The organism is Nonomuraea wenchangensis (assembly GCF_900111685.1).
GTDB lineage: Bacteria > Actinomycetota > Actinomycetes > Streptosporangiales > Streptosporangiaceae > Nonomuraea > Nonomuraea wenchangensis.
Map to the genome: position 1 here is coordinate 112,864 of NZ_FOHX01000018.1, position 54,409 is coordinate 167,272.

Sequence of the window (54,409 nt, forward strand, 5' to 3'; positions counted from 1 at the left end):
GGCTATGCGGCCGGCGGCCGACTGGGTGGCGGACAGGGTGGCGCGCAGGCGGTCGCAGTCGTCCACGGTACGCAGGTACAGCACGCTGCCGCGGTCGTGGCCGGGGACGGTGAGGCGGCGTGGGGTGGCGCCGGTGGCCAGCAGGAGCTTGTCGTAGCGGAGGCGTTCGCCGTCGGAGAGCGTCGCCTGGTGCGCGGCCGGGTCGATGCCCGTGACCGTCACTCCGGTGCGCAGGTCCACGGCGTGGTCGCGGTACCAGTCCGCGTCGTGCACGAAGATCTTCTGCCGTTCGTCGGCGCCCTGCAGGTAGCCCTTCGACAGTGGGGGCCGCTCATAGGGCAGGTGCGGCTCGCGTCCGGCGAGGACGATCGCGCCGTCGAAGCCCTCCTTGCGCAGGGCCTCGGCGGCCTTGGCCGCGGCCAGTCCGCCTCCGGCGATCACAAAAGTGGTCGGCATCGCGCTCTCCTGTCTTGTTCGTTCGGCAACGCTTCGGTGTAAGGAGGGAGGTTCGGACGTACCCGCCTCAGTGGATCCCGGACAGCGCGAAGAACTCCTGCCGGGAGCGCGCGTCCTCGCGCAGCAGCCCCTGCAGGGCGGAGGTGACCGTGCGGGATCCGCGCACGCGTACGCCGCGCATCGACATGCACAGGTGCTCGGCCTCGATCACCACGCCGACCCCCTTGGGCTCCAGGTGCTGCTGCAACCAGCCGGCCACCTGCTTCGTCAGCCGTTCCTGCACCTGCAGGTCGCGGGCGAACAGCTCGACGACGCGGGCCAGCTTCGACAGTCCCAGGATGCGGTCGCCGGGCAGGTAACCCACGTGCGCCACGCCCTGGAACGGCAGCAGATGGTGCTCGCACAACGACTGCACCGGGATGTCGCGGGCCAGTACGAGCTCGTCGTACCCCTCCTCGTTGGGGAAGGTCGTCAGGTTGAACTCGCGCGGCGCCAGCAGCTCGGCGTACGCGTGCGCGACCCGCCTGGGCGTGTCGGCCAGGTGCTCGGACTCGGCGTCCCGGCCCAGCGCGGTCAGCAGGTCGGCCACCGCCCGTTGCGCGGCCTCGACGTCCACACCGCCGCCGCTGCGGACCACCCGCAGGCGCCGCTGCTGCTGGTCGGAAGCGGCGGCCGGAACCGCGAGGATCTCGCTCATGCCGCCCGCCCGCGATCGTCGTATGCGTCCCGCATCACGCCATCCCCTTCTTCTATCAACAACTTTCGTTAACATTAGAAGGAGACCGGCGATTTAGTCAACAGAAATGGGTTTTAGAATGGGCGAGGTCAACGGCGCATGGCAAGCACGCGTCTCCGCCATCGCGGCGCTGGACGAGCCGACCCGGCGCCGCCTGTACGAGTTCGTGGTGCGGCAGCCCGCTCCGGTGAGCCGCGACCAGGCCGCCGACGCCGTGCAGGCGCCGCGCAACACCGTCTCCTTCCACCTCGACAAACTGGTGGCCGAAGGGCTGCTCGAAGCCGTCTACCAGCGCCGCACCGGCCGCAGCGGCCCCGGCGCCGGCCGTCCCTCCAAGCTCTACCGCCGCGCGCCCGGCCAGATCGCCGTCTCCCTGCCGGACCGGCACTACGAGATGGCCGCCCACCTGCTCGCCGACGCCCTCCAGGAGGCCCAGACCTCGGGAGAGCCGCCGCGCGACGTGCTCGACCGCCGCGCCCGCGAGCTGGGCCACGACCTCGGCCGCGACGCTCCCGGGCGTGGCACCCGTACCGGGCTCGTGCAGGCATTGGAGGCCCTCGGCTACGAGCCGCGCGCGACCGGCGACACCATCACCCTGATCAACTGCCCCTTCCACAGCCTGGCCCGGCAGCACACCGCGATGGTCTGCGGCATGAACCTGTGCCTGCTGACCGGCCTGCTCGAAGGACTGGCCGCGACGGACGTCACCGCCCGCCTGGAGCCCGCCCCCGAGCACTGCTGCGTCCGCCTCCACCCGACCGGCTGAACCGACCGGACAAGCGCGTGGCCCGTGCGGGCACGAACAACCAGTGCACGGCATGGAGGGCCGTCTGGCAGCCGCTGGAACGCTGAAAGCGCCGGCCTCTCAGCCTCCCTTCTGACGGTCGTCGCCTGACCCCTTCTGGCGCATTCCGCTGCCCGCACACAGGGTCGGCTGAAGGCCGGTCCCCTAGTCCGGTAGCCGGTAGCGGTGACGGGCGTTGGCGGCGAACAGTTTGTGCTGATCTTCGTCGCTCAGCCCACCGGTGATCTGGCCGTAGGCGCCCATGAGGTCGGCGTAGGTGCCGGCGATGCTGTCAACGGGGAAGTTGCTGCCGAAGAAGCAGCGATCCACTCCGAAAAGGTCCAGACACGTCTCGACGAAGGGGCGTAGGCGGGCGGGATCGGTGGTCTTGAGCGCCATGCCGAGCCCTGAGATCTTGCAGTCGACGTTGCCGGACGTGGCGAGGAGGGCGATGGCCTCGCGCCACTGGTGAAACTCTTCGGGCTCGGCTCCGCCGGGCCATCCGGCATGTTCGAGGACGAAGGTCGTATCGGGGGAGTCCTTGATGGCCGGCAGGTAGGAGGGGAGGTCGGCGGGGCGGGTGATGATCTCGAAGATCCAGTCGTGGTCGGCCAGCAGCCGGAAGAGACGCCGGGTCGTGCCGGCGGCGGGGTCGAGGCCGGAGAAGACGCGGAGGCCCCGGAACGCGGGGCTCTCGGCCTGTGCCTCCAGACTCGCCTCGATGTCGGGGAAGGGCAGCGCCGGATCTGTCGTGCCGATGACAGCGGAAGGGAACCCGGTCTCACGGCGAAGAGCCTCAAGCCATCGCGCCTCGGCGAGCACGGAACGCGGTGACGAGACCGCGGATACGTGCACGTGGGCGGCGCAGGTCGGGAAATCGCCGGGAAGGATGTCCCGGTAGATGGGCCGGGACCGGAGCGCCTCGTACCAGTCGTTGACGCTGGGCTGCCAGTAATGCACGTGCGCGTCCACGAAGTCCGCGTCAGTGAGCCTTCGCCCTCCTCGACCATGCAGGTCGGAGGCTCCGGTGTGGCGCTCGCTCGGGATACTCATGCTGATCTCCGGCGGGAGTCCGCAGTCTTGATCATCCGTCATGTCGTCGGTCGACGCTGTCACATTCGGGTCATCGGATTCAACCCGGCCGGCCGGCTTGTCGATGTCGAACAGCCGCGCGAACGGCGGCTAGTGTGCCGAAATGACACGAAGCGAGCGACTCGCGGACCAACTGGACCGGCACTGGAACAAGAACCTGCGGCCGCGGCTGCACGGTCTCGCCGATGAGGAGTACTTCTGGGAGCCGGTGCGCGACTGCTGGAGCATCCGCCCACGCGGCACGTCGGCCGCACCAATGTCGGCGGGTTCGGGAGAGTGGACGATGGACTTCGCGTCCCCTGACCCGGTGCCGGCGCCGGTGACCACGATCGCCTGGCGGCTGGCGCACATCATCGTCTCCTGCCTCGGCTATCGGGTCGGATGGCACTTCGGCGGCCAGGACGTCGACTCCCGGACATTCCCCTACGCGGGAACCGCCGACGAGGCGCTGAAACAGCTCGATGACATGTATGGGAGATGGAACGCGGGGGTCCGCGAGCTCTCGGACGCCGACCTGGAGAATCCGCCCGCGGTGGGTCCCGAGCGATTTCCCATGGAGGGCATCGTCCTGCACGTCAGCAGGGAGCTGATCCATCACGGCGCCGAGATCTCCCTGCTGCGCGACCTCTACCGCTGGCAGGACGGAGCAGCACCGCGCCGAACATGACGGCCACGGGATCATCCGGGTCGTCGCCCGCTTTTCGGGCTTCCGCAAACAGGACTAGTAAAGGTGCAGGTAATTAGTTGTCAATCCTGCCACCGGTAAAAGTCTGCGCAATAGGGTATGCGTTCCCGGCCCCTATGCGAACCCCTAATGTCCGGTGCCTGAGCTACAGAATTCCGGCATTGCCCTTTTCGTGAATATCACATTTGGTTACCGTTCCGGTGTTCCCGCAGAAGTCAGCGCGAGGAGGCCGCGCTTTCACCGGCACCTGGACGGCCGCCCGTGGCCTGGCGCTGGCCGCGTTCGCCGTGACCGCCCCACCCGACGACGCCAGGAAGGCTGCTTGACCATGACCGGAGCCAGGACCAGGTTCGGCGTTGTGATCATCGCCGAGCACGCCACCAGGAAGGAGTGGATCGGCCGCTGCCGTCGCGCCGAGGCGCTGGGCTTCGACGTGATCGCGGTGCCCGACCACCTCAACCTCCTGTCGCCCATCCCCACCGCCGTGCTCGCCGCCGAGGCCACCGAGCGCCCGGCGATCGGCACGTACGTGCTCAACGCCAGCTTCCACCGTCCCGCCATGCTCACCCGGGACGTCACCACCCTCACCGGGCTCCTCGGCGACCGCTTCGAGCTGGGGCTCGGCACCGGCTACGTCGAGACCGAGTTCGCCGCCGCCGGGCTGCCCTTCGCCCCGGCCACCCGGGTCGCCCGCCTCGCCGGGCTGGTCCGTACGGTGGACGGCCTGCCCGCCCGGCCGCCGCTCCTGATCGGCGGGCACGGTGACCGCGTGCTCCGCCTGGCCGCCCGGCACGCCGACGTCGCCGGGTTCACCGGCGCCCGCCACCGCCCCGAGTACGGCCGCAGCGCGCTCGTCACCGCCGGGGCGCTGATGGAGCGGGTTGCGTACCTGCGGGCCGCGGCCGGCGAACGGGCCGCCCGGTTGGAGCTCAACGTGCTGTCGAAGGCCACGGTGCTGACCCGCGACCGGCGCGCGGGCGTGGAGGGCCTGCGCCGCTACGCCCCCGATCTCACCACCGAGGAGCTGCTGGAGGTGCCGACCCTGTACGTCGGCACGCCGGCGCAGATCGCCGAGCAGGTGCGCGCGGACGGGGAACGCTTCGGCTTCACGTACGTCACCGTCATGGACTCCGCCATGGACGCCTTCGGCAAGGTCATCGAGCGGCTGCGCTGACCGCCGCCACCCATCCATCGATATACATATAAGCCAGTGATATAAGTTCCTTATGGAACTTGATCCCCCCTCCCCACGGGCGGACGAGATGGAGCTCGCGGTCGGCCTGGCCCGGGTCAGGACGATGATGCGCCTGCTCGACGTCCCCCGAGACCTGTCGATCACGGCCCTGTCCACGCTGGCGAACCTGGAACGCCTCGGCCCGCGCCGGCTCACCGAGCTGGCCGCGATCGAGGGCGTCACCCAGCCCGCCATGACCCAGCTCGTCTCCCGGCTCGAACGCGAGGCCATGGCCGAGCGCCTGCCCGACCCCGACGACGGCCGCGTCGTGCTGGTCGCCGTCACCCAGCACGGCCGCGCCGAGCTGGCCAGGCGACGGGCCGTACAGGCCAAGCGGCTGGCCGAGCTGCTCGCCGAGCTGCCCGAGGCCGACCGTGCCGCCATCGCCGCCGCGCTGCCCGCCCTCGAACGGCTGACCGACCTCGCCTACGGGGGTGAGGCATGAGCGGGGGCACCGCCCAGAGCCCGTTCCGCCAGCCGAGGGCCGTCTGGGCGGTGGCGTTCGCCTGCGTGGTCTCCTTCATGGGGATCGGCCTGGTGGACCCGATCCTGCCCGCCATCTCCTCCGACCTGCACGCCTCGCCGAGCCAGGTGACGCTGCTGTTCACCAGCTATCTGGTCGTGACGGCCGTCGCCATGCTGGTCACCGGCTGGGTGTCCAGCCGCATCGGCGCCAAGTGGACGCTCATCGCCGGTCTCGTGCTGATCGTCGTGTTCAGCGCGCTCGCCGGCTCCTCCGACAGCATCGGCGGCATCATCGGCTTCCGGGCGGGCTGGGGCCTCGGCAACGCGCTGTTCGTGGCGACCTCGCTGGCCGTCATCGTGGCCGCCGCCAGCGGCGGCTTCTCCGGCGCGATCATCCTGTACGAGGCCGCGCTCGGTCTCGGCATCGCCGTCGGCCCCCTGCTCGGCGGCGCGCTCGGGCACATCAGCTGGCGCGGCCCCTTCTACGGCGTGTCCGTGCTGATGGCCGTCGCGCTGCTCGCGACCGTCGTGCTGGTGCGCCCGCAGCCCAAGCCGGCCCGCAAGACCTCGCTGCTCGACCCGCTCAAGGCCCTGCGCCACCGCGGCCTGCTGATCATGAGCCTGACCGCGCTCTGCTACAACTGGGGCTTCTTCACCGTGCTCGGCTACGCCCCCTTCCCCATGGAGCTGGACGCCATCCAGCTCGGCCTGGTCTTCACCGGCTGGGGCCTGATGGTGGCGATCTTCTCGGTCGCCGGCGCGCCCTGGCTGCAGCGCAAGCTCGGCCTGGCCCGTACGCTCTACGGCAACCTCGCTCTGTTCGCGGTCGTCGTCTTCGTCATCGCCGCCTTCGTGGACAACCGGCCCGTACTGATCGCCGCGGTCGTCGTGGCGGGCGTCTTCATCGGCGTGAACAACACGCTCACCACCCAGGCCGTGATGATGGTCGCGCCGGTGGAACGGCCCGTGGCCTCGGCGGCGTACGGGTTCGTGCGTTTCATCGGCGGCGGCCTGGCCCCGTTCGCGGCGGGCAAACTGGCCGAGCACTACAACGTGCACGTGCCCTTCCTGGTCGGCGCCGTCGCCATCCTGGTCGGCATCGCGATCCTGGCCACCGGCCACCGCGACCTGATGCGGGCCGAACGCAACCAGGCCGAGGTGGACGCCCACGCCCGGCAGGGCGAGCCGGACGCCGAGCTGGTCGAGGCCGCCGAGGCGGGCACCGGCACGCCGAGCTGAGCGCCACTCAGGGGTCCAGGCCGGGGCCGGTTACCAGGCCGCCTGGATCTCTGGCCGGGACCCCAAGGGCTGGGGGGTTCCGGGCCCGATCAGGGGGGTGATCCGGCCGTCGTCGACTCTGCTCAGTGGCTCGAAGTTCCCCCCGAGCAGCAGATGCCGGCCTGTGGCGTCGTAACGGATCAGGTTCCAGCGCGCCATGCTGTCGCCGTCGTGGCTCCTGTCCACCAGGGTACGGATCTTGCGTCCGTCCGGGACGGAGTACTCGTCGATGGTGTAGTGGGGCGGTCGGGTGTGGCCGATCAGCATGCTGCGTCCGTCCGGGCTGATCGTCGAGGTGGTGACCTCCGTACCCGCGGCTATGACCTGGCCGGCCGCGAGCGCGGTGCCGGGGGCGGTCGTGTCCAGGATCCGGGCCTCGGTCTTGACGACGAGACCGAGCGTGCGGCGATCGGCCGTCCAGGAAAGGCTCTCGATCTGTTCTGCGGCGTTCGTCGTCCATCTCCGGGTCGTTCCCGTGGGCAGGTCGACGACCGTGAGCTGGGCCCCGGGGCAGAAGCGCAGTGTCTTCCCCTGGCCGCACACCTTGCCGTCGAGGCTGTAGGCGAGCCGGGTGCCGTCGCTGGTGACGGCGAGGGAGCTCGCCGCCGTACCGGTCACTTCGGGGATCACGTCACGAACCAGCTCGGCTTGCTTGCCTTGATCATCGATGCGAGCGCGGTAGAACCTCGTGCTGCTCACCTGCGTCTCGCGGGACTGCACGCTCTGGGCGACGTAGAAGGTCGCGCCGTCGCCGGCGCCCGCGAGCAGATAGCCGCCGGGCTCCCGGAAGCTCCCCTGCGGGGTCGGGGGCAGCCCGAGCCGGCTCGTGACCTTCCCGGTACGGGCGTCGTGGACCGTCACGCCGTCGTTGCCGGCGATCAGCAGGAAACGCGGACCGGCGAGGGTGCTCGTCGCGGGCCCGGCCGGAGTCGTACCCGCTGTCCCGGCCACGACGGCGGCGACCGTGCCGATGACCACGACGGCGAGCGCCGCCGCGAACGGGACCGCCAGGGCGAACCGGCGCTTGCGAACGATCGTTCGCGGCGCCACAGGTTCGGCGGGACGCAGGGTCTCCGGGCGGATCTGCTCGGCGTCGGCCGTCAGGGCGTCACGGAGCTGGTCTTCGAGCCATGACGTCATCGCTTTCCCTCCAGTTTCACGGTGAGCGCCTTCAGGGCTCGAAAGACGGTCGATTTCACGGTGCCGCGGCTGATCCCCATGGTTTCGGCGATCTCCGCCTCGGACAGGCCGAGGTAGTAGCGCAGCACCACGGCTTCTCGTTGGCGGCGGGGTAAGGCGCGTACGGCCGCCGACACCTCCCGGCGCGTCTCCCCGAGCAGCGTGGCCGCCTCCGCCGACCGGGACGGCGTCTGCCGGTCGCCGGTGAACCGGCTCATGACGGACCGCCGCCGATGGATCATGCGGCAACCGTTCACCACGCTCGCCCGCAGATAGGGCAGGACCCGATCATGGTCGGACAGCCGGCTCCAGCGGCGGTGCAGTGCCGTGAAGGCGTCCTGGACGACGTCCTCGGCCGTTTCCTGATCGCCCACCAGGAGGTACGCCAACCGGACCAGGCCCAGCCGTTCGGTCAGGAACAGCTCGGCCAGGACGGCCTCATCCGTGGCCGCGGCAGGCGGCACTCCCTGCGGCGGTGGCGCCGGTTCCTCCACCGCTCGTTGACTCGCGAATCGCATACCTCTTCCATGCCTGCCCGCTGTCCAGGTTGCCTGGTGAGACGGAAGTCACACGTGCGGTCGCCTCGTCACTGCGCAGGACGGGTGAGGCCGGTGGCGACGATGTCGATGAGCCGGTCGAGGATCTCCGGGTACAGGTCCGGACGGGCCAGCCGGTCGCGGTGCAGCGGCATCATGAGGACGGCCTGCAGCACGCCGACGATCACCTCCGGGTCGTGGCCGACGAGGTCGTCACCGTGCTCGGTCAGGAAGGCCGCCAGGGCGGTGACCGGGTTGTCCGGGGCGGAGGTCACCCGTTCCGGATCCAGCTTCCTGACCACGGCCTCCATCTCCTCGGGGTGGGTCATCAGCCTGCCGTAGAGAGGGTTGCCGTCCAGTTCGGCCAGCGTGGCGTGCAGGAAGGCGCGCAGCCCGGCGCGGGTGTCGGGCTCCTTGCGTAGCGCCCCGTCGATCACCCGGCTCTTGACCTCGGCCATCTGGGCGAGCATCAGCTCCAGGTAGAGCGCCTCCTTGGAGTCGAAGAAGACGTAGAAGGTGCTCTTGGCGATCCCGGTCCCCGCGACCAGGTCCTCCAGGGAGGTCTTGCGCAGTCCCTGCGTGGTGAACAGCCGCAGGCCGTTGTCCAGGAGCAGCCGCGTGATGCGCGTCTTCTCCGCGGCCGAGAAGGCGGGAGGCATGAGGTGCACCTTCCGATGGTCGAAACAGATCGATCGAATGTTTTCACGTTGCACCGCGGGACCGGACCAGCTGCAGGACGTGCCGTTCCCGAGCCGGCTCGAACCACTGGGCCGGGGGACGGAGTGTCAGGGCGAGGGGCGGGATCGCCCGCCACGAGCGGCGCGCTCTCGTCGGCTCCGGCCGGCCAGGGCCAGGCGTACACGGCGCGGCTGGAGACGTAACCGTAGTGCCCGACCCGGCCGGCCAGCAGCCGGGCGCTGTCGCGGACCACGCTCGGCGCCCACGCCCAGGTGTCGATCACGGCGTCCCACGAGCGCTCGCCCAGGACCCGTCGTACCGTGCCCGGGTCGGTGCGATCGGCGGCCAGCGCTTCGACGCCCGGCGCGGGCGGGCGCGACAGGCCGCGGTTGAGCGTGGTGACGGTGTCGCCGCCGCAGCGCGACCTCCACCAGGGCACGCCCGATGTGGTGGGTGCCGCCCCTGACCAGTACGTGCATCGTCACCCTCTCAGCGCGCCAGCTGGAACTTGCGCTCGATCATCCGGCGCACCGGCCCCCACGACGACAGCCGCAGCGGAAGCTGGGTCAGCTCCAGCACCAGCGGGTTGCGCGGGGCGTAGACGCCCTTGACCCGGCGGCCGAGCTGCTGCTTCTTCTCCGCCTCCGGTCGCAGCTCGGCCTCCCATTCCGCCAGTGCGGCCAGGACGTCGTCGCCGTGACGCTCCAGTGCGGCGCCGAGCCGGTCGGCGCCGCCGACGGCCAGCGAGGAGCCGTAGCCGGCGAACAGCGTCACGCACCACGCGGCGTCGCCGAGCAGCACGACCCTGCCGGTGCTCCACCGGTCGACCACCATCTGGCTGATGGCGTCGAAGTAGACCGAGTCGGCCGTCTTCAGGCCCTCCAGAGCCTGGGGGACCAGCCAGCCCATGTCGCCGTAGAGCTCGCCCAGCTCCTCCAGCGACGCCTCCGCCCGGCCGCCGTCCGTGCGGTAGCCGAAGAAGGCGGCCGTGCGGCCGTCGCCGACGCTCATCATCGCGAACGTGCGCCCGCCCGAGCTGATCGAGCCGGTCGTCTCCGCGGGCAGACCTTCCGGCCGCTGCTTCAGCATGTAGACCGCGACCCGGTGCCCCAGGTCGAGCCGGTAGTCCTCCTCCGGACCGAACACCAGGGCCCGCGTCGCCGAGTGCAGCCCGTCGGCGCCGATGAGCAGGTCGGCGCGCTCGGTGCCACCGTCGCTGAGCGTGACGTGCACCGTGTCCGCGTCCTGCTCGACAGCCGTGATCGTGGTGCCGAACCGGATCGTCGTGTGATCGGCGACGGCCTCGTACAGCACCGCTTCGATGTCGCCGCGCAGGATGTTGAACGACTTCCTGCCCATGGTGGCCGCGATGGTCTCGCCGCTGAGCGCGAAGCGGCGCTCGCCGCTGGGCTTGCGGTAGACCAGCTCGCGCGTCACGAACGCGCGCCGCTTCAGCTCGGCCAGGACGCCCATCCGCTCGGCCCCGTCGTAGCCGATGCCGCCGAACGTCACCCCGTAGCCGCCGCCGCGCCGCTGCGGGGACCGCTCGACCACTAAGGTCTCCCAGCCCGCCTGGTGCAGGCGTAGCGCTGCGGCGAGTCCGGCGATCCCCGCTCCGATGATGATGGCACGCATGTCCACGTCCCCTTCCCCTTGTCTGTGAAAACAGATCATACATTTGTTTTCAACGACCGGCGTGCCGGCGGTGACCAGTTCCCCTGGCCGTCGGCGCCGGCGGCGACCCCGCCGCCGGCGCCTGCACCAGGTCCGTGCGCGTGAGGACCATCTGGCCTTCCTGCGAGCGCCCTTCCTGAAGGCCGTGGCCACGGCAGGCGGCACTCCCTGTGGCGGTGGCGCCGGTGCTGGACCGGGCCTATTCGGCCCAGGCACCCTCCAGCAGGGTGCCGAAGCCGGCGGGCTCTCGCCCGATCAGCTCGGCGAGCGTCGGGCCGACGGCGGTGAACTCGCCGTTCCGCGCCGCCGCGAAGATGCTCACCATCAGGTCGGCGATCGGGGCCGGGGCGCCGTGCGCCAGGAACTGCTCGCGGAAGGCGTCGTCGGGGACGACGGTGCGGGTGAAGGGCCGTCCGGTGGCCCGGGACGCGATCTCGGCGACGGTGCCGAAGTCGAGCGCCGCCGCGCCGGTGAGCGGCGGGGTGGGCCCCTCGAAGCGGCCCTCCTCGGCGAGGATCGCGGCGGTGGCTTCGGCGAGGTCGTCGTGCCCGGTCCAGGCGACGGGGCCGTCGGCGGGCAGGGCGATGTCGCCGGTGTGGCGAGCGGGCTCCAGGAACTGCAGGGCGCTGGCCGCGTAGAAGCCGTTGCGCAGCGCGGTCCAGGGCAGACCGGTGGCGCGCAGCAGGTCCTCGGTACGGGCGTGGTCCCGGCATGCCTGGAAGCGGGAGTCGTGGGCGGCGCCCATCTGGCTGGTGTAGAGGATGCGGCCGACGCCTGCCTTCACGGCGGCCTCGATGGCGGTGCGATGGCCGGTGACGCACTCCTCGCCGATGCGGTCGAGGGAGACGAGGAGCACCTGTTCGGCCCCCTCGAAGGCAAGCACGAGTGAGTCGGGGTCGTCGAAGTCGCCCTGCCGGACACGGACGCCGCGGTCGGCGAGGTCCTGGGCCTTGCGGGGATCGCGGACGCTGACGCCGACGCGGTCGGCGGGTACGCGCTCCAGCAGGCGTTCGACAGTGCGGCGGCCGAGCTTCCCGGTGGCTCCGGTCACGATGATCACGGTGTTCTCCTCACGGTGTTTCCAGTGGAATCACCGTGACGTTAACACTGGAATATCAGTGGAACCAAATCCTCGATATCGTTGGTTCATGGCTACCCGCGACACCACCGACAGCCCCCGTCGCCGCATCGTCGAAGCGGCCGTCGAGCTCCTGGAGAGCGGCGGCCCTGACGCGGTGAGCACCCGCGCGGTCGCCGCCGCCGCCGGCATGCAACCCCCGGCGATCTACCGCCTCTTCGGCGACAAGGAAGGGCTCCTGGAGGCCGTCGCCGAGCACGGCTACGCCCAGTTCCTGGAGAGCAAACGCGCACTGCTCGACCCCGAACCGCAGGACGCGGTGGAGGACCTGCGCCGCGGCTGGGACACGGTCGTGGAGTTCGGCATCTCCCGCCCCGAACTGTTCGCGGTGATGAACAGGGCCACCAGCCGGGGCGCGGACCTGGCACACCGCGCCGGCCTGGAGATCCTCCACGGCCGGGTGCGCCGGCTGGCGGCCGGGGGATGGCTACGGGTCGACGAGGACCTGGCCGCCCAGATCATCCAGGCCACCGGCCGAGGCGCGGTCATCACCTGGCACTCCACCCCGCCGGAACGCCGCAACCCGGCGCTGCTGACCGTCCTGCGCGAGGCCATGATCGCCGCCATCACCCGCATCGAACCGACGGTCCCCGCCACGGAGACCGGCCCCGCCGCGGCGGCCCGCGCGCTACGCGCCGCCCTCCCCGACGAGGCCGACGTCCTGAGCGACGCCGAGCAGCACCTGCTGCGCGAATGGCTCACCCGCCTGGCAGCGGACGGCCGCGCGCCGCGTCGAGGTTGACGTACCGCGCAGCCGAGCCCGGCCCTGCGCGCCCGGTCGAGGCCGGGGCTCCTGCCGCTCACCACCGACGCCGGCAGGAGAGGGCCGCGCCGTGAACGTTTCATGGAACGCCGCCGCGCGCCCGTAACCGGTTCATGCCTGGTGGGAGCGTCCCGGCGGGCCGGCGCGGGCCGTCACAGGCGGGGGCGGGCGCTTGACGGATGCCGCCGCGAGGTATTTGCTCCGCCAGACACCACCACCACCCCAGCAGCCCTCACGTAAGGAGCGCCGCATTGGGCGGCGAAATGTTAGCGCTAACAACATGTCAGGAGGTCCCCTTGACCCCAATCGATTCGCCCCCCGCCCGTACGGCGGGCCCACGCGCCTGGAGACGCCGCTGCGCCGCCGCGCTCTCGGCACTGGCGCTCGTCGTGGCCGCCATGGCTACGGGGACGGGGACTGCCGCCGCCGAGTCCAACGGCGGGACGCGGGTCATGCCGCTCGGCGACTCGATCACCGAGGGCACGCAGGTGCCGGGCGGGTACCGGATCGGGCTGTGGCAGCGCCTGCTCGGCGGCCGGTACACGGTTGACTTCGTCGGCTCGCAGTTCAACGGGCCCGCCGGCCTGGGCGACCACGACCACGAGGGCCATCCGGGCTGGCGGATCGACCAGATCGACGCGAACATCGCCGGCTGGCTGCGCTCGTACACGCCGCGCACGGTGCTGCTGCACCTCGGCACCAACGACGTCCTGCAGAACTACAACGTGGCCGGTGCGCCGCAACGGCTGTCCACGCTGATCGACCACGTCACCGCGGGCGCGCCGAACGCGGACGTCTTCGTCGCGACGATCATTCCGCTGTCCAACGCCGGCCAGGAGTCGGCCGCCCGCACCTTCAACGCGGCGATCCCCGGCATCGTCCAGAGCAAGGTGAGCGCCGGCAAGCGCGTCCACCTGGTCGACATGCACAGCAAGCTCACCACCGCCGACCTGATCGACGGCATCCATCCCACCGCCGGCGGCTACGACAAGATGGCCGCCGCCTGGTACGCCGCGCTGCAGTCGGTGTCCGGCAGCATCGGCGAGCCCGGCGCCCCCGGCTCCACGGCCGGCGCGATCAGGGGCGTGGGCTCGGGCCGCTGCCTCGACGTGTCCGGCGCCGCGCAGACGAACGGCACGCCCGTGCAGATCTACGACTGCAACGGCCAGGCCAACCAGCGCTGGGAGGCCACCGGTGCGGCCGAGCTGCGGGTCTACGGCGGCAAGTGCCTGGACGTGTCCGGCCGCGGCACCGCCGACGGCACCCAGGTGGTGATCTGGGACTGCAACGGCCAGAACAACCAGCAGTGGCGCTTCAACGCCGACGGCAGCATCACCGCGATCGGCGCGAACAAGTGCCTGGACGTGCCCAACTACTCCACCGCCAACGGCGTCAGGCTCCAGATCTGGTCCTGCAACGGCGCCGCCAACCAGCGCTGGACCCGCACCTGACCGCTTGACGCAATCGGACCGTGGTCCATATAGTTCTCGCAACTAAGCGGACCACGGTCCGATACTGTCGAGAAAGAGGTGCTCCCGTGCCGAAGCTCCTGCACATCTCCGCCTCGCCGCGCGGCGAGGACTCCGATTCGCTGCGCATCGCCCGCACGTTCACGGACGCCTACCGCGACGCCCACGGGGGCGACGAGATCGAGCACTGGGACCTGTGGGAAGGCTCCCTGCCGGACTTCGCCGCCGGCGCGCGCGCCAAGATGACCGTCTTCGGCGGCGGCCAGCCGCAGGGCGAGGAGGCCGCGGCGTGGGCCGCCGCCCGGCGCGTGTTCGAGCGCTTCGCCTCCGCCGAGCGGCTGCTGTTCAGCGTCCCGATGTGGAACGGGTCGGTGCCGTACGTGCTCAAGCAGCTCATCGACGTCGTCAGCCAGCCCGGCTGGATCTTCGGCGTCGACCCGGAGAAGGGCTACAGCCACCTGCTGGAGGGGCGCGGCACCCGCGTCGCCGTCGTCTACACCAGCGCCGTGTGGGGGCCGGGGCTCGGCCCGGAGTTCGGCAGCGACTTTCAGTCCACGTACTTCACCGACTGGCTGCGCTGGACCGGCCTCACCGACATCAGCGAGATCCGCTTCCACCCCACGCTCACCGGCGACCGCGACGAGACGCTCCGGCAGGCCGAGGCGCACGCCCGAGAGCTGGCCAAGAGCTTCTGATGGCTCTCGGCGAGCAGGGGCTGCGGCTGATCCGCCGCTACGGCGCCGCCGAGCACTGGCTGGCGATCCTGGTGACCACGCGCGCCGACGGCGAGCCGTCCGTGAGCGTGGTCAACGCGGGCGTGCTGCCGCACCCGGTCAGCGGAGAGACGGTGGTCGCGTTCGTGGCGCGCGGCGGCACGGCCAAGCTCGCGAACCTGCGCGCCCTGCCACGGGCCACGCTCGCGTTCCGGTCGGGCTGGGAGTGGGCGGCGGTCCGCGGGCCGGTCGAGCTGGCCGGCCCGGACGACCCGCTGCCCGGCCTCGGCCCTGCCGCGCTGCCCGCGCTGCTGCGCGACATCTATCATGCGGCCGGGGGCGAGCATCCTGACCTCGGCGCGTACGACCGGGCGATGGCCGCCGAGCGCCGGGCCGCCGTCCTGCTGCGCCCGGAGCGCTTCACCACCAACCCGCCGGGCACCGAGCACGAGGAGCACACATGACGGACAACCTCGACCCCGCCGCGCCGCCGGTCGCGGCGGGCACCATCCAGGTCTGGTCCGACCTGCTGTGCCCGTTCGCCTACGTCGGGCTGATCTGGCTGCGCCGGGCCCGCGCACGGCTCGGGCTCGACGGCCGGGTCAGGGTCGAGCACCGAAGTTTTCCCCTCGAACTATTCAACGGCCCGCACCCTCGGCGCGGCACCGACACCGAGGCCGTCGGGCTCGGGCAGATCGAGCCCGACGCGAACTTCCGCGTCTGGACCGCCCCCGACGACCTCTACCCCCACACCGTGCTCCTGGCCGCCGAGGCCGTGCACGCCGCGAGCGCGCAGAGCCTCGAGGCGGGGGAGGAGCTGGACCTCGCGCTGCGCCAGGCGTTCTGGACGCACTCCCGATCGATCAGCCACCGCCAGGTCATCCTGGACGTCGCCGCCGGGGTGCCGGGCGGGGGCGTGGACGTGGCCGCGCTGCGCGGCGCCCTCGATGACGGCCGCCACCGCGCCGACGTCGTGCGGGACTTCGCGATCTCCGGCACCGACGCGATCACCGGCAGCCCCACGCTGCGCTTCGCCGACGGGACGAGCACGCACAATCCCGGCATCAGCGTCTCCTGGCAGGGGCCGTGGGCGGCCGGCTTCCCCGTCGTGGACTCCTTCGACCCCGGTGCCTACGACGACCTGCTTAAGCGCGCGGCTCGGTGAGCGGCGGGCTGGTGCTCAAACGGGTGGTGGTGGGGGTGCTGCACGCCCCCGGGCACACGCCCGGCGGCGTGTCGCCGGGCGTTGACGGGCACCTGCTCACCGCTGTTCCCTGGCGGCCCGGGCCTCGCCGGGCCGCCGTTGCCGGACCTCCCGACGATCATCCGGTCCGTACGCCGGCTGCTGGACCTGCCGGGGACGGCCCGCGTCCACCCCGGCCACGGCCCTGACACGACGGGACGCGGCGGAACGCCCTCACCTGGAATCGTGGGCCACCCGCGGCTGGTGAGAGACCGACTCCACCAGGCAGGTGACGGCGGCGGCGGCGCGGCCGGCGCCGTACTCGGCCCGCAGGACCCCCGCCACCTCCGCGCTCACGGCCGCCAGGAGGGCGTGGGACAGCGGCTCGGCGTCGGCGTCCGGACGGGCCTCGGCCAGCAGGATGGCGACGTGGCGGTGCCAGAACCGGTAGGCGCCGATGCGGAACCTGGCGCCGGGGCTGGCGGTCTCGGACATCCTGACCAGGTCCAGGTGCCCGAGCACGTACTCCAGGTAGCCGGCGAAGAAGGCGGCCAGCCGGTCGCGGGCGGGCGCGCCCGGCCCCAGCGGCGGCGGGCCGGACAGGATGTGTTGCTGCAGGTCGCGTTCGCGCTCGTCGAGCAGCGCCGCCGCAAGACCCGACTTGTCGCCGAAGCGGCGGAAGAGCGTGCCCTTGCCCACCCCGGCCGCCGCGGCGACCGCGTCCATGGAGACCGACTCCACGCCCTTCTCGGCGAACAGCCTGGCCGCGGCGGCCAGCACCTTACGCCGGTTGCGAGCCGCGTCCGCGCGCTCCTTGGGCGGCCGCGCGCCCAGCATCTCCAGCTCCTCCATGTAAGCGGACTGTAGTCCAATGCCTGCGGGATCCGCAGGCACGAGACGGTCACCGCCCTTGAGGCCGGGAGGAGTCTAGGAGGCGTTCTCAGCGGGGGCGTCCGCGTCGCCGCACAGTGCCTGCCGCTTCAAGGCCGACAGCGCGTCGTCGATGGGGTGGCGCTGCGGCCGGCCCGAGGAGTCCATGGTGTTCCACCGTGCGAGGTTCATCGCGACGGAGATCCGGCGCTCGCCGTCGGCGCGGATCCAGGTCTCCGTCTGGGCGCCCCAGACCGTCCCGTCGTTGCCCCAGAAGGTGCCGCAGCCCGGAATCTCGAGAACGTGCAGGCCGAGGCCGTAGGAGATCTGCTGCCCGGACTGGCTGATGACCGGGCCGGTACGCTGCATCTGGGCCAGCGATGACGGCTTGACGATCCGGCCGTCGAGCAGCATGCCGAAGAAGCGGTTGAGATCCTCCACGGTCGACACCAGCGAGGCCCCCACCCCGGTCCAGGACATGTCATAGACGCTGTAGTCGCGCGGCGGGTCGATCAGGCCGAAGAACGCCTCGTACATGCGGGAATGCGGTCCCTCGATCCGCGGTCCGGTCGGGAACATGGTGTGCCGCAGGCCGGCGCGTTCGATGACGTTGCGGGTGATGTACTTCTCGGCGGTGGTGCCGGTCACCTTCTCCAGGAGTTCACCGAGGATCAGGTAGTTGGTGTTGGCGTACACGCCTGGCGAGGCTCCGGGCGTGCCGACGGCGGGCGCCTTGAGTCCCATCTCGATCAGCTCGCGCGGGGTGAACCGCCTGAACCGGTTGTCGTCCAGACTCTTGGGCGACATGTCCGGCAGGGAAGGAAACGGCTCGAGGGAAGGGAACGCATAACCGAGGTACTCCGGTATGCCGCTGGTGTGGTTGAGCAGCATCCGTACCGTGATCTGCTCGCCGCGTACGCCAGGCACCAGGCGCGGCAGATAGCGGCCGATGGGCGCGTCGAGCTCGACTCGACCCTTCTCGACCTGCTGCAGGACCGCGGCGGCGACGAATGTCTTGGCGAGGCTGCCGACGCGATGCAGCATGCCGGGCGCGACGGGACGGCCGGTCTTCAGGTCGGCGACCCCGGAGGCGCCGCGCCACGACCGGCCGTGTGAGCGCACCTCGGCGAACAGCCCGGGCATGCCCGCGCGGTGGACGTCGTCCAGGGCGGACTTCAGCCGCGCGGGATCGACGCCGGTCACCGAGCTTGAGGCGCCGGCCGGCACGACCGCCGTCTCGCTGGAGGCGGGCGCCGCGGTCACCGTGCCCGCGCCGACCCCCAGCACGGCCGCGCTTGCCCATGCCATCAGTTGCATCTTCATGCCGTTCGCCCCTTCGTTGTCGATGAATGCGAGCGTGCTTCCCGCGGCCCGGACGCGGGCCTGGCCCGTGGGGAACCATCGTGGCCCGCGGCCCGGTCAGAGGTCGTCCTGCCTCGGAAGACACCTCCGCCCGGCACCCGGGATGCAGGACTCTGCAGGCACTACATCGTGAGAAGTAGCGGTCGCTACCGTGTCGATCACGGTCGTACGGGTTCGGGCCCGGAAGGGTGGCCAGCGGCAGGCGACGTCGTCGGCGATCTCCTGCGGCGTCACGGGCAGGTGCTCTGATCAGGGCGGGGCAGGGTGGTGAGCAGGCCGACGAGGGCGTCGAAGGCCCAGCCCCGCCAGCGCGCCTGACTCCAGCCGCGGCTGTGGACCAGCAGGTTGTACGTCTCGGGGGACAGGATCGTCAGCGCGACGTCGGCCGCGAGCTCGCTGGTGAGCCCGTCGCGCAGGGGCGTCTTACGGGCCAGCGCCTCGGCGAAGACGCGTAGCACGGTGAGGCGCTGCCGGACGTTCGTGGTCCAGACCTCGGCGAGGTCGGCATCGGCGGTGGCGGCGCTGCGTACGACGTCCAGGAGGGGAGCGGCCCGCGAGTAGATCCTGCCCGCGCCGGCCACCTGGCGGCGGAGCTGCCCGAGCGGGTCCGGGTCGGCGATCGCGTCCCGCGCCCAGGGGCGTTCAAGGGTGGGCACCGGCTCGTCGTCGCCCGCGACGGCCAGGTCGAGTGCCGCGGCGAGGATGGCCCGCTTGGTGCTGAAGGCGTAGTAGACGGTCTGTTCGCCCACGCCCGCCTCGGCCGCGATGGCATTGATGCTCGTGCTCGTGTAGCCGTTCGTGGTGAACAGCTCGGTGGCCGCCGCGAGGATGCGGGCGCGGGTCGACCTGGCCCGTGCCGTCCTGCCGTCCTCCTTGCCGGGAGTACGGCCGCTGTCGTTTCGTCGTGGTGGTGCTGCGCTCACGACTTGACTATAGCGCCACTACGAAAACATTCTTGTAGTGTGACTACGAAAACAGCACAAGGGAGGGGATCGTCGATGAGCGTCGTCCTGATCCTCGGCGGATACGGCGCGGTCGGTCGCGAGGCCGCCCTGGCTCTGTCGGGACGTCCCGGCATGGAGGTGATCGTCGGCGGGCGTCATCCCGACCGGGCAAGGCCCATTCCCGGTGTGACGTCGGTTCGCGTGGACGCCGCCGACCCCGCTGACCTGGCCACGTCACTGGAGGGAGTCACGACGGTGCTCATGTGCGCCGAGGTCGGCAACGACCGCGTCGCCCGCGCCTGCCTGGAGCGCGGCATCGGCTATGTCGACGTGTCGGCCTCCCACGACGTGCTGGCCGCGGTCGAGGAGCTGGACGACCTCGCCACGGCGCACGGTGCGACCGCCGCCCTGAGCGTCGGCCTTGTTCCCGGCGTCACCAACCTGCTGGCACGCGTGGTCGCCGAGCGGTCGCCGGACAGCGGCCTGGACATCGGCGTGCTGCTCGGCTCGGGGGAGCAGCACGGCTCGGCGGCGATCGCCTGGACACTGGACGGGCTGGGCGTGCTCGAAGGCTCGTGGACGACGGCCTTCCCGGAGCCGTACGGTGCTCGTACCGTCCATCGCTTCCCCTTCTCCGACCAGTACACCCTGCCCCGGACGATCGCTGTGCCGTCCGCCCGCACGGGCCTGTGCCTGGACTCCCGCCTCTTCACCACGCTGCTGGCCGCCGCCCGGCGGCCAGCGATCGCAGGGCTGCTGCGCCGTCCCCGGATACGAGAGCTGCTGCTCAGGGCGCTGGCGAAGATCCACCTCGGAAGCGACGGTTTCGCCGTGACGGTCAGCGCCGGCACGGCTCAGGCGTCCCTCAGCGGGCACTCACAGAGTCGTGCGACCGGTCGCGCGGCCGCGCTGCTCGTCCGCCACCTGCCGGGGTTGCCGACCGGCGTGCGCCACATCGAGCAACTGGTGGACCCGACCGCCTTCCTGACCGAGCTGGCCGCCGACGGGTTCGTCCTCGACATCGATCGCTGAGCCGCGCGGGAGGCGGTCCCGTCGCTCGCCGGCCGGGCCCCGAGCAAGGACTTACGACGCCAAGAGATCGAGATGGAAACCCGCCACGAAGAGATACAGCGCGATGACGTGGAACGCGCGGTCGGGATGCGCTGTGTCGAACGCCACCACCGCATGGCGACGGCCAGGAAATCGAAGCCGGCAACGAACGCCAGAAACATGAACAATTCCAGCCGGGCCAGGCCGGGTAGCGGCACACCAAAAGTCTCGAGAAGGCCAGCGCCCATCAGAACGACGCAGCAGAAGAGGACCGGGATTCCAACCACCTAAACAATTCTGAACATCACGTTGTCCAGTCGGCCCTCAAGGCGTTCGCCGATCATTGCGTCGTATCCTCCGACCTTGGCATCCACCAGGGCTCGGGCGAGCTCCAGCACTTTCTCGTCGGAGGTGATATAAGGCTTCCCCTGGCTGTGTCTGATGTCGAGGTCGATTCGCCGCAGGACATCCTCGTGAAACTGACGGGCGTCATGTCGGCTGATCACCCTCGACGGAATCCAGAAACGGAGATTCTTAGCCCGTACCAGTCGGCAAGGCGCAGGTTGCTCGAATGACGCCCGTGCGGTCGCGGTGATCAGGCGGACTGGCCGCGGGCGATGTAGAGGCTCATATCGGTGAAGTCGAGGGTGATGGTGCAGGGCTTGTGGAAGCTGTGGAAGAAGGAGACCGGCACGTCGAACCCGTTGGGGGCGAGCGGCGCGTTGGGGGGCGTGAAGCAGTAGATGCCGTTGGCGGCGACGTCGCCGAGGCGCATCTCCTTCGGGTAGCAGGGGTAGGCGACGGTCGGGTGGCTGCCGGCGAAGGTCTCGACCGGGCGGTCACGGTCGATGCGGACCTGCAACTGCTTGGCCGTTTCCGCATTGACGATCCCGGCGACCTCGCTCTCTCCGCCGAAGAGCACGCCCACCGCCCCGGTGCCGGAGCCGGCACCGCCGGCGATGCTACCCCTGGTGTGCAGCGCGTGCTCGCGGGCCAGCCACATCGGCAAGGGCTTGGTGCCTGCCCGTGCGGCGGCCGCGCGCGCCTTCCTGGCCGTTTCGGGGGTCCGGCGGCGCAGGATCAGCTGCCGGCCCGCGTAGTCGAAGGTGGTCAGTAAGTGGTAGAAGACCCACATGCCGATCATGCCGTCGCTGTCGGTGTCGACATCTTCGCCCGAATCCGTCGTCGACCAGCTCACAGGGACGTTACGCAGCTCGATGCCGCCCAGCTTGATCGACTCCAGCGCCCCGTAGTGCACCCACACGGTGCCGTTCAGGAAATCGATTTTCTCACTGACGACAGGGCTCAGCCCGGCCTCCTTGGCCACCGACCCCGTCACCTGCAGATTGGGAGCGCCGGTGTAGAACGTGAAGGTCTTCGCCGGCCCGCCGTTGACCGAGACTCCCTCCACCAGCGGTATCGGATCCATCTGCTTCCACTTCAGCTGCGCCGAGTCGCCGTGGACCTGATACGCCTCGCCAGAGAATGACGCGAACCATTTGGCGTAGCTGTCCTCTTCGGCGACTCGCCAATGGGGTGCGGAGAGGGAGAGCTTGTCCTGCCGGATGTAGCAGTCGGCCAGCAGCCGGTTGGCATCCCTGTCGTCGGGCGCCAACGTGACAGCCAGCTTGAGATATCTCTCCGCATCGGTGAACTGGTTGGACAGTAGCCCGACATAGCCACGCCGGCGGGCCGCGTGCAGGTTCTTGGAGTCTGTTTTCAGGATCTCCTCGTACGCGCGGCCGGCCTGCTCGAACTTGCCGGCCTTGAACAGCGCGTCAGCTTCATCGCTACCGGCTAACGCCGTGGCGGTCCCGCTCAGCGACGGCGCGGCCATGGCAGTCTCTGCCAGCAGCGGCGCGGCCGTGGCGGCGCCGGCCAGCACGGCGGCGCCCCGCAGCAGCGAACGCCGGTCCCATTGTCTGTCATCAGCCATGGCCTTCTCCCTTTCGTGGTCGCCTTCACCGGACCTTCCTGTCCGGTGGGCCGGCCACGGCCGGGCTTCGCCGTACGCTCGGCACCTCGGCCGCCGACCCCCACACCCACTGTCGGCCGGCCGTGTCCCCGCCCCGTCCGCGCAGTGTCATGACCGTGTCACGGCCGCAACCGACGTCGACAAGCCGCGGCATGCGGCAGACAACGCGCGCGCATCCGGCCGGAGGGACTCCCACGGCCGTGCTCGGGTGGCGTGGTCAATCGGATCGCTCGCGCCCAGCCGCCGATGTGATCATGGGGCGGTGGTCACCACATCTTGGGACGAGGCGTTCGCGTACCGGTATGAGGAGTGGTCGGCTCACATGGTCGCCGCCATCGCCTTCTACGTCGGCCTCGCCCGTGAGGCGAACGGCCCGGTGGTGGAACTCGGCGTCGGGAACGGACGCGTAGCCATCCCCGTCCCCAAGGCGACCGGCCAGCGGGTCATCGGGATCGACGTCTCACCGGCCATGCTCGAACAAGCCTGTACCCGTGCGGCCCAAGAGGGCGTCGAGCTGGACCTCAGAGCGGCGGTCGCGGGATCGCGGCAGGGTATGACAGCAACGAGGCTCTCCGGCAGAGGCATCGGATCTTGGTGGACTGCTGCACCCGTCGATCATCGCGTTGAGCGCCTGAACCCACCGCACGTCCGGGAGGGGGACAGGATGGTGCGGTCTCCACCCTCGACCGGCTGAACCCGATCACCTGCGCGACCGCGGACTTGAGGTTGTCGTAGCGGATCTTCCCGGCCGGCACCCCTCTCAGGACGCGGAACGCGTGCTCGTGGCCCTCGAAGAACGCCTCCTACCCGCCTGACAGGGAGACCCGGTGGACCGCCTTGCCGGAGAACGACAGCCGCAGGCAGAACAGGAAGCACTTGACATCCTCCCCGGCCGGCCTCCGCCCGGATCTGCGGCTTACGCTCGGCGACGTAGGCTACTCGTCCATCAGCCGGTGCCAGATCCTCGTGACGGTGTGCCGCTGCTTGTGCGGCGCGTCCGGGTCCGCTTTCAGGATCTCATCGATCGCCGGCTTGAACGGGTCCAGCTTCGACGCCCTGGGCGGCAGTTGCTTCCGCGGCTCGGGCCACGCAGAGGCCAGGGCCTTGACGATCGTCCGCCGACCGACCCGGTACTTCTTCTCGATCGCACAGCCCGACATCCCGGTGCGGGTATCGCGGCGGATCGCGGCGTACAGATCGACCTTCGACGAGGGCATGAGGACGCTCCTTCATCACGAAGCGCATCCAGCGTCTCACCGTAAGCCACGCCATGCGGTCAACTCTCACGAACAAAACCACCCTTTTCGGAGGAGTCGGCACAGGTGCGGCCGCGGGCTTCGGCCCGGTGTTCTCCGCGCTGAACAACGCACCCGGCAGGCATCGCCGGTGTAAGCGGCGGCAGCCGGCCCCGCACCTGCCGCCTGGAACACAGTCGTACACGGCCGGGGAAAACGCGTTTGCCAAGGTGGCAACGAATCTTGGTCCCTGGGAAGCTGCGCGCCTAGGGTCGGCACGATCAAGGAAGTGCAGGTCGAGGAGGGGGCACGATGACCGTCGTGCATCGGATCGTGGAAGCGGGCGCGGGGCGCGTCCACCTGGTGGAGCAGGGCAGCGGGCCGCTGGTGCTGCTGGTGCACGGGTTCCCCGAGTCGTGGTACTCCTGGCGGCGGCAGCTGCCCGCGCTGGCGCGGGCGGGCTACCGGGTGGTCGCTCTCGACGTACGGGGATACGGGCGCTCGTCCAAGCCGCGCGACCCCGCCGCCTACCGGATGCTCGACCTGGTCGCCGACAACGTCGCGGTCGTGCGGGCGCTCGGCGAGTCCTCGGCGGTGATCATCGGCCACGACTGGGGGGCGACGATCGCCGCGCACTCCGCGCTGCTGGCACCGGAGACGTTCCGTGCGGTCGGCATCTTGAGCGTGCCCTACGCGCCGCCTGGCGGTCCCCGGCCGAGCGAGGCGTTCGCTCGGATGGGCGGGGAGGAGGAGTTCTACGTCTCCTACTTCCAGGAGCCCGGCCAGGCCGAGTCCGAGATCGAGCCCGACGTGAGGGGCTGGCTCGCCGGGTTCTACCGCGCTCTGTCCGGCGACACCATGGCCGGGCCTGGCGCTCCCGACCCGCATTTCGTCACCCGGGAGGGCGGCACCCTGCGCGAGCGGTTCCCCGCCGGGGCCCTGCCGTCCTGGTTGACGGAGGAGGATCTGGACTTCTACGCCGCGGAGTTCGAGCGGACCGGGCTGACCGGAGCGCTCAACCGCTACCGCAACATGGACCGCGACTGGGAAGACCTGGCCCCCTACGCCGGGGCCCCGATCACGCAGCCGTCGCTGTTCGTCGGCGGCGAGCGGGACGCCTCCACCATGTGGCTGTCCGACGCCATCGACGCCTACCCCCGTACCCTCCCGAATCTGACCGGCAGCCATCTCCTGGACTGCGGCCACTGGATCCAGCAGGAACGCCCCGACGACGTCAACGGCCTCCTCCTGGAGTTCCTCGACAACCTCTGACAGAGCAGGGCATCTCCGACGCTCCCTTACGCCTGGCGAGCCGGACCCGGGCGGGGCCGCTCGGGCGATCAGCCGGACGAGCCCGCGGCGGACGACGGCGCGACGGACTCGCGGTGGCGTACGGGCATCGGCACCCGGTGCACCTCGCCCACCCCGCCGGCGGCCGAGCGGTCGCGCTCGATCTCGGTGAACAGCACGTCCACGGCCTTGCGGCCCAGCTCGTAGTGGGGCAGCGCCACGGTGGTCAGCTGGGGCCGCACCCATGAGGCGATCGGGTGATCGTCGAAGGAGACGATGGAGACGTCCGCGGGCACCTTGAGCCCGAAGTCGTCGAGCGCCTGGTAGGCGCCCATGGCGATCCGGTCGTTGAAGCAGATCAGGGCACGCGGCTGGACGGTCCGCAGCAGGTCCCGCGTCGCCTCGAGGCCGTAGTCGGGCTGCCAGTCCGGGCAGGTGCGGGCGCCGGCCACCTGGACTCCCGCCTCGCCGAGCGCCTCGCGGATGCCGATGAGCCGTTCCACCGCCGCGAGGCTCTCCGTGGGCACGTCGCGCAGGCGCGGCCCGGCGCCGATGAGGTAGATGCCGTCGCGATGACCGGCGTCGAGCAGGACGCGGGCCGCGCGGCGGCCGGCCTCGACCTCGTCGGGCAGGATGGCGGGCAGGGGAGCGGGCTGCTTGGGCAAGGCGTTGAGCAGCACGGCGGGCGCGGCGGTGATGGTCTTGGGCACCTTGATGGTGCGGGTGAACATCGAGGCCAGGATGAGCCCGTCCACTTGACGGTCGTGCATGGCCTGCAGCAGGAGGCGTTCGAGCTCGGCGTCGCCCTCGGTCTCGCCGATGAACAGCATGAAGCCGCGGTCGCGGGCGCCCTCCAGCGCGCCCTTGATCATGTCGCCGGCCAGCCGTGAGGTGGCTACGGTGTCGGAGACGAAGCCGATGGTCCGGCTGCTGCCCGTGCGCAGGCCCCTGGAGACGATGTTCGGCCGGTACTGCAACTCCTCGGCGGTTTTCAGCACCCGCTGCTCGACGTCCTGAGAGATCCGCAGCTCGCGGCCACGGCCGGACAGCACGAGCGAGGCGGTCGTGCGGGAGACGCCCGCGGCCTTGGCCACATCGGCCAGTGTGACCCGTCGTGGGCTCACCTAGTCTCCGATCGTCGCGAGTGTGTTACGGGGGGTTGACATCGTACGACGCGCGTGGTGAGACTATCGGGCGCTAACCCGATTTAGCAACGAGTCGGGACATCTGCCGCGCGCCGATCGTCCCCAGCAGCAGAGGAGATCCACATGGCTCGTCGAGTCCGCCCCGGCCGGTCCGGGGCCGCGCTGATGATCGCCCTGGGGACGCTGGCCGCCGCCTGCGCGGCCCCCGGCAGCAACAGTCCGCAACCTCAGGCCACCGGCGCGTCCCCGATGTCCGCGGCGCCCGCCTGCGGCTCGGCGCCGATCACGATGAACGGCTACTTCGAGACCGGCTTCCCGCTGCCCAAGGCGCTGACCGCCGAGTTCACCAAGCAGCATCCCAACGTGACGTGGAACATCCGCGAGGACCAGTTCGCGGTCATCACGCAGAACGCCCCCCGCGTGCTGGCCGACAACCCGCCCGACCTGATGCGCCTGCCCCAGGTCTCCGAGCTGGTCAAGGACAACCTGCTGAAGAACCTCGACTCCTACGCCGCGGCGTTCGGCTGGGACAAGTGGCCGGCCTCGCAGCTGGAGCAACTGCGCCTCGGCCAGGGCGGCCGCCCGCGAGGCGAGGGCTCCCTGTACGCCCTGGGGCTCAACATGAGCATGACCGGCCTGTTCTACAACACGAAGCTCGCCGCGCAGATCGGCATGTCCACGCCGCCCACCACGCTGGCGGAGCTCGACCAGGCGCTGGAGAAGGCCAAGAAGGCGGGCATCACGCCCATCCTGCAGTTCAACGGCGGAGCCACCGGCGGCCTGGCCTTCCCGCTGCAGAACCTCATGGCCTCCTACGGCCCCACCGCCCCCATCAACGACTGGATCTTCCAGAAGCCGGGGGCCACCATCGACACCCCGTCCAACCTGCAGGCGGTCCAGCACCTGGAGAAGTGGATCAAGGCGGGCTACTTCCAGAAGGACGTCAACGCGGTCGACTACGCGACCATGATGAGCCGCTTCATCGACGGCCAGGGCCTGTTCATGTTCAACGGCGACTGGGAGTCGGGCAACCTCGACAAGCAGATGGCGGGCGGCGTCGGCTTCTCCCTGATGCCGCCGGCCCAGCAGGGGGGCAAGGTCGCCGCCATGTCGGCGCCCCTCACCTTCGGCATCGCCGCGAACGCCAAGAACGCCGACTGCGCCGCCTTCTTCCTCAACTGGGTGGCCACCGACAAGCGGGCCAGGGAGATCGGCGTCGAGATCGGCGGATCGCGCCCGGTGGGTCCGGCGGACGCGTACATGCCTGACGTCAGCTCCGACACGGTCACCGCGAGCACCCTGGCGGCCGGGGCGGACATCGCCAAGGACGACGGCGCGATGGACTTCATCGCCAACGCCACCGGTGCCATCTACGCCAAGAGCTGGACCCCCAACCTGCAGAAGCTGGTGGCCGGCCAGCAGACGCCGGAAGGGCTGCTGAAGGCGGTCCAGTCCGACTACGCCGGCCAGCTCGAAGGGAACTGAGGCAGGTGACGGCCCACCCCGCCGGTGGCCGGTCCGCGCACCGGCGGCCGGCCAGGAGCAGGCCGCGCCGCGCGCGCGGCCTGGCCGGCTGGCTGTTCGTCCTCCCGGCGCTCGCCTTCTACGCGGTGTTCGTCCTGCGCCCGGTCACGTTGACGTTCCAGTACTCGCTGTACGACTGGAACGGCATCGGCGCCTCCACCTGGGTGGGGCTGGCCAACTACGGCAAGGTCTTCACCGAGCCCGACCTGTTCGACTCGCTGGTCAACGCCTTCCAGCTGATCGTCTTCTTCAGCGCCGTGCCGGTCGTGCTCGGGCTGGCCATCGCGGCGACGATCAGACGCATCGCGGCCAGCAGGCTCGCCCTCGTGGCGCGTACGGTGCTCTTCCTGCCCCAGGTCATCCCCCTGGTGGCGGCCGGCATCGCGTGGAGCTGGCTGCTGGCCTCCACCGGCGTGGTCAACCAGCTGCTCACGCTCGTCGGCCTCGGCGGGGTGACCCGCGCCTGGCTGGGCGACTTCGCCACCGCCCTGCCGGCGGTCGGGATGATCGGCGCGTGGGTGCTGCTGGGCCTGTGCACGCTGCTGCTCCTGGCCGGCATGAGCAAGATCGACCCGGCGTTGTACGAGGCGGCCCGGCTCGACGGCGCCGGCCCGTGGCGGGAGTTCGTCTCCATCACCGTCCCGAGCCTGCGCCAGGAGATCGCGGTCTGTGTCACCGTCACCGTCATCGCGGCCCTGGCCAGCTTCGACATCATCTACATCGCCACCCAGGGCGGCCCCGGCAACACCACCATGGTGCCCGGCCTGCAGATCTTCTACCTGGCCTTCTCCGAACGCGAGGTGGGCACGGCCTCGGCTCTGGCCATGGTCCTCATGCTCCTCGTGATCGCCTGCGCCCTGCCCATCCAGTGGTTCGCGAAGGACGGCAACAAATGATCACCGCCCGGCGGGAGGCCTGGACCGGCCGGCTGCTGCTCATCCTCATGATGGCGGTCACGCTCCTGCCGTTCGTCAGCCTGTTCGTCACCGCCCTGCACCCCTCGGGCACCTATCCGGCCGGGCTGGCCTGGCCGGGCGACCCGCAGTGGGGCAACTTCCTGCGCGCCTTCGAGGCCGCGAACATGGGGGCGCTGCTGTGGTCGAGCGTCCTCATCGTGCTGGGCGTGGTGCCGCTCTCGATCCTGCTCGGCACGATGGCCGGCTTCGCACTCGGCCACCTGCGCCTCGTCGGCGGCCGCGTGGTCTTCCTGCTGTTCGTGCTCGGCCTGACCCTCCCCTTCGAGGGCATCATCACGCCGCTGTACTACCAGATCCGCGACATGGGGCTGCTGAACACGCGCTGGGCCATCATCCTGCCGCTCATCGGCCTGTTCATGCCGTTCAGTGTCTTCTGGATGCGCGCCCACTTCGTCAACATGCCCGGCGAGCTGTCCGAGAGCGCGCGCATGGACGGCGCCAACGTGTGGCAGCTGTTCCGGCGCATCCACGTTCCCCTGGCCATGCCGGCGATCTCGTCCCTGGGCATCCTGCTGTTCCTGTGGACGTGGAACCAGTTCCTGCTGGCCATCGTCCTGGTGGACGATCCCGCGAAACGTACGATGTCCGGCGCCCTGGGCGCCTTCCAGGGCCAGTGGGGCACCGACATCCCGCTGCTGTGCGCGGGATCGCTGCTCATCCTGACCCCAACCCTGGTGATCTTCCTCATCTTCCAGCGCCACTTCGTCAAGGCCCTGCTCCAGGGCTCACTGAAGGGCTGACGGCGGTTTCCCCGCCGTCTCCACCCCGTCCCACGAGCGAAAGCAGAGGTCGTCCATGCTCCTCCGAAGAAGATCACGGGTGGCGCGGGAAGCGGTGACCGGGTCCCCTCCGCCCCGGCGGGACGACCGGCAGGACCTGACGTGAGCGGTGACCGGCCGGCGCGCTGGACCCACCGGCACCTCGGCCTGCTCGCCGCGGACGACGCGACCACGGCGCCCGTCATCGACTTCGCGGCCCTGCCCCGGATCCTGCCCGGCCACGACGTCTGGGACCTGTGGCCGATCCAGGAACAGGACGGCTCGACGAGCGTGGCAGGCGGCCGCGAGCTGTGGATGACCCTGTCGGCTCCCGCCCTCGGCCACCCCGAGGAGCGCCACGACCGGGCCCGGATCCGCCTGCTCGGCAGGCGGGGGGACGAGTGGGCGGACCTGGGGAACGCCTTCCCTGACGGCGCCTCGCCCGGCAGCCGCGAGTGGTCCGGATCGGCGATCCGCCGCCCCGACGGGACCGTGTCGGTGTACTACACGGCCGCCGGCCGGCGCGGCGAAGCGCGTCCGACCTACCGGCAGAGCGTCGTCGAGGCCCGTTCCGCCGTGCTCCTCGACGGAGACCGGGTCCTGCTGCGTCACGACGTCCCGCACCGCGAGGTCCTGCGCTCCGACGGGCGGACCTATCTGCCGGCCGACGAGGAGGACGGGGCGCCGGGGCGCATCAGGGCCTTTCGCGATCCGGGCTGGTTCCGCGACCCGGCCGACGGCAGCGACCATCTGCTCGTCGCCGCGTCCACCGCCTGGAGGGACACCTTCACCGGCGCCATCGCCCTCGCCGGCCCGCGGGACGGCGCCTGGTCCCTGCTCCCGCCCCTGCTCGTCGCCGAAGGCGTCAACCACGAGCTCGAACGCCCCCACGTCATCGTCCACGAGTCCCGCTACTACCTCTTCTTCTGCACCCACCGCCACTCCTTCCATCCGGCCGGCCGGGCGCCCACCGGCCTGTACGGCTTCGCCGCGCCCGCCCTGACGGGACCGTACGAGCCGCTCAACGGCTCCGGGCTCGTGATCGCGAACCCCGCCGGCGAGCCGGACCAGGCCTACGCCTGGTTGGTGCTGCCGGATCTCCACGTCATCAGCTTCGCCAACTACCGCTCGCCTCAGGGCCTCGATCTCCGGCACGCGCGGAGCGCGCAGGCGCGGACCGGCTTCGGCGGCACCATCGCCCCGACACTGAAGTTGACCCTGGACGGCCTGAACACCCGCATCGCCCCGGTCCCATTTGCTTCAAATTCGAAGCGGGCTTAGAGTGGCGACCAGTTGCTTCGAGTTCGAAGCAGCCTCTCTTCGTCGAAAGCGAGCCCCGCCATGAAGGCAGTGCGTTTCCACGAGTACGGCGGCCCCGAGGTCCTGCGTCAGGAGGAGGTGGAGCAGCCCGTCCCCGGCGCCGGCCAGGTGCGCATCCGGGTCGCCGCGACGTCGTTCAACGCGGTGGACGGCAACATCCGCGGAGGTTTCATGCAAGGCCCCATCCCGGTGACGCTGCCGCACACCCCCGGCCTCGACGTATCGGGCACGGTGGACGCGCTGGGCGAGAGCGTGCGGGACATCGAGGTCGGCGACCAGGTCGTCGGCTTCCTGCCGATGACGGGGACCGGCGCGTCCGCCGAGTACGTCCTAGCGCCGGCCGAGATCCTGGCGCCGGCGCCCAAGAGCATCCCGCTGCCCGACGCCGCCGCGCTGCCGGTGGTGGGCCTCACGGCGTGGCAGGCGCTGTTCGACCACGCCCGGCTCACCAAGGGACAGCGCGTGCTGGTCAACGGCGCGGGCGGCGCGGTCGGCGGCTACGCCGTGCAGCTCGCCGCGCGGGCCGGCGCGTACGTGATCGCCACGGCCGGCCCGCGCAGCGGCGAGCGGGTCAGGGCCCACGCCGACGAGGTCATCGACCACACCACCACCGACGTCGGCGCGGCGGTGAGCGAGCCGGTCGACGTCGTGCTCAACCTCGCCCCGATCGACCCGGAGCGGCTGGCGGCGCTGCTCGCCCTGATCCGGCCCGGGGGAGTGCTGGTGAACACGACCGTGTGGATGCCCGCGCCCTCCGACGAGCAGCGCGACGTACGGGGCATCGACCTGTTCGTCCGCAGCGACGCCGGCCAGCTGGCGCGGCTGGCCGAGTTGATCGACTCCGGCGAGCTGCGCGTCGAGGTCGCCCGGCGCGTCCCGCTGGCCGAGCTGCCGGCGGTCCACACCCAGGCCGCCGCGGGCGAGCTGCACGGCAAGGTCGTCATCGTCGCGCCCACCGCCACCTGACCCCCGCCGACGAGAGGGGGACGGCCACGACGGGCACGACGGGCACGACGGGTCAACCGGCCCGGTTGCGTCCGGCTCGGGGCTTGGCGGACCGCGGCGGGGTGGCGCGCATGTGGGCGCGGACGCGGGCCAGCACACCGCCGAGCGCCGCGAGGTCCTCGTCGCTCATCGCCTCGAACAACAACCCCCGCACCTGGGCGACGTGCCCGGGGAGCACCCGGGCGACCAGCTCCCGGCCGGCGTCCGTGACGGTCACCATCACGCTGCGCTCGTCGTCCGGCGACGGTGAACGGGTGATCAGGCCACGCTTGTCCAGCAGCCCCGCCTGGTAGGTGAGCCCGCTGCGGCTGTAGACGACGCCGTCGGCCAGGTCGGTCATCCGCAACCTGCCCTCCGGCGCGTCCACCAGCCGGGCCAGGATCTGGAACTGCACCCAGCTGAGGTCGCCGTCGGCCCGCAGGTGCTCCTCCACCGCGTACTGCAGGAGGCTGCTGACCTCCATCAGGGCGAAGTAGGCGCCAAGTTGCTCGGTGTTCAGTCCGGCCGTCGGGTCGCTCACGCCGCTCACCTTACTGCTTCGAATTCGCGGCGCCCGAGGGCGGGAGCGTCGCTCAGCCTTCCTGCGGCAGGGGCCCGGCGAAGACCACGATCTGGTCGATGTCGCCGGCGGCGGTGAGGTGCACCATGTCGGTGCCCGTCAGGACCGCGGTGCCGTCGGCGGACTCGAAACGCCAGCCGAACCTGGCCCACTCGTGGGGCGCGTCGACCGCCGTCGTCCGTACCATGCGGCACCGTCCCGCCGAGTAGCTCTGCACCACCTCGGTGATGAAGTCCTCCACCGCGCCGCGTCCGGCGCCCCTGCCGAGAGGGCCGTGGAACGACACGTCGGGGGCGAGCACCAGACTGAGCAGCCGGGCCCGGCGGGCCGGGTCGCCGGTGTTGGCGGCGGCGATGAACGCGTCGATCGCGTCGGCGTGCGTCTGGCGCGGGGGCCGGCGCGTCGCCGTCCCCCCGCCGGTCACGTGCTGGTCGTCGCCGGTCGTCATCGTGCCTCCCCACGCTCGCGCCGCCCGCTGGACAGCCTAACCGTTCAGTCGTCAGCCACGTGATCAGATGCACGGGCAGGGCCGTGGGTGGCCGGGGCCGCGTCGGGCGGGGGCGGGGCGATCCGGCCGGCGACGGCTGCCAGGATGGCACCTGCCACGGCCGCGGCTGCGGCGGCGCCGAAGGCCGCGCCGCCGGTGTCGTGGAGGCCGGTGAGCCGGCCGGCGACGGCGGTGCCCAGACCGTAGCCGGCCCACATGAACGTGTTGAGCCAGGCGAAGACCTCGGTGCGGTAGCGAGCGGGGGCGTGCGCGGCGAGCAGGGCCGGCACGACGGCGTCACGCGGCCCGGTCACCAGCCCGGCAAGACCGATCAGTACGGCGAGGGTGACGAAGCCCGGCGCCCAGCCCCCGCCGAGCAGGACGGCCGCCTCGGCGAGCGAGAGCAGGACGAGCAGGCGCCCGCCGGTGACGGGCCAGGCCCGCGCGCCGTACCCGAGGGTGCTGAGGAGGGCGCCCGCCGACAGCAGGCCCATCAGCACGCCGGCGGAGGCGGCGGAGCCGAAGGCGGTGGCCGAGGCGACCGTGGCGATGCGCAGGCAGCCGAAGGTGAAGGTGCCGAGGGCGGCGATGGTCAGCAGCAGGAGGGTGGGCCGGTGGGTGAGCGGGCCGGCCAGGTGGAGCCTGCCGGGTGGGGTGGGTGCCGCCTGCCGTACCGCGGGGGAGGCCAGCAGGAGCGTGGTGCCGAGCAGCACGGCGGCGCCGGCGGCGGCCACCACGCCCTGGGCCGGGACGGCCAGGGTCAGGACCGGCACGAGCACGGGGCCGGCGATGAACATCAGCTCGTTGACGGCGTTGTCGATCGCGTACGCGGCGGGCAGGGAGTCGGCGGGGACGAGACGCGGCCAGGCGCTTCTGATGACCGATCCGGCGGGCGGCGTCGTGGCGCCGAGCAGCACCGCGGCGCCGATCATGAGGGCGGGCGGGGCGAGGAGCAGGAGAGCGTAGGCGAGGGTGTGGGCGGCCAGGTAGCCGGTCAGGGCCGGGCGCGGGCCGTAGCGGTCGGCGAGGCGCCCGCCGAGTGGCGCGCACAGGGCCAGGGCCAGGGCGTGTCCGGTGAGCACGAGGCCGGCGGTGGCGTAGGAGCCGAGCCGGTCGACGGCGGCCAGCAGCAGGGCGAGGCTGAGCACGGGCGTGCCCAGCTTGACGATGAGCGCGCTGAGGAGCAGGCGTGGGACGCCTGGTCGGGTCAGCAGGCGGCGATAGGGCGCGAACATGGCGGCTCCGTTACCATCTAACTGGATTACGCCTATGACATACGGGAAGGTGTTACCAGTCAAGTGGAAATAGCCTGTAACGTGACCCGGCAGGCCCCGCTGATCGCCGAGCTGGTCAACCTGGCCACGGCGCACTGGCGGGGCGGAGCCTCGGTGCGGCCCCTGGCGGGCGAGGAGCTGACGGCGGCGTTCGCCGCCCGGCTCGGCGACCGTGCGGGTGCGGCCCTGCGCGCGGTCCCGGACGCGGGGCGGCGCCTGGCCGAGCTGGCCACCGAGCTGCGGCAGGCGCTGCTGGCGGAGCGGCCGGCGGACCAGGCCGCTCGCATCAACGCCATGATCCGCAGGTACGGGGCGCAGCCCTACCTGGCCGAGGACGTCGGCCAGCCGTTCCACCTTCACTTCCACGGGTCGGGCGGCACCGAGGTGGAGGCCCTGGGCGGCGAGTTCGCCACGGCGCTGGCGCTCATCGTGGACGGCTACGGCCCGGACCGCTTCGGACAGTGCGCGGCGCACCAGTGCGAGGCGGTCTACATCGACCTGACCCGCAACGCCTCGCGCCTCTACTGCGGCACGGCGTGCACGGCTCGGGCCAAGACGGCCGCCTACCGCAGCCGCCGCCAGACCTGATCAAGCCTCGGCGACGCAGAGCTGGGAGCGGAGGGTCTCGCCGACCCACCGCTCCCAGCGCTCGCGCGGCCAGCCCCGCTCCTTCACGAACAGGAGGTAGAGCTCCGGGCTGAGCAGGCCGTACAGCAGGTCGGCGGCCTCCTCGACCGACACCTCGGCCCGCGCGCCGGGCTTGCCGGCGAGCGCCTTGGCGGCGCCGTGGTGGACGACGTATCGGGGGTCGACGTCGTGCGGCCACAACGCGGCCACCTCGGGGTCGCTCGCGATCGCCGCCTCCAGGACCTTGGTGATCGGCGCGACGCGTTCCATGACCGAGGTCGTGCCGCTGACGTAGGCGCGCAGCAGGTCCTGGGCGGTCGCCGAGGCCAGCGCCCCTGTGTACCACGGCCGGTCCATGGTGGCCAGCGGCTCGTCGTCGCCAGCGATCGTGACGTCGACCAACTCCTTGAGCAGGGCGCGTTTGTTGCCGAAGACGAAGTAGATCGTCTGCACCGCGACGCCGGCCTTGTCGGCGATGTCCTGAAGATTCGTTGCGCCGTACCCGTCCTGGATGAACAGCTCCAGCGCCGCCGCGAGGATGCGCCGGCGCGTCTCCTTGGCCTTCTCCGCTCGTTTGTTCGTCCGCTTGACATCGCTCATGGCTAGAGTTTATCTCTAGATAGATTCACTAAATGCCAACTCTAGAGAGTGGGTCCAGTAATGACGGTCATCAGCATCACCCAGTTCCAGGCGGATCCCGCTGAGGCCGAGCAGGTTCAGGCCCGGCACGCCGCTCTGGTCGCCGCGGTCAGAGCCACCCAGTCCGGCCTCACCGAGGCCCGCCTCGGCCGGCTGAACGACGAGACGTGGGTCGGCGTCTGGCGCTGGGACTCGGCCGCCAGCCTGCAGGCGGCCCGCGAGGCCGCGCCCGGCACCCCCGCCGCCACCGCGGCCTTCGCCCTGGCCCGCGACGTCACGGCGCAGGACATCGAGGTCCTGGCCGAGCTCTGACGCCCCAGCCCCGGCCCCGGTCAGGAGCCGGGGCTCCCCCCGAAACATGATCGACGCTTTGACCAACGTCTGCGCAGGGCCGAACCGTCGGGGTGGTCAGTCCTGCGGGTGGTGCAGGACGGCGAGTACCCGGCGGTGGTCGTTGTCCGAGAGGGACAGACCGAGCTTGGTGAAGGTCCTTCTTCATCGCACCGTACGACAGGAACAGCGCGGCGGCGACGGCGTTGCGGGAACGCCCCTCCGCCATCATGGCCGGCACCTCGCGCTCCCTCGGGGTGAGCGTGCCCAGGGTTTCGGTGCGGCGGCTGGCGCCCATGATCCGGGTGACGGCCTCGGGGATCTGGATCGCGGCGCGCAGGCCCTCGTCGGTGTGAGCAGCATGCGCTGCTCCGTTCAGATGCGCGGGGGGAGTACGACGGTGATCACCGTAGGGCCTCCGGTCGGGCTGTGAATGTCGATCATGCCGGCTAGCGCCTGGACCCGGGCGGCCGAAGCCGCCGCTGTCGCTGGTGCGCATATGCCGCCAGTGCTCGGCCGGATAGTCGTAAAAGGCCAGCAGCTCATCGACGTCGTCGGTGACCTTGGCGACGGCTTTGGGGAACTTCGCGCCGTAGGCGGCCTCGAAGGCGGCGACCGCGGCCAGCGCGCGGTCCTTGCTTTCGGCGTTCCAGATCTGCGCGAGGGCCTTCTTCGCCCCGGAATGGGCCGACTTCGGCAGTGCCCCCAGCACGTTGGCGATCTTGTGAAACCAGCACCTTTGAGCCTTGGCCTGCGGGAACATCTCGGCCAGCGCCGACCAGAAGCCCAACGCGCCGTCCCCGACCGCGAGCACCGGCCCCCGCATGCCACGCCGGGCGCAAGCAAGCAGCAGGTCGGCCCACGGTTCGGCCGACTCCTGGTAGCCGTCGGTCAGGGCGACGAGTTCCTTGCGGCCGTCGGCACGCACCCCGATCAGCACCAGCAGGCAGGGTTTGTGCTCTTCCAGCCGGATGTTGACGTGGATGCCATCAGCCCACAGACCCAGCGCGGGCATGAAGTCGCCGGTGGACAGGCCGTGCAGGTAGAGCAGCGGCAGCACTTCGGTGATGGCCGGGCTCTTGCGGCACCAGGGCGGCAAGATGGATGAGGAGAAACGCCGGTGTTCCCCCGTCGCCGCGTCGATGCGCTTGCCGTCGACCCGCGGGGCGCGGACCTCGATCGCGCCCGCGCTGGTCAACACGGTGCGAGGCTGGTAGTGGCCGTTGCGCACCACCAGGCGGCGGCCGGTCTCGTCCCGCTCGTCGGCGAAGGTGGCGATCTAGGCGTCGACCTCGGCTTTGAGCGCTTCGGCGAGCATCTCGCGGGCGCCCTCGCGTACCGGCTCGTCCATCAGCGCGGGGGACGGGGCCGACGTTGGCGCGTCGGTCATGCTTGTGGATTCACATGATCACCGGGAAGTCACACCCCTTTCCCGGTGATCCACAGATCTCAAGCATTGCTCCCGCGGCTATGATCCGCCTGGCCTCCATCGACAACCTCGCCCGACACATAACCGGCGAAACCACCCCAACCTGGCGATACACGTAACCGGCAATCAACCACAAACTTCGCTCTTCAGACGCCCTCTGACGTTATGGGAGGTGTTGGTGCGATCGGCCCCGTCGTGGCGCGTGCATGCGTGAGCGCTATACCGACGACCAGTCCGATCGAGAGCGCGGTGACGATCGTGACCATTTTCTGCAGATCTTGGAAGCCTTCGATGACATAGCCGCCGGCCAGGGTGGTCAGGCCGCGCATGCCGAGCGAGCCGACGGTGAGGGTGAAGAAGCCAGGCAGGATGAGGATCAAGCGAGGTGGGCCGGCCGGTATACGGTCCAGCAGATTGGCTGCGGCGCCGAGCACGACCGCGGCGACGAACGTGCCCCCGGTTTCCAAAATCATCTTGGTAAAAAGCGACTGCACCCCGAACGTGACGTAGACCAGCACCAGAAGAATCCAAAAAAAGCGGTACGGGATGGCGAAGGCCAGGATCGTGCCGGCGGTGAAAACGATCCCGCCCAGGAACATCGCCCACCTCGGCAGATCGGCGCTGGCGGCGGTGTCGAAGAGGGTGTGGGGGGAGGTGCCGGTGACGAGGATGCCCAGGAGCACGCCGAGGTAGAGCTGGACGAGCAGGAACGTGGCGTAGACGAGCCGGATCGCGCCGGTAGTGACCAGACCGACGGCCAGCTCCGTGGTTGACGCGCTGAGGTAATCACCCGGTATGAAGTAGAACAACGCCGGGAGCATCAGCAGGACTGGGCCGCCGTGTGCTGGATCGCCGGTGAACAGTTCGATCGTGACGACGGAGACGACGGTCGAGACAACAAGCGGGAGAATCTTCGACAGTCGTGGCACATGGATGGCGGCGACCACGAGGGCTGCGGCGACCGCGCCCAGGACCGCCGTGGTGGTGATCTCGTACCAGGTGGGCTGCACCAGTGGGGCGAAGCCCAGGGAGAACAGCAGGACACCGAGGAACTTCAGCCACCAGGGGTACGGCGCCGGGGCGGCCTCGATCCGCGCCAGCCTGCGGTCGGCCTCGCCCAGCGCGAGATTGCCCGCCTTGACGTCTGCCAGGAACAGCTTCAGCGCCGCCACCCGGTCGAGCCGGATGATCTCCGGAAAGCCGTGTGCGGAGACGGTCCGGGTGCTGCCGTCCGCCGCGGTGACTATGAGCACGGCTGCTTCGGGGACGAGGACGAGGGACACCCGGCAGCCAAAGGCTTGGGCGCTGGTGCTCACGGCTCGCTCAATGACGTAGGCGCCCTCACCAGAGGAGCGCAGCAGAAGGGAGGTCAGACGGGCTAGGAAGATGCTCAGATCGTCGAGGTTGACGGTACGTTGCCCCATGTCCGCCTCCTCATACTTCTCGATACGTGGCGGGCTTCAGGGTTGCTCTGCCCATCACCCTGTCGACCTCCACATGGGCTATCAGAACAAGGTGGTGAAGGGGCCACGAACACGCGGCGCACAAGGAGAAGACCGGCATCCGATCAGTAGAGAGCTCTGGCTGCCAGGGATGATCTTTACCTACTTGCAGTAACAAGCTTCCCTGCATGGGCAGTCTGCTCGGTGTGTCCGGGAAGGCTATGAGGGTGAAGGTCGGTGTGGTCGGTGTCGGCGCGGTGGGGTCGGCAACGGTGTTGTCCTTGATCGAGCGTGGAGGGGCGTGTCGCGAGGTCGTGCTGGTGGACCGCGACAGCGCGCGGGCGGAGGGGGTGGCAGCCGACATGCGTTATGCGACGCCGTTGTCACCCACTATGGAGGTGCATGCCGGCGGGTTCGAGGATCTGAGCGGTTCCGATCTGGTGATCCTGACTGCTGGGGTGAACGAGAAGAGTGGAGGGGCGACTGATCGCAGCGATAGCCAGGGGCGGCTGCGGTTGGTCGAGACCAACGCGAGGGTCTACGCGGACATCGTGCCAAAGGTGGTTGAGGCCGTACCCGATGCGGTCCTGATGGTCGTCACCGACCCGCCGGATCCGCTGGCCGACCTGGCGCGGGAACTGGGCGGCGGAGACAGGGTGTTCTCTACCGGGACATTGATCGACAGCTTGCGTTTCCGAGTGCACCTGGCGGACCGGTTGCGCGTCCGGCCTCGTGACGTCCAGGCCGTGGTGGTCGGCGAGCACGGTACGTCGGAGGTGCTGTTGTGGTCGTCGGCGGCCGTGGGCGGGATCCCCGTTCTGGACCTGCTCGCAGAGTCGGGCACCTCCGTCGACCAGATCCGGGCCGAGGTGGAGCAGGACATCCGGTATGCCAACATCACGATCATCGAGGGAACGGGGGCCAGCCAGTACGGCATCGGTGCGGTGTCGGCGCGACTCGCCGAGGCGGTGCTGCGGGACGAGCGTGCGGTGCTGCCCGTGGCGGCCTACCACCCCGGGTACGGGGTGACGCTGTCGTTGTCCTGTGTGCTCGGTGCCGGAGGGGTGCAACAGATGCACGAACCTTCCATGACGGCACAGGAGCGTGCCGCGCTCGACAGCAGCGCCGCCACGCTGCGCAAGGCGGTCGAGCGCGCCAGATCGGCGGCGGGATTGGCTTGAGCGGCTCGGCGGTGCATCCCGGTGTGGAAGGTCGTCCGCCGGGCGCATGCCGGCCACTGTCCTCACGTTCACCCAAGTTCCGTAGGTGGTGGGCAGACGAGAGATTGCCGCCGCACAGATACAACCCTCACGTTCGCCAGGACGTGGTCGGCCTCCGTACGTGCTTGGGGCGATCGACGAGCTAGCATTCGTTCCTGGGCAGGAGGTGTCTCATCAGGCAAAATGCCAGCTCGATGGTTCCTCTTTGAGGAGGCTGTGCCGGCTCCCGCACGTGAGCACCGTCGGGCTCTCCGTCGAACTCCGTCGCCGCCGTACTGATCCCGATGCTGCGACGAGGATCAGCGAGGGACCGCGGGCGAAAGATATGCAGAAAGAGGGACGCCCGGGCGCCCCTGCCCCGGCCATCCTTCCAGGATGAACACCGTTGCCTCGCTCATCCTCGGCGCTGCCGTCGCCGTCGCGCCGGCCACGGCCACACCGCTGTCGTGGCAGGACTGCGGAGACGGTCTGCACTGCGCGCAGCTCCAGGTGCCGGCCGACTGGACCCGCCGATCAGGACCGGAGGTCGCGATCGGCCTCGCCAAGCTGCCCGCACGGGACCAGGCTCGTAAGAAGGGCGTGCTGCTGGTCAACACCGGTGGGCCCGGCGAGCAGATCGTGCTTCTCCGGCAGGCGAAGCAGGCTTTCGCCGACCTGACCGAGTGGTTCGACGTGGTGATCTTCGACCCGCGGGGGTTCGGGGCGTCGACGGCGATCGACTGCCCGATCCACGCGCCCTTCGCCACCGAGTGGGTGTTCCCGGACAAGGCGGCCTACGACGCGTACGCCGCGAAGAACCGCGCCTTCGGCGAAGCCTGCGCCGAAGAGGCCGGCGTCCTGGCGGGCAACCTCAACTCCTGGCAGATCGCGCACGACATGGAGGCGATCAGGAAGGCCCTCGGCCAGGCCCGGCTCACCTACTTCGGCAACTCGCACGGCACCGTGCTCGGGCAGGCCTACGCCGAGCTGTTCCCCCGCAAGGTCGGCCGCATGTACCTCGACAGCGTCCTCGACCACACCACCCCCGACCTTCGTGCCTGGCTCCAGCCGCGCACCAAGGCCCTGGAGGGCAACTTCGCACGCTTCGCCGCCTGGTGCCGGAGCACCGTGACCTGCGCCCTGCACGGCAAGGATCCGGTGGCGGTCTGGGACGAGGTGATGGCCAGGGCCCGCCGCGAGCCCGTTCCGGCCCCCGAAGCCGGTCCCCAGGCCGGGGTCAGCGACACCCAGATCGCCTCTCGCGCCACCTTCTCCTTCGAGGACACCTGGGAGCGGCTGGCCGCCGGGCTCGCCCGCGCGCAGGCGGGTGACGCCTCGTTCTTCGCCAAGGTGGAGGGGGCCGTGGACCCCGACCTGTCACGCGTCGTCCTCTGCGCGGACCTGCCCTACCCCGGCTACGGCAAGGTCAAGGAGCTGGAGACCGCCCTGCGCCGTGACACGCCCCACATCGGATGGCGCGCGGTGTGGCCGATGGCCAATCATTGCGGGGGCCTGCCGGCGACCCGGACTTATCCACCCCACCCTCTCGCGGCGCCGGGCCTGCCTCCCGTCCTCATCGCGGGCGGCGAGCACGACGACAACACCCCGCCCGCCGACGGCCGCCGGCTGGCCGGCCGGCTGCCCGGCGCCCGCTACCTGGCGGCCGACGGAGGTCACGCCCTCTACCTGTCCGGCAACCCGTGCGTACGCGAGCACGTACACCACTATCTGGTCGACGGCCGGCTGCCACCGGCCGGGACGATCTGCGAGTCCCCCTCGCAGTGAATCAGGGAAGCTTGGACTGACCGGAACGGGAGGAAAGATGGCGGCATGGGGGCGGCGCAGGAAATGGGTGCTCCTGCTGGGCGGATCGGCCGCGCTGGTCGTGGCGGCGGTGGCCGGGGTCGTGACGGCCTTCCCGTCCGTGGCGGCCACCACCTGCCCCGGCTGTTACGGGCTGGAGCGGCTTCAGCCCGGGGTGTACGCAGAACCGGGCCTGTCGCAGGCCCAGCGACGGCACGTGACCGACGTCGTCGAGCAGGCGCGGCAGCGCGTCGGAGCCTTCTACGGCGGACGCGAGAGCTCGCCCGGCGTCCTGGTGTGCCTGACGGACGCCTGCTACCGGCGCATCGGCGGCGGCGGGGAGCGGGGCATCGCGGTGCTGAACCGCGCGGTGATGCTGTCGCCGCGCGGGGCCGACCCGGTGATCGCGTCCCACGAGCTGTCCCATGTGGAGCTGCACGTACGGCTCGGGGGCAGGGCGGAGCAGGTGCCGCAGTGGTTCGACGAAGGCTTGGCGGTGCTCGTCTCCGGCGATCCGCGTCATCTCGCGCCGGAGACGGCCGGGGACCGGTGCCTGGTCGACTCGCGCCACGCGCTCCCCGAGACCTTGACGGGCTGGCTCGAGATGGCCGGCACCGACCCGCAGGCGTACGCCAAGGCCGCCTGCCAGGTGAGCCGCTGGGTCCAGGCGAACGGCGGACGTGACGCGGTACGGAAACTGATCGAACGGCTCGCGGCCGGGGACGACTTCGCACAGATCGTGACAGCGGCACCATCGGGAGACCACGCTGCAGACGTTTCGTGACCGGGCACGCGCCGGAGGTTCGCGGCTGACCCGCAGGCTGCCGAAGGGAACCCGGCTGGACGGCCTGGTGGTCGTCGTCGCCTCCATGGTCCTCATCGCGGTCACCCTGCTGGAGAAGCGGTTCCCGGCTCCTGCGCTGCCGGTGGTGGCCGCACTGAGCGTGGCCGGGTGCCTGCCGGTGCTGATCTGGCGCAGGCTGCCCCTCACCGCCGCCGTCCTGTCGGCCGGGGTGGCCCTGTTCGGCCTGGTCGTGCCCGGCTGGCCGGGGCGGCTGGTCGCGACCTGCCTGTTCTGCGCGGCCGCCGCCCATCGGTCACGGCGGCCGTGGCTGGTCCTGGTCGCCTCGGTGGCGTGGGTGGTCTTTTACGGGACGCTGCTGCCTCAGTCGATCGGGGCCGCCACGCTGACCGACCTGATCGTCCTGGGCGTCGCCCCTGTGGCGGTCGGCCGCATGCTGAGGCTGCACGCCGCGCGGGCCGCACAGGCGGCACGGCTCGACCACGCCGAGGCCATGCGCGCGCTGGCCGAGGAACGCGCCGGGCTCGCCCGGGATGTGCACGACAGCGTCGGCCACCATCTCACCGCGATCCGCATCCAGGCCACGGCCACCCGCCGGGCCCTGCGCGGCCGGACCCCGGCCGCCGACAAGGCGCTGGGCACCATCGCCGACCTGTCGTCCGCCGCGCTGGAGGAGGTGCGCGCCCTCCTCGACACGTTGCGCGAGACCTCCGCCGAACCCGGCCAGGAAGACCTCGACGAGTTGGCCGCCCGGCTCTCCACTCCGCACCTGCGGATCTCGGTCCACCGGACGGGTCCCGGCACCCCGCTGCCGCCCGGCGTGAGCCGTACGGTCTACCGCATCGTGCAGGAGGCGCTCACCAACGCCGCCCGCCACTCGGGAGCCACCGAGGTGGACGTGCGGATCCGGCACAGCCGGGCCGCGGTGGCCGTCTCGATCGCCGACAACGGCCACGCCCGTGCCGGAGCGGAGGGACGCGGCATCAGAGGCATGCGCGATCGTGCGCTGCGGCACGGCGGCACCCTCACCGCGGGCCCGGGTCCGCGGCGCGGCTGGCTGGTCGAGGCCACCGTCCCGATCGACTCACCGTCACCGAAGGGAGTGGCGTGACCATTCGGGTGGTGATCGCCGACGACCAGCCGGCCGTACGCGAGGCCCTGCACCTGACGCTGGACGGCGAGCCCGACATCGAGGTGGTCGGTGAGGCGGCCGACGGGGCCGAGGCCGTGCACCAGGCGCTGTGGAGGCGTCCCGACGTGGTCGTGATGGACCTGCGCATGCCCTACGTCGACGGGATCGCCGCGATCCGGCAGCTCGCCGCGGTGGAGGCGCCGCCGAGGGTGCTGGCGCTGACGACGTTCGACACCGACGAGTACCTGTTCGGGGCGCTGCAGTCGGGGGCCTCGGGGTTCCTGCTCAAGGACAGCGACCCCGAGTTGCTCCTGGAGGCCGTACGGGCGCTGCACGGCGGGCACGGACTGGTGGACCCGAAGGTCACCACGCGGCTGATCCACCGCTTCGCGCGGCTGTCGCCCGCGTCCGCCGCCGAGGCGCGGCAGCGGCTGACCGCCCGTGAGCTGGAGGTGCTCCGCCAGCTGGCGCGAGGGCTCAGCAACGCGGAGATCGCCCGTGCCCTGACCATCGAGGAGGGCACGGTCAAGACCCACGTCGCCAGCATCCTGCGCAAACTCGGGCTGCCCTCGCGGGTGCGCGCGGTCATCTATGCCTACGAGCACGGCCTGGGTCCGCGCGACTGACGAGGGCTCAGAGGAGCCTACCTGAGCCGGGAATCGCGTTCACGGGGTGCTCTCCTGCGGCGTACGGCGATCGCCGCCCCGAGCGCGACAGCGGCATATCCGCACGTCACAGCCAAACCCGCCCATGGCGGGAGCGGATAGTAGCCTTCGAGCAGTGACGGGCCGACGTCCACGTGCGCGAACGTGGGGACGCTCTGCGTGATCGCGAACCCGGCGGCCGGCGTGACCATCAGCAGCCACGGCGCCAGGCCCGCGGTCGCCAGCCCGTAGGGCACGACGACCAGCGCGATCGACAGCCCGATGGCGACGACAGCCCGCTTTGCCAGCGCGGCCAGGCCCAGAGCCAGCACGGCGGCGGCCGCGGTCAGCGCCGCGTAGCCGACGATCACCCGGAGCCCGGTGGCCAGGGTGATCGGCTGGATCGGGTTCTGATGGGCGCGCAACAGTGCCAGGCCGGCGGGGACCACGACCCCCGAGGTCACCAGCCCCGTCACGAACGCGAGCGCGCCGAACACCGCGGCCTGGGCCGCCGGCCGCCGCGCCGGGTGCGGCCCTTCCGGCAGGCCGCCTGGGCTCCGCCCGCGCCGGTGTCCCGTCGTGCAGAACGTCACCGCCGCCGCGAGCACCGGGATCAGCCCCACGGCCCCGCCGATCAGCATGAGGTCGGCGCGCATGCCGCCCTCCACCGTGGCGGGCCCGATGTCACCGCCGCCGGTCACGATGAGCTTGTCGCCGGACTCGACGACCCCGCCCGGGTGATGCGGGGTCCTGCCGTCGGACTCCAGGCCGACGCCGACGTCGTCGTGCCGCCACGAACCGTTCGCGCCCTGCAGCGTGATCTGGTCGAAGGTGGCGGTGGCCTGGGCGAAGGCTTTCGCCATGCTCCACAGGACGCCCGGTGAGGTGGCGAACAGCCCGATCTCGACCGTCTCCGGCAGCCCGGCCAGCTCGACCGTGCCGATCTCGGTCCACGTCCTGCCGTCGTCCGACTCGTAGCCGCTGACGGTGTCGCCCGACCTGGTCAGCCGCAGCCACTGCGGGCCGTTGTGAGGACCGCCGGGAATGTCGTGGACGTAGTTGTGCTGCATCCGCACGCCGTGCTCTCCGGTGAGCATGACGGCGGCGTACGGTGTGCCCTGCTTGAGGCTCTGCCTGACGAGGAGCCCGGCCTTGGCCCATGGCACCACTCCTTCCGCGACGTTGCGCACCCCGGGCACCGCGTCCGGCAGCCGCATCTGCCCGGTCAGGTCCGACACGCGGGCGGTGATGGCGCCGTTCCCCTTGAGCGGCTGGTGCACGAAGTAGTACTTGTCCTTCACCGCCGTGCCGTCGGGTCCCAGCAACGGCGCGGGGCAGGGACCTTCGCCTTTGCCGGTCACGCAGGTGCTGCGGACGCCCCCGGCGATCAGCAGTCCGAGCGACACGGTGACCAGCACGGACGCCGCCATGGCGAGCGCCCAGCCGCGCGAGGAGCGGAACCTGGCCCACTCGGCTCGCAGCGCCTGCGGGAAGCCGTCCTGTCCGGCCCGTCGGCCGGCCGTAGATGGAGTCATGCCGACGGTTGTACGCGGCGTCCGGTTCCGGCCGGGTCGCGGCCGCTGCGACCTGGCTGGAACCTGAGGTCTGGCATCGTTGACGCATGGCTCCTCCACCCACTGGACGGTCCGTCCGCACGAGGATCGGCGGCGGGCGGTGAGAGTTCTCGTCGTGGAGGACTTCGAGGTCCTCGCCCGCTCCATCGGGACCGGGCTGCGCCGCGAGGGCATGGCCGTGGACGTCGTCCTGGACGGGAGCGCCGCCCTCGACCGTCTGGCCGTCACCCGCTACGACGTGGTGATCCTCGACCGTGACCTGCCCGGCGTCCACGGGGACGAGATCTGCCGGCGGCTCGCCCAGGGCCGTTGCGAGAGCCGCGTGCTGATGCTCACCGCCTCCGGCACGATCGAGGACCGCGTCGCCGGGCTCGGCCTCGGCGCCGACGACTACCTGCCCAAGCCGTTCGCGTTCGCCGAGCTGGTCGCCCGCGTCCGCGCGCTGGCCCGCCGCGCCACTCCGCCGCTCCCGCCCACCCTGGCGTACGGGGACATCACCCTCGATCCTGCCCGCCGTACCGTGTTCCGGGGCGGCCGGCGTCTTGAGCTGAGCCCACGGGAGTTCGCCCTGCTCGAATGCCTGCTGGCCGTGCCCGGCCTGGTCATCTCCGCCGAGGAGCTGCTGGAGCGCGTCTGGGACGAGGCCGCCGACCCGTTCAGCAGCGCCGTCAAGCACACCGTGCACCGGCTGCGGGCCAAGCTCGGCGATCCGCCCGTGATCGAGACCGTCCGCGAAGGCGGCTACCGCATCGGGCCGTCATGATCTCCCGGCAGCTGGCCAGAAGGTCCTTGCAGAGGCGGCTCGCCCTCGCCTACGCGGCGGGCGTCTACGCCGCCGGAGTCCTCGTGCTCGTCGTCGTCGACCTCCCGCTCGCCACCGTCCAGGCGACCAGGCCCGCGGGCCGTCCCTCGGCGAGCACGGCGGCCGCCGCGGCCGGGCCCGGGATCAGCCTGCCCCAGCTCTTCGTGGGCTCCGCCGTCGCCCTCGTCCTGCTGGTCCCCGTCGCGCTGGCCCTCGGCTGGTACGTGGCCGGCCGGTTCCTGCGGCCGCTGCGTACCATCACCGCCACCGCCGAGGTCGTCTCCGCGGGGAACCTCCACCGGCGCCTGGACCTCGGCGAGCCCGTGGACGAGCTGACCGCGCTCGGCCACACCCTCGACGACCTGTTCGCCCGCCTGCAGGCGTCCTTCGAGGCCCAGCGTCACTTCGTCGCGAATGCCTCCCACGAGCTGCGCACCCCGCTCGCGGGCCTGCGTACCCTCCTCGAAGTCGCCCTCGCCGATCCCGACGCCGACGCCGGCGCCCTGCGCGCGGCCTGCCATGAGGCGCTGGCCCTCGGCGGGCACCAGGAGCGGCTGGTCGAGGCGCTGCTCGCCCTGGCCACCAGCGAGCGCGGCGTCACCCGCTGGGACACCCTCGACCTCGCCCACATCGTCGAAGGAGCGCTCGCCACCCGCCGCGGCCGGGCGTCGGAGAAGGGCATCGACCTCGCCGACCACCTGGCGCCCGCCGTGACGGCGGGAGACCCGAAACTGATCGAAAGCCTCGTCGCCAACCTCGTCGACAACGCCGTCCGGCACAACCACGCGGGCGGGCACGTGCGGGTCACCACGCGGACCTCCGGCACGCAGGTGGCCCTCACGGTCGCCAACAGCGGGCCGGTCGTCCCCGAGGACCAGATCGAGCGCCTGTTCCACCCCTTCCAGAGGCTGGCGCCCGATCGTCACGGCCACCGTGACGGCTACGGCCTCGGCCTCGCCATCGTCGACGCCGTCACGCGGGCTCACCGCGCCACCCTCGTCACCCGCGCACGCCCTGAAGGCGGCTTGTCCATCACGGTACGGTTCGCCCACTCACCGAAAGAGTGAGCCGTCCTTGACCCTCACACCGTGTCAGGCGGTCAACTCGGAGCCATCATGTTCACCATCGGAGACTTCGCCCGGCACGGCCGCGTCTCGGTCCGGATGCTGCGTCATTACGACGCGACCGGCCTGCTGCGCCCGGCCCACGTGGATCCGGCCACCGGCTACCGCTACTACACGGCCGCCCAGCTGGCCCGCCTCAACCGCGTCATCGCGCTCAAAGACCTCGGCTTCACCCTCCGGCAGGTCCAGCTGATCCTGGACGAGAAGGTGACCACCGAGGAGCTGCGCGCCATGCTCCGGCTGCGGCGTGCCGAGCTGGAGGCGGCGATGACGGCAGCGGCGGCCCGGCTGGCCCAGGTCGAGGCGAGGCTCCGTTCGATCGAGAGCGAGGGGCAGATGCCCAGCAGCGATGTCGTACTGAAGAGCCTGCCGAGCGTGCGGGTGGCCGAGCTGACCGGATTGGCGCCGGACTTCGACGCCGTCGGCCCGATCATCCAGCCGCTCTACGAGGAGTTGTCCCGGCGTCTGGAGGCGGCGGGCATCGCCCCCTCCGGGCCCGGGATCACCTGCTACGAGGTCGCGCCGGACGGCGGGCTCCTCATCCACGCGGGCGTCGAGGTCTCCGCGCCCCTCGGCGAGGACGACGGGCTGCGGATCGTGGACCTGCCGCCCGTCGAGCAGGCGGCGACGATCATGCACCGCGGCTCGATGGAGACCGTCCTGCCCACCGTCCAGACCCTCGGCCGCTGGATCGACGCCAACGGTTACCGCTCGACCGGCTACCCCCGCGAGATCAACCTTGCATGCCCGGACGACCGCGACGGGTGGGTGACCGAGCTCCAGGAGCCGGTCATCGTCACAGATCGACCGCGACCTCGTGGTGAGTGACGCGTTCGTCCCATCGGGTCAGAGCTCGGCGGGCCGCGTCTTCGACGACGGCCCGCTCCGGGTCCTCTCCGGCGAACGCGCGCACGTCGTCCATGCCGGTGAAGAACGTGATGGAGGTGAACATCACTTCTTGATCGTCGTCGTGGCGCAGCAGGCGGGCGCCGCGGAAGCCGGTGACCTGCTGGAGATGCTCGGCCACTTCGGACTCGTAGTGGCGCTGGTAGTCGTCGGCCGTCGCGGTCGAGGCCCATCCTCGCCATACTCGCGCGATCATGCGCTGCACCTGACCTTCCCTGGGCGCCGCCGCGGTGACGACCGGGCCATGACCAACTAGTAGTATTTGTTTTCCTACTCATAGTACTGTGCGGTTGTGCGACGACTCGACGTCCCGAGCCGGATCCCCCCGCCCGCGCAAGGTCACCTGCGACTGGGCGACCGCCCCGACCAGCCCGACGCGATCACCGTGAACGCCCGGCACCTGAGCCGGAGGGGCAAGCCGTGGTTCCCGATCACGGGGGAGTTCCACTACGGCCGCTACCCGGCGGCCGAGTGGCGGGAAGAGCTGGTGAAGGTGCGGGCGGGCGGGGTGACGGTCGTCTCCACGTACGTCTTCTGGAACCTGCACGAGGAGCGGCGCGGCGTCTTCGACTGGAGCGGCGACCGCGACCTGCGCCGGTTCGTGGCCACCTGTGCCGAGCTGGGGCTCGATGTGGTGGTGCGGATCGGGCCGTGGGGGCATGGCGAGTCGCGCAACGGCGGCTTCCCCGACTGGGTGCTGGAGGCCGGCTGTGTGCCGCGGACCGACGACCCCCGCTACCTCGACCTGGTCCGCCCGCTGTTCGCGCAGATCGGCGCCCAGCTCGCCGGCCTGACCCGCGAGCACGGCGGTCCGGTGGTGGCGGTGCAGGTGGAGAACGAGCTGTACGACCAGCCGGGCCACCTCGTCACGCTCAAGCGCCTCGCCCGGGCGGCGGGCATCGACGCGCCGCTGTGGACGGCGACCGGCTGGGGGCACGCGCGACTGCCGCCTGACGAGGTGATCCCGTTGTTCGGCGGCTACCCGGAGGCCGCATGGGACACCGCCCATGACGGCCGGCCGCGGCAGAGCCGGGCCCACTACTTCTTCGGGCCCGGCCGGGACGACGACTCCATCGGCGCGGACCTGCGCGACACCGAGGTGACCGGCTCGGACGAGAGCCATCTGGCCCGCTACCCGTTCGCCACCTGCGAGCTGGGCGGCGGGATGTACACCTCCTACCATCGCCGGCCGATCGTCGAGGCCGCCGACGTCGCCGCGCTGGGGCTGGTGAAGCTGGGCAGCGGGTCGGTGTGGCAGGGCTACTACATGTACCACGGCGCGTCCCAGAAGATCGGCGCGCTGTCCACGCTGCAGGAGTCGCACGCCACCGGCTACCCCAACGACTGCCCGGTGATCAGCTACGACTTCCAGGCGCCGCTCGGCGAGTACGGCCAGTTCCGCGAGTCCTTCCACCATCTGCGGCTGCAGCATCTGTGGCTGGCCTGTGACGGGCCGGATCTGGCGACGATGACGCTGGTGATGCCGCCGGACGCCCCCGGCGACACCGCCGATCGGGAGACGCTGCGCTGGTGCGTACGCTCCGACGGCCGCTCGGGGTTCTTGTTCGTCAACAACCACCAGCCGGTCGAGCCCCTGCCCGCCCACGAGGAGGTGCGGTTCGCGGTCGAGCTGGACGGCCGCGAGCTCGTCGTGCCGCGTGAGCCGGTGACCGTGCCGTCCGGGGCGTATTTCGTCTGGCCGCTCGCGCGTCCGGTCGGCGGCAGCCTGCTGCTGAGCGCCACCGCACAGCCCATGGGGGTGCTGGACGCCGACGAGCCGGTCCACGTCTTCTGTCAGACCGCCGGCATCCCGGTGGAGCTCGTCTTCGACGCCGCCACCGTCGCCGAGGTCGAGGGTCCGGCGACCGTGGAGCACGAGGCCGGCCGCCTCGTGATCACCGATCTCGTGCCGGGGCCCGGTTGCCTGGTGCGGGTGCGCGACGCGTCCGGCGCCCGCGCGGCCGTCCTGGTCCTGGACGCCGCCGGCGCCCTGACCGCGGCCCGGGGAGCGCTGTGGGGGGCTGACCGGCTGGTGCTGAGCGAGCGGCCGGTGGTGATCGAGGAAGGCCGCCTGGTGGTCTACGGGCAGGGCTCCTCCGGCGTGCGGGTCCACCCCGCTCCGGACTTCGCGGCGCGGACCGACGGCGTGTTCGGCCTGCTGTCGGTGCCCGCCGCCGGTCAGGTGCCCGAGGTGAAGGTGGAGCAGGTCAGGCAGGCGGGCCCGGCCCGGCGGCCGGTGATCGATCCTGCCTCCGGACGGGCCTCCGCGCCCACCGACGCGGACTTCGAGCAGGCCGCGGTGTACCGCGTCACCGTCCCCGTGGAGGCTTTCGCGGGGGAGGAGGAGGTGCTGCTGCGGCTGGACTGGGTCGGCGACGCGGGCCGTGCCCACGTCGGCGGCCGGCTGGTGGCCGACCAGTTCTGGTACGGCCCGGCCTGGGAGATCGGGCTGCGCCGCTTCCGCGAGGAGATCCTGGAGCACGGCATCGAGGTACGGCTGCTGCCGCTGAGGGAGGACGCCCCCGTGTTCGTCTCGCCGAAGGCGCGGCCCGCCGCCTACCCCGGCGGCTCCGTCCTGGAGCTGCGTTCGGTCACCCTCGTCCCGGCGCCCCGCACCGTGATCAGCGAGGACGGGCGATGACGACGCTGGACGAGGCTCTGGCCGCTCTGCCCGTCATCGCCATCATCAGAGCCGCCGGCTCCCGCCATCTCGACGCCGTGCTGGAGACGCTCGCCGGCGCCGGCGTCCGCGCGGTGGAGGTCACCATGACGACTCCCGGCGCGGCCGAGGCCATCCGGCGGGCGGCCGGGGGCGGGCTGCCGGGGGTGGCGGTCGGGGCCGGCACCGTGCTCGACGCGGCCTCGGCACGCCAGGCCGTGGACGCCGGCGCCGGCTACCTGATCACACCGGCTGTGCTGCCCGAGGTGATCGGGGAAGGGCGGCGGCTCGGCGTCCCCGTCCTGCCGGGGGCGTTCACGCCGACGGAGATCGTACAGGCGTGGTCGCACGGGGCCGCCATGGTCAAGGTCTTCCCCGCGGGTGCGGCGGGCGGCCCCGGCTACGTCAAGGACGTGCGGGCCCCGTTGCCGCACATCCCGCTGGTGCCGACCGGCGGCATCCGGATCGAGGACGTGCCGGGCTACCTGCGGGCCGGGGCGCGGGCCGTGGGGATGGGCTCACCGCTGCTGGGCGAGGCGTGCGCGGACGGCGACACGGCGGCGCTGGCCGCCCGCGCCGAGCGGCTGGTCGGGATCGTCAGGGGCTCGGATGGGTGAGGCGGTCACTTCGGGTGAGCGTGCACCTTCTTGGCCAGGTCGACGTCCGCGATGGAGCGTTCGATGAGCGCCCGCATCGCGGTCTCGGCCGCCTTCGGCCGCTGCCTGCGTACGGCGAGCAGCACCTCAGCGTGCTTGTCGGTGGATTCGCTGGTGAGCGTCGCGTGCACGAACTGGTCACGCAGCCGCAGCCCCGCCTCGATCGCGGTGGCCATCCGCGCCATCAGCTCGTTGCGGGCGGCGCGCAGCAGGGCGTGGTGGAAGGCCAGGTCGGCCTCCACGTGATCGGCGGCCGGCCGGCCCGCCGCGGTCCGCATGGCGGCCAACGCGTCCTCCAGGTCGGCCAGGTCGCGATCGGTGCGGCGCTGGGCCGCCATGCGCGCCACCGCCGGCTCGACGGTCAGCCGCACCTCGCCCAGCTCGTCCAGGAACGTCTCGTCCACGCGGTCGGCGAAGCGCCAGCGCAGCACGTCGGCGTCCAGGAGCGCCCAGTGCTCGCGCGGCGCGACGAAGGTGCCTCGCCTGGGCCGGGCTCCCACCAGGCCCTTGGCGGCCAGCACGCGCAGCGCCTCGCGCACGGCGGTCCTGCTCACGGAGAAACGCTCCTGCAGCGCCGCCATGTCGAGGTCGTCGTCAGGGGAGATGTCGCCGTTGACGATGGCGGCGCCCAGGGTGTTGACCACCCGGTCGTGCGCGCCGGCTCTCCCGATCTCCGTCATGGCGGAATCATGCCACGCCCGCGCTCTCCGCGGATCGCCGACACTAAAGCATACTAGTGTCAGAAATAATCGTATTTATCCAGGGAGCCGACCTCTTGTCCACGTTGACCATCACGCTGTGGGACTTCACCTGGTACACCAGGACCGGCCCAGGAGAGCCGTTCGAGGACCTGGACCGGGCCTTCACCGAGGCGGTGGCGCGCGGGTACAACACCGTGCGCGTCTGCGCCATGCCGTACCTGCTGTTCGGATCCGGGCTGGACACCTCCGCGCTGACCTTCGCCCCCTTCGGCCGCGGCTACGGCCTCGGCACCCGCTGGTACGACGTGCGGGAGAGCACGACGCTGGACGGCCGCGCGCACCTGCTGGCGCTGTTCAGGGCCGCCCGGCGGCACGGCTGCCAGGTGATCGTCTCCTCCTGGGAGTACCAGCAGAGCTCCGGCTTCCTGGCCGATCCCGCCTGGTACGAGGCCCTGCGCGCGGTGCCGCCCGAGCGGCGCGCGAACGCGCTGGCCGAGGCCCTCGCCGACCTGGTGGACTTCGTGGCCGGGCACGGCCTCGCCGAGCAGATCGCGTTCGTCGAGCTGCACAACGAGGTCCAGGCCGGCCGGCTCACCGAAGCGCTCGCCCCCGGCGAGTCCCCGGTGCTCGGCCTGCGGCCCTACCTGGAGAAGGCCGTCGACGCGTTCAAGACCCGGCACCCGGACACGCCCGTGACGGTGAACTACGCCCAGGTGCCGCACGCCGAGCTGCGCGGCATCCCCGCCAACATCGACGTCGCCGTCTTCCACCCCTACGTCCACGGCGTCCTCGACGAGCTCATCGACACCTTCGCGCTGCGCGACGCCGCCGTGCCGTTCCCGCAGGAGCGCGCCCGGCGGGAGCTGCTCCGCCCGGACGCCCCCGACCTGGCGGACTGGCATCCGGAGCAGCGGTGGCGCAGCGCGGCCACGGTGGTGTCGGCCCGCGAGGTGTACCTCCACGACTGGTGCGACCCGGCCCGCTTCGACCGCTGGCTGTACGACCGGCACGCCGGCTACCGCCACGCCATGGAAGAGAGGCTGCGCATCTGGATCGAGGTGGCCGCCGACTGGTCCGCCGCCCGCGAGCTGCCCCTGGTGTTCGGCGAGGGCTGGGTCGGCTACACCCCGCTGCGCGCCACCTTCGAGGAAGGGCCCGTAGGAGCAGGGATCTGCCTGGACGCCGTGCGGCAGGCCCGGCACGCCGGCGCGTGGGGCACCGTGGTCTGCTCGAACGCGGCCCCCCACCATCCGATGTGGGCCGATGTGGACCTGCAGGTCACCGCCAACACGCTGTTCGCGGGGCGGCGATGAACGGCCGCTTCGAGGGGAGGACGGCCCTGGTCACCGGCGCCGCCTCGGGCATCGGCGCGGCCACCGCCCGCCGCCTGGCCGCCGAGGGAGCACGGGTGCTGGTGGCCGACATCGCCGGCGAGCGGGGCCGCGACGTCGCCGCCGCGATCGGGGAGCGGGCCGCCTTCGTGCGCCTGGACGTCTCCTCCGCCCGCGACTGGGCCGCCGCCTTAGAGGAGGTGCGTGATCGGTTCGGCCGTCTGGACGTGCTGCACGCCAACGGTCCCGGCCGGGTCGTGCCCGCCCGTCCCGTGCACGAGCTGCCGGAGGCGGACTGGGACCTGCAGATCGACGTCACCCTCAAGGCCGCCTACCTGGCGGCGCGCACGTTCTGCCCGCTGCTGGCCGAGACGTCCGGCGCCCTGGTCATCACCTCCTCGGTGCACGCCAGGACCGGCATCCCGGGCTGCGCGCCGTACGCCGCCGCCAAGGGCGGCCTGCAGTCGCTGACCCGGCAGCTCGCCGTCGAGTACGCCCCTCAGGTGCGCGTCAACGCGGTCGTCCCCGGCCCGATCATGAGCCCCGCCTGGGACGGCATCGACGAGCAGGGCCGGGCCGCCACCATCGCCGAGACCCCGGCAGGCCGCTTCGGCACCCCCGACGAGGTGGCCGCCGCCGTCGCCTTCCTCGCCGCGCCGGAGGCCTCCTTCATCACCGGCGCCTGCCTCAACGTCGACGGCGGCTGGAGCGTCTCCACCACGTCCTCCTAGATCGGAGCCCCATGAAGATCGTCTCCATGGACACCTTCCT

56 protein-coding genes and 1 pseudogene (2 of these 57 running past the window's edge) are annotated in these 54,409 nt (G+C 71.2%); 33 read left to right on the forward strand and 24 right to left on the reverse strand.

Annotated elements, in window-relative coordinates; translation table 11 throughout:
• Both BMW85_RS38695 and folE read right to left on the reverse strand, forming a co-directional pair.
• Positions 1 to 456, reverse strand: partial view of an NAD(P)/FAD-dependent oxidoreductase gene (locus BMW85_RS38695; protein ID WP_177241102.1) — the 5' end (the start) only. It extends 780 nt beyond the left edge of the window; only the first 456 of its 1,236 coding nucleotides appear in the window; it begins with the start codon at positions 454 to 456; the stop codon falls past the left edge of the window.
• 67 nt (positions 457 to 523) lie between these two features.
• Complete coding sequence (gene folE, locus BMW85_RS38700; protein ID WP_091091850.1) at positions 524 to 1,153, reverse strand: GTP cyclohydrolase I FolE; 630 nt, start codon at positions 1,151 to 1,153, stop codon at positions 524 to 526.
• A gap of 106 nt (positions 1,154 to 1,259) precedes the next feature.
• Here folE and BMW85_RS38705 point away from each other — a divergent pair, with 106 nt between their 5' ends.
• Positions 1,260 to 1,958 carry a helix-turn-helix transcriptional regulator gene (locus BMW85_RS38705; protein ID WP_245775311.1) on the forward strand — a complete coding sequence of 233 codons (699 nt, stop codon included), beginning with the start codon at positions 1,260 to 1,262 and terminating at the stop codon, positions 1,956 to 1,958.
• 183 nt (positions 1,959 to 2,141) lie between these two features.
• Here BMW85_RS38705 and BMW85_RS38710 read toward each other — a convergent pair whose 3' ends face one another.
• Positions 2,142 to 3,029, reverse strand: coding sequence for an amidohydrolase family protein (locus tag BMW85_RS38710; RefSeq protein ID WP_177241103.1), 888 nt, complete (start codon positions 3,027 to 3,029; stop codon positions 2,142 to 2,144).
• 142 nt (positions 3,030 to 3,171) lie between these two features.
• Between BMW85_RS38710 and BMW85_RS38715 the strand changes: the two genes are divergently transcribed.
• From BMW85_RS38715 to BMW85_RS38730, 4 genes are all read left to right on the forward strand, one after another.
• Positions 3,172 to 3,735: a DinB family protein gene (locus BMW85_RS38715; RefSeq protein ID WP_091091854.1), complete on the forward strand. Its 564-nt coding sequence runs from the start codon at positions 3,172 to 3,174 to the stop codon at positions 3,733 to 3,735.
• A gap of 346 nt (positions 3,736 to 4,081) precedes the next feature.
• A complete protein-coding gene (locus tag BMW85_RS38720; RefSeq protein WP_091091856.1) occupies positions 4,082 to 4,927 on the forward strand; it encodes a TIGR03621 family F420-dependent LLM class oxidoreductase in 846 nt (281 codons plus the stop codon).
• A gap of 52 nt (positions 4,928 to 4,979) precedes the next feature.
• A complete protein-coding gene (locus BMW85_RS38725; RefSeq protein WP_218156123.1) occupies positions 4,980 to 5,432 on the forward strand; it encodes a MarR family winged helix-turn-helix transcriptional regulator in 453 nt (150 codons plus the stop codon).
• Positions 5,429 to 6,691 carry an MFS transporter gene (locus BMW85_RS38730; protein WP_091091858.1) on the forward strand — a complete coding sequence of 421 codons (1,263 nt, stop codon included), beginning with the start codon at positions 5,429 to 5,431 and terminating at the stop codon, positions 6,689 to 6,691. Before BMW85_RS38725 ends, BMW85_RS38730 begins: the two co-directional genes overlap by 4 nt.
• A gap of 30 nt (positions 6,692 to 6,721) precedes the next feature.
• Here BMW85_RS38730 and BMW85_RS38735 read toward each other — a convergent pair whose 3' ends face one another.
• The 5 genes from BMW85_RS38735 to BMW85_RS38760 all read right to left on the reverse strand — a co-directional run bounded on the left by BMW85_RS38735 (position 6,722) and on the right by BMW85_RS38760 (position 11,857).
• Entirely contained in the window at positions 6,722 to 7,870 is a 1,149-nt protein-coding gene (locus tag BMW85_RS38735) for an anti-sigma factor (protein WP_091091859.1), read from the reverse strand.
• Positions 7,867 to 8,403, reverse strand: a complete 537-nt coding sequence (locus BMW85_RS38740; RefSeq protein WP_245775312.1) for an RNA polymerase sigma factor — start codon at positions 8,401 to 8,403, stop codon at positions 7,867 to 7,869. The genes BMW85_RS38735 and BMW85_RS38740 overlap by 4 nt, the downstream gene beginning before the upstream one ends.
• Positions 8,404 to 8,495: 92 nt before the next feature.
• On the reverse strand, positions 8,496 to 9,104 hold the full coding sequence (locus BMW85_RS38745; RefSeq protein ID WP_091091861.1) for a TetR/AcrR family transcriptional regulator: 609 nt from the start codon (positions 9,102 to 9,104) through the stop codon (positions 8,496 to 8,498).
• A 508-nt stretch (positions 9,105 to 9,612) separates the two neighbouring features.
• Positions 9,613 to 10,758: an FAD-dependent oxidoreductase gene (locus BMW85_RS38755; RefSeq protein WP_091091984.1), complete on the reverse strand. Its 1,146-nt coding sequence runs from the start codon at positions 10,756 to 10,758 to the stop codon at positions 9,613 to 9,615.
• Positions 10,759 to 10,996: 238 nt separating this feature from the next.
• The gene (locus tag BMW85_RS38760; RefSeq protein WP_091091862.1) at positions 10,997 to 11,857 is read right to left on the reverse strand and encodes an SDR family oxidoreductase; all 861 of its coding nucleotides are present in this window, start codon (positions 11,855 to 11,857) and stop codon (positions 10,997 to 10,999) included.
• Between the two features lie 88 nt (positions 11,858 to 11,945).
• Here BMW85_RS38760 and BMW85_RS38765 point away from each other — a divergent pair, with 88 nt between their 5' ends.
• The 5 genes from BMW85_RS38765 to BMW85_RS38785 all read left to right on the forward strand — a co-directional run bounded on the left by BMW85_RS38765 (position 11,946) and on the right by BMW85_RS38785 (position 16,045).
• The gene (locus BMW85_RS38765) at positions 11,946 to 12,677 is read left to right on the forward strand and encodes a TetR/AcrR family transcriptional regulator (RefSeq protein ID WP_091091864.1); all 732 of its coding nucleotides are present in this window, start codon (positions 11,946 to 11,948) and stop codon (positions 12,675 to 12,677) included.
• A gap of 317 nt (positions 12,678 to 12,994) precedes the next feature.
• Entirely contained in the window at positions 12,995 to 14,149 is a 1,155-nt protein-coding gene (locus BMW85_RS51600) for an SGNH/GDSL hydrolase family protein (protein ID WP_245775313.1), read from the forward strand.
• An 86-nt stretch (positions 14,150 to 14,235) separates the two neighbouring features.
• Entirely contained in the window at positions 14,236 to 14,862 is a 627-nt protein-coding gene (locus BMW85_RS38775) for an FMN-dependent NADH-azoreductase (protein WP_091091865.1), read from the forward strand.
• Positions 14,862 to 15,344, forward strand: coding sequence for a pyridoxamine 5'-phosphate oxidase family protein (locus BMW85_RS38780; RefSeq protein WP_091091867.1), 483 nt, complete (start codon positions 14,862 to 14,864; stop codon positions 15,342 to 15,344). Before BMW85_RS38775 ends, BMW85_RS38780 begins: the two co-directional genes overlap by 1 nt.
• A complete protein-coding gene (locus BMW85_RS38785) occupies positions 15,341 to 16,045 on the forward strand; it encodes a DsbA family oxidoreductase (RefSeq protein ID WP_091091869.1) in 705 nt (234 codons plus the stop codon). The genes BMW85_RS38780 and BMW85_RS38785 overlap by 4 nt, the downstream gene beginning before the upstream one ends.
• 252 nt (positions 16,046 to 16,297) lie before the next feature.
• Here BMW85_RS38785 and BMW85_RS38790 read toward each other — a convergent pair whose 3' ends face one another.
• The 3 genes from BMW85_RS38790 to BMW85_RS38800 form a co-directional block, all read right to left on the reverse strand.
• Positions 16,298 to 16,915: a TetR/AcrR family transcriptional regulator gene (locus BMW85_RS38790; RefSeq protein ID WP_091091870.1), complete on the reverse strand. Its 618-nt coding sequence runs from the start codon at positions 16,913 to 16,915 to the stop codon at positions 16,298 to 16,300.
• Between the two features lie 75 nt (positions 16,916 to 16,990).
• On the reverse strand, positions 16,991 to 18,241 hold the full coding sequence (locus BMW85_RS38795; RefSeq protein WP_091091987.1) for a serine hydrolase domain-containing protein: 1,251 nt from the start codon (positions 18,239 to 18,241) through the stop codon (positions 16,991 to 16,993).
• A gap of 284 nt (positions 18,242 to 18,525) precedes the next feature.
• Positions 18,526 to 19,218 (reverse strand): TetR/AcrR family transcriptional regulator, encoded by a 693-nt coding sequence (locus BMW85_RS38800; RefSeq protein WP_091091872.1) that lies wholly within the window; start codon positions 19,216 to 19,218, stop codon positions 18,526 to 18,528.
• 75 nt (positions 19,219 to 19,293) lie between these two features.
• On the opposite strand from BMW85_RS38800, the gene BMW85_RS38805 reads away from it, so the two are divergent.
• Entirely contained in the window at positions 19,294 to 20,271 is a 978-nt protein-coding gene (locus tag BMW85_RS38805; protein WP_091091874.1) for a saccharopine dehydrogenase family protein, read from the forward strand.
• Positions 20,272 to 20,576: 305 nt separating this feature from the next.
• Here BMW85_RS38805 and BMW85_RS38810 read toward each other — a convergent pair whose 3' ends face one another.
• Together BMW85_RS38810 and BMW85_RS38815 are read right to left on the reverse strand one after the other, a co-directional pair.
• Complete coding sequence (locus BMW85_RS38810; RefSeq protein ID WP_091091876.1) at positions 20,577 to 20,795, reverse strand: hypothetical protein; 219 nt, start codon at positions 20,793 to 20,795, stop codon at positions 20,577 to 20,579.
• 89 nt (positions 20,796 to 20,884) lie between these two features.
• On the reverse strand, positions 20,885 to 22,225 hold the full coding sequence (locus tag BMW85_RS38815) for an aspartyl protease family protein (protein ID WP_091091878.1): 1,341 nt from the start codon (positions 22,223 to 22,225) through the stop codon (positions 20,885 to 20,887).
• Between the two features lie 301 nt (positions 22,226 to 22,526).
• On the opposite strand from BMW85_RS38815, the gene BMW85_RS38820 reads away from it, so the two are divergent.
• Positions 22,527 to 22,958 (forward strand): class I SAM-dependent methyltransferase, encoded by a 432-nt coding sequence (locus BMW85_RS38820; RefSeq protein WP_218156124.1) that lies wholly within the window; start codon positions 22,527 to 22,529, stop codon positions 22,956 to 22,958.
• Between the two features lie 241 nt (positions 22,959 to 23,199).
• Here the strand turns inward: BMW85_RS38820 and BMW85_RS48890 are convergent, their stop codons facing one another.
• On the reverse strand, positions 23,200 to 23,481 hold the full coding sequence (locus tag BMW85_RS48890) for a hypothetical protein (RefSeq protein WP_143082556.1): 282 nt from the start codon (positions 23,479 to 23,481) through the stop codon (positions 23,200 to 23,202).
• 330 nt (positions 23,482 to 23,811) lie between these two features.
• Here BMW85_RS48890 and BMW85_RS38830 point away from each other — a divergent pair, with 330 nt between their 5' ends.
• Positions 23,812 to 24,771, forward strand: a complete 960-nt coding sequence (locus tag BMW85_RS38830; protein ID WP_091091879.1) for an alpha/beta hydrolase — start codon at positions 23,812 to 23,814, stop codon at positions 24,769 to 24,771.
• 68 nt (positions 24,772 to 24,839) lie between these two features.
• Here BMW85_RS38830 and BMW85_RS38835 read toward each other — a convergent pair whose 3' ends face one another.
• The gene (locus tag BMW85_RS38835; protein WP_091091881.1) at positions 24,840 to 25,913 is read right to left on the reverse strand and encodes a LacI family DNA-binding transcriptional regulator; all 1,074 of its coding nucleotides are present in this window, start codon (positions 25,911 to 25,913) and stop codon (positions 24,840 to 24,842) included.
• Between the two features lie 144 nt (positions 25,914 to 26,057).
• Here BMW85_RS38835 and BMW85_RS38840 point away from each other — a divergent pair, with 144 nt between their 5' ends.
• The 5 genes from BMW85_RS38840 to BMW85_RS38860 all read left to right on the forward strand — a co-directional run bounded on the left by BMW85_RS38840 (position 26,058) and on the right by BMW85_RS38860 (position 31,479).
• Positions 26,058 to 27,419, forward strand: coding sequence for an extracellular solute-binding protein (locus tag BMW85_RS38840; protein ID WP_091091883.1), 1,362 nt, complete (start codon positions 26,058 to 26,060; stop codon positions 27,417 to 27,419).
• A 5-nt stretch (positions 27,420 to 27,424) separates the two neighbouring features.
• On the forward strand, positions 27,425 to 28,354 hold the full coding sequence (locus tag BMW85_RS38845; protein WP_091091885.1) for a carbohydrate ABC transporter permease: 930 nt from the start codon (positions 27,425 to 27,427) through the stop codon (positions 28,352 to 28,354).
• Positions 28,351 to 29,175 carry a carbohydrate ABC transporter permease gene (locus BMW85_RS38850; protein WP_091091886.1) on the forward strand — a complete coding sequence of 275 codons (825 nt, stop codon included), beginning with the start codon at positions 28,351 to 28,353 and terminating at the stop codon, positions 29,173 to 29,175. The genes BMW85_RS38845 and BMW85_RS38850 overlap by 4 nt, the downstream gene beginning before the upstream one ends.
• A gap of 141 nt (positions 29,176 to 29,316) precedes the next feature.
• The gene (locus tag BMW85_RS38855; RefSeq protein ID WP_091091888.1) at positions 29,317 to 30,474 is read left to right on the forward strand and encodes a glycoside hydrolase family 68 protein; all 1,158 of its coding nucleotides are present in this window, start codon (positions 29,317 to 29,319) and stop codon (positions 30,472 to 30,474) included.
• A 60-nt stretch (positions 30,475 to 30,534) separates the two neighbouring features.
• On the forward strand, positions 30,535 to 31,479 hold the full coding sequence (locus BMW85_RS38860; protein ID WP_091091889.1) for an NADP-dependent oxidoreductase: 945 nt from the start codon (positions 30,535 to 30,537) through the stop codon (positions 31,477 to 31,479).
• A gap of 52 nt (positions 31,480 to 31,531) precedes the next feature.
• Here the strand turns inward: BMW85_RS38860 and BMW85_RS38865 are convergent, their stop codons facing one another.
• From BMW85_RS38865 to BMW85_RS38875, 3 genes are read right to left on the reverse strand one after another with little or no spacing between them, the layout of a single operon-like run.
• Positions 31,532 to 32,038: a MarR family winged helix-turn-helix transcriptional regulator gene (locus BMW85_RS38865; RefSeq protein ID WP_218156125.1), complete on the reverse strand. Its 507-nt coding sequence runs from the start codon at positions 32,036 to 32,038 to the stop codon at positions 31,532 to 31,534.
• A gap of 52 nt (positions 32,039 to 32,090) precedes the next feature.
• Entirely contained in the window at positions 32,091 to 32,525 is a 435-nt protein-coding gene (locus BMW85_RS38870; protein WP_091091891.1) for a nuclear transport factor 2 family protein, read from the reverse strand.
• Between the two features lie 44 nt (positions 32,526 to 32,569).
• The gene (locus tag BMW85_RS38875; RefSeq protein ID WP_091091892.1) at positions 32,570 to 33,799 is read right to left on the reverse strand and encodes an MFS transporter; all 1,230 of its coding nucleotides are present in this window, start codon (positions 33,797 to 33,799) and stop codon (positions 32,570 to 32,572) included.
• An 81-nt stretch (positions 33,800 to 33,880) separates the two neighbouring features.
• Between BMW85_RS38875 and BMW85_RS38880 the strand changes: the two genes are divergently transcribed.
• Positions 33,881 to 34,426, forward strand: coding sequence for a CGNR zinc finger domain-containing protein (locus BMW85_RS38880; protein WP_218156126.1), 546 nt, complete (start codon positions 33,881 to 33,883; stop codon positions 34,424 to 34,426).
• On the opposite strand, the gene BMW85_RS38885 is transcribed toward BMW85_RS38880, so the two are convergent.
• Positions 34,427 to 35,065 carry a TetR/AcrR family transcriptional regulator gene (locus tag BMW85_RS38885; protein ID WP_091091895.1) on the reverse strand — a complete coding sequence of 213 codons (639 nt, stop codon included), beginning with the start codon at positions 35,063 to 35,065 and terminating at the stop codon, positions 34,427 to 34,429. It abuts the gene before it with no gap.
• 60 nt (positions 35,066 to 35,125) lie between these two features.
• On the opposite strand from BMW85_RS38885, the gene BMW85_RS38890 reads away from it, so the two are divergent.
• Complete coding sequence (locus BMW85_RS38890; protein ID WP_091091897.1) at positions 35,126 to 35,416, forward strand: antibiotic biosynthesis monooxygenase; 291 nt, start codon at positions 35,126 to 35,128, stop codon at positions 35,414 to 35,416.
• Positions 35,417 to 35,918: 502 nt separating this feature from the next.
• Here BMW85_RS38890 and BMW85_RS38895 read toward each other — a convergent pair.
• Both BMW85_RS38895 and BMW85_RS38900 read right to left on the reverse strand, forming a co-directional pair.
• Positions 35,919 to 36,824, reverse strand: a pseudogene (locus BMW85_RS38895) (IS256 family transposase); the annotation flags it as partial.
• 185 nt (positions 36,825 to 37,009) lie between these two features.
• Positions 37,010 to 38,287, reverse strand: coding sequence for a threonine/serine exporter family protein (locus tag BMW85_RS38900; protein WP_091091899.1), 1,278 nt, complete (start codon positions 38,285 to 38,287; stop codon positions 37,010 to 37,012).
• Positions 38,288 to 38,493: 206 nt separating this feature from the next.
• On the opposite strand from BMW85_RS38900, the gene BMW85_RS38905 reads away from it, so the two are divergent.
• From BMW85_RS38905 to BMW85_RS38925, 5 genes are all read left to right on the forward strand, one after another.
• Positions 38,494 to 39,486 (forward strand): lactate/malate family dehydrogenase, encoded by a 993-nt coding sequence (locus BMW85_RS38905; RefSeq protein WP_218156127.1) that lies wholly within the window; start codon positions 38,494 to 38,496, stop codon positions 39,484 to 39,486.
• Positions 39,487 to 39,900: 414 nt separating this feature from the next.
• Positions 39,901 to 41,289, forward strand: coding sequence for an alpha/beta hydrolase (locus BMW85_RS38910; RefSeq protein ID WP_091091900.1), 1,389 nt, complete (start codon positions 39,901 to 39,903; stop codon positions 41,287 to 41,289).
• 37 nt (positions 41,290 to 41,326) lie between these two features.
• On the forward strand, positions 41,327 to 42,091 hold the full coding sequence (locus BMW85_RS38915) for a hypothetical protein (protein ID WP_143082557.1): 765 nt from the start codon (positions 41,327 to 41,329) through the stop codon (positions 42,089 to 42,091).
• A gap of 67 nt (positions 42,092 to 42,158) precedes the next feature.
• Entirely contained in the window at positions 42,159 to 43,220 is a 1,062-nt protein-coding gene (locus BMW85_RS38920) for a sensor histidine kinase (protein WP_091091903.1), read from the forward strand.
• Positions 43,217 to 43,867, forward strand: a complete 651-nt coding sequence (locus BMW85_RS38925) for a response regulator (RefSeq protein WP_091091905.1) — start codon at positions 43,217 to 43,219, stop codon at positions 43,865 to 43,867. Before BMW85_RS38920 ends, BMW85_RS38925 begins: the two co-directional genes overlap by 4 nt.
• 17 nt (positions 43,868 to 43,884) lie before the next feature.
• Here BMW85_RS38925 and BMW85_RS38930 read toward each other — a convergent pair whose 3' ends face one another.
• Positions 43,885 to 45,420, reverse strand: a complete 1,536-nt coding sequence (locus tag BMW85_RS38930) for a DUF1349 domain-containing protein (RefSeq protein WP_091091907.1) — start codon at positions 45,418 to 45,420, stop codon at positions 43,885 to 43,887.
• A 139-nt stretch (positions 45,421 to 45,559) separates the two neighbouring features.
• Here BMW85_RS38930 and BMW85_RS38935 point away from each other — a divergent pair, with 139 nt between their 5' ends.
• Genes BMW85_RS38935 through BMW85_RS38945 form a run of 3 tightly spaced genes read left to right on the forward strand, consistent with a single transcriptional unit; the run spans position 45,560 to position 48,213 of the window.
• The gene (locus tag BMW85_RS38935) at positions 45,560 to 46,222 is read left to right on the forward strand and encodes a response regulator transcription factor (RefSeq protein WP_091091909.1); all 663 of its coding nucleotides are present in this window, start codon (positions 45,560 to 45,562) and stop codon (positions 46,220 to 46,222) included.
• Positions 46,219 to 47,328 carry a sensor histidine kinase gene (locus BMW85_RS38940; protein ID WP_091091910.1) on the forward strand — a complete coding sequence of 370 codons (1,110 nt, stop codon included), beginning with the start codon at positions 46,219 to 46,221 and terminating at the stop codon, positions 47,326 to 47,328. The genes BMW85_RS38935 and BMW85_RS38940 overlap by 4 nt, the downstream gene beginning before the upstream one ends.
• A 48-nt stretch (positions 47,329 to 47,376) precedes the next feature.
• The gene (locus tag BMW85_RS38945) at positions 47,377 to 48,213 is read left to right on the forward strand and encodes a MerR family transcriptional regulator (protein WP_091091912.1); all 837 of its coding nucleotides are present in this window, start codon (positions 47,377 to 47,379) and stop codon (positions 48,211 to 48,213) included.
• Here the strand turns inward: BMW85_RS38945 and BMW85_RS38950 are convergent.
• Complete coding sequence (locus BMW85_RS38950) at positions 48,182 to 48,487, reverse strand: antibiotic biosynthesis monooxygenase family protein (protein ID WP_091091994.1); 306 nt, start codon at positions 48,485 to 48,487, stop codon at positions 48,182 to 48,184. The genes BMW85_RS38945 and BMW85_RS38950 overlap by 32 nt on opposite strands.
• A 96-nt stretch (positions 48,488 to 48,583) precedes the next feature.
• On the opposite strand from BMW85_RS38950, the gene BMW85_RS38955 reads away from it, so the two are divergent.
• A complete protein-coding gene (locus BMW85_RS38955; RefSeq protein ID WP_245775314.1) occupies positions 48,584 to 50,932 on the forward strand; it encodes a beta-galactosidase in 2,349 nt (782 codons plus the stop codon).
• Complete coding sequence (locus BMW85_RS38960; RefSeq protein WP_091091913.1) at positions 50,929 to 51,567, forward strand: bifunctional 4-hydroxy-2-oxoglutarate aldolase/2-dehydro-3-deoxy-phosphogluconate aldolase; 639 nt, start codon at positions 50,929 to 50,931, stop codon at positions 51,565 to 51,567. The genes BMW85_RS38955 and BMW85_RS38960 overlap by 4 nt, the downstream gene beginning before the upstream one ends.
• Before the next feature lie 5 nt (positions 51,568 to 51,572).
• Here BMW85_RS38960 and BMW85_RS38965 read toward each other — a convergent pair whose 3' ends face one another.
• Positions 51,573 to 52,286 (reverse strand): FadR/GntR family transcriptional regulator, encoded by a 714-nt coding sequence (locus BMW85_RS38965; RefSeq protein ID WP_091091915.1) that lies wholly within the window; start codon positions 52,284 to 52,286, stop codon positions 51,573 to 51,575.
• Positions 52,287 to 52,381: 95 nt separating this feature from the next.
• On the opposite strand from BMW85_RS38965, the gene BMW85_RS38970 reads away from it, so the two are divergent.
• The 3 genes in view from BMW85_RS38970 to dgoD are tightly spaced (at most 11 nt apart) and all read left to right on the forward strand, a layout consistent with a single transcriptional unit that may run on beyond the window.
• Positions 52,382 to 53,620 carry a cellulase-like family protein gene (locus BMW85_RS38970; RefSeq protein WP_091091916.1) on the forward strand — a complete coding sequence of 413 codons (1,239 nt, stop codon included), beginning with the start codon at positions 52,382 to 52,384 and terminating at the stop codon, positions 53,618 to 53,620.
• On the forward strand, positions 53,617 to 54,369 hold the full coding sequence (locus BMW85_RS38975; protein WP_091091918.1) for an SDR family NAD(P)-dependent oxidoreductase: 753 nt from the start codon (positions 53,617 to 53,619) through the stop codon (positions 54,367 to 54,369). Before BMW85_RS38970 ends, BMW85_RS38975 begins: the two co-directional genes overlap by 4 nt.
• Positions 54,370 to 54,380: 11 nt before the next feature.
• On the forward strand, positions 54,381 to 54,409 hold the 5' end (the start) of the coding sequence (gene dgoD / locus BMW85_RS38980; RefSeq protein ID WP_091091920.1) for a galactonate dehydratase. 1,117 nt of this gene lie beyond the right edge of the window; the window shows 29 of its 1,146 coding nt (coding positions 1–29); its start codon is at positions 54,381 to 54,383; its stop codon lies beyond the right edge, outside the window.

Bases quoted from the DNA above. Each gene is read 5' to 3' on its own strand.
- folE (WP_091091850.1), bottom strand. From the start codon at position 1,153: ATGAGCGAGATCCTCGCGGTTCCGGCCGCCGCTTCCGACCAGCAGCAG.
- BMW85_RS38705 (WP_245775311.1), top strand. From the start codon at position 1,260: ATGGGTTTTAGAATGGGCGAGGTCAACGGCGCATGGCAAGCACGCGTC.
- BMW85_RS38710 (WP_177241103.1), bottom strand. From the start codon at position 3,029: ATGAGTATCCCGAGCGAGCGCCACACCGGAGCCTCCGACCTGCATGGT.
- BMW85_RS38715 (WP_091091854.1), top strand. From the start codon at position 3,172: ATGACACGAAGCGAGCGACTCGCGGACCAACTGGACCGGCACTGGAAC.
- BMW85_RS38720 (WP_091091856.1), top strand. From the start codon at position 4,082: ATGACCGGAGCCAGGACCAGGTTCGGCGTTGTGATCATCGCCGAGCAC.
- BMW85_RS38725 (WP_218156123.1), top strand. From the start codon at position 4,980: ATGGAACTTGATCCCCCCTCCCCACGGGCGGACGAGATGGAGCTCGCG.
- BMW85_RS38730 (WP_091091858.1), top strand. From the start codon at position 5,429: ATGAGCGGGGGCACCGCCCAGAGCCCGTTCCGCCAGCCGAGGGCCGTC.
- BMW85_RS38735 (WP_091091859.1), bottom strand. From the start codon at position 7,870: ATGACGTCATGGCTCGAAGACCAGCTCCGTGACGCCCTGACGGCCGAC.
- BMW85_RS38745 (WP_091091861.1), bottom strand. From the start codon at position 9,104: ATGCCTCCCGCCTTCTCGGCCGCGGAGAAGACGCGCATCACGCGGCTG.
- BMW85_RS38755 (WP_091091984.1), bottom strand. From the start codon at position 10,758: ATGCGTGCCATCATCATCGGAGCGGGGATCGCCGGACTCGCCGCAGCG.
- BMW85_RS38765 (WP_091091864.1), top strand. From the start codon at position 11,946: ATGGCTACCCGCGACACCACCGACAGCCCCCGTCGCCGCATCGTCGAA.
- BMW85_RS38780 (WP_091091867.1), top strand. From the start codon at position 14,862: ATGGCTCTCGGCGAGCAGGGGCTGCGGCTGATCCGCCGCTACGGCGCC.
- BMW85_RS38785 (WP_091091869.1), top strand. From the start codon at position 15,341: ATGACGGACAACCTCGACCCCGCCGCGCCGCCGGTCGCGGCGGGCACC.
- BMW85_RS38790 (WP_091091870.1), bottom strand. From the start codon at position 16,915: ATGGAGGAGCTGGAGATGCTGGGCGCGCGGCCGCCCAAGGAGCGCGCG.
- BMW85_RS38795 (WP_091091987.1), bottom strand. From the start codon at position 18,241: ATGGCATGGGCAAGCGCGGCCGTGCTGGGGGTCGGCGCGGGCACGGTG.
- BMW85_RS38805 (WP_091091874.1), top strand. From the start codon at position 19,294: ATGAGCGTCGTCCTGATCCTCGGCGGATACGGCGCGGTCGGTCGCGAG.
- BMW85_RS38815 (WP_091091878.1), bottom strand. From the start codon at position 22,225: ATGGCTGATGACAGACAATGGGACCGGCGTTCGCTGCTGCGGGGCGCC.
- BMW85_RS48890 (WP_143082556.1), bottom strand. From the start codon at position 23,481: ATGCCCTCGTCGAAGGTCGATCTGTACGCCGCGATCCGCCGCGATACC.
- BMW85_RS38830 (WP_091091879.1), top strand. From the start codon at position 23,812: ATGACCGTCGTGCATCGGATCGTGGAAGCGGGCGCGGGGCGCGTCCAC.
- BMW85_RS38840 (WP_091091883.1), top strand. From the start codon at position 26,058: ATGGCTCGTCGAGTCCGCCCCGGCCGGTCCGGGGCCGCGCTGATGATC.
- BMW85_RS38850 (WP_091091886.1), top strand. From the start codon at position 28,351: ATGATCACCGCCCGGCGGGAGGCCTGGACCGGCCGGCTGCTGCTCATC.
- BMW85_RS38860 (WP_091091889.1), top strand. From the start codon at position 30,535: ATGAAGGCAGTGCGTTTCCACGAGTACGGCGGCCCCGAGGTCCTGCGT.
- BMW85_RS38870 (WP_091091891.1), bottom strand. From the start codon at position 32,525: ATGACGACCGGCGACGACCAGCACGTGACCGGCGGGGGGACGGCGACG.
- BMW85_RS38875 (WP_091091892.1), bottom strand. From the start codon at position 33,799: ATGTTCGCGCCCTATCGCCGCCTGCTGACCCGACCAGGCGTCCCACGC.
- BMW85_RS38885 (WP_091091895.1), bottom strand. From the start codon at position 35,065: ATGAGCGATGTCAAGCGGACGAACAAACGAGCGGAGAAGGCCAAGGAG.
- BMW85_RS38890 (WP_091091897.1), top strand. From the start codon at position 35,126: ATGACGGTCATCAGCATCACCCAGTTCCAGGCGGATCCCGCTGAGGCC.
- BMW85_RS38900 (WP_091091899.1), bottom strand. From the start codon at position 38,287: ATGGGGCAACGTACCGTCAACCTCGACGATCTGAGCATCTTCCTAGCC.
- BMW85_RS38905 (WP_218156127.1), top strand. From the start codon at position 38,494: ATGGGCAGTCTGCTCGGTGTGTCCGGGAAGGCTATGAGGGTGAAGGTC.
- BMW85_RS38910 (WP_091091900.1), top strand. From the start codon at position 39,901: ATGAACACCGTTGCCTCGCTCATCCTCGGCGCTGCCGTCGCCGTCGCG.
- BMW85_RS38915 (WP_143082557.1), top strand. From the start codon at position 41,327: ATGGCGGCATGGGGGCGGCGCAGGAAATGGGTGCTCCTGCTGGGCGGA.
- BMW85_RS38930 (WP_091091907.1), bottom strand. From the start codon at position 45,420: ATGACTCCATCTACGGCCGGCCGACGGGCCGGACAGGACGGCTTCCCG.
- BMW85_RS38940 (WP_091091910.1), top strand. From the start codon at position 46,219: ATGATCTCCCGGCAGCTGGCCAGAAGGTCCTTGCAGAGGCGGCTCGCC.
- BMW85_RS38945 (WP_091091912.1), top strand. From the start codon at position 47,377: ATGTTCACCATCGGAGACTTCGCCCGGCACGGCCGCGTCTCGGTCCGG.
- BMW85_RS38950 (WP_091091994.1), bottom strand. From the start codon at position 48,487: ATGATCGCGCGAGTATGGCGAGGATGGGCCTCGACCGCGACGGCCGAC.
- BMW85_RS38960 (WP_091091913.1), top strand. From the start codon at position 50,929: ATGACGACGCTGGACGAGGCTCTGGCCGCTCTGCCCGTCATCGCCATC.
- BMW85_RS38965 (WP_091091915.1), bottom strand. From the start codon at position 52,286: ATGACGGAGATCGGGAGAGCCGGCGCGCACGACCGGGTGGTCAACACC.
- BMW85_RS38975 (WP_091091918.1), top strand. From the start codon at position 53,617: ATGAACGGCCGCTTCGAGGGGAGGACGGCCCTGGTCACCGGCGCCGCC.